The 55825-nt window shown below is 71.3% G+C and carries 56 protein-coding genes and 1 tRNA gene (2 of these 57 cut by a window edge); 31 read left to right on the forward strand and 26 right to left on the reverse strand.

Going from position 1 to position 55825, the window contains the following annotated elements; genetic code table 11:
* A protein-coding gene (locus tag AC07AB_RS08775) for a GNAT family N-acetyltransferase (protein WP_478562305.1) crosses the window boundary here: on the reverse strand, nt 1-248 show its 5' end (the start). Its footprint begins 418 nt before the window's first position; only the first 248 of its 666 coding nucleotides appear in the window; it begins with the start codon at nt 246-248; its stop codon lies beyond the left edge, outside the window.
* 312 nt (nt 249-560) lie between these two features.
* Between AC07AB_RS08775 and AC07AB_RS08780 the strand changes: the two genes are divergently transcribed.
* Nucleotides 561-995, forward strand: coding sequence for an aggregation-promoting factor C-terminal-like domain-containing protein (locus AC07AB_RS08780; protein ID WP_478562308.1), 435 nt, complete (start codon nt 561-563; stop codon nt 993-995).
* A 125-nt stretch (nt 996-1120) separates the two neighbouring features.
* On the opposite strand, the gene AC07AB_RS08785 is transcribed toward AC07AB_RS08780, so the two are convergent.
* A complete protein-coding gene (locus AC07AB_RS08785) occupies nt 1121-2290 on the reverse strand; it encodes a steroid 3-ketoacyl-CoA thiolase (protein WP_478562310.1) in 1170 nt (389 codons plus the stop codon).
* Between the two features lie 230 nt (nt 2291-2520).
* Here AC07AB_RS08785 and AC07AB_RS08790 point away from each other — a divergent pair, with 230 nt between their 5' ends.
* The 6 genes from AC07AB_RS08790 (at nt 2521) to AC07AB_RS08815 (ending at nt 9119) form a co-directional block, all read left to right on the forward strand.
* Nucleotides 2521-3753: a cytochrome P450 gene (locus AC07AB_RS08790; protein WP_478562313.1), complete on the forward strand. Its 1233-nt coding sequence runs from the start codon at nt 2521-2523 to the stop codon at nt 3751-3753.
* A 221-nt stretch (nt 3754-3974) separates the two neighbouring features.
* On the forward strand, nt 3975-4595 hold the full coding sequence (locus AC07AB_RS08795) for a DUF6230 family protein (protein ID WP_478562316.1): 621 nt from the start codon (nt 3975-3977) through the stop codon (nt 4593-4595).
* The gene (locus AC07AB_RS08800) at nt 4586-5155 is read left to right on the forward strand and encodes a DUF6114 domain-containing protein (RefSeq protein WP_478562319.1); all 570 of its coding nucleotides are present in this window, start codon (nt 4586-4588) and stop codon (nt 5153-5155) included. Before AC07AB_RS08795 ends, AC07AB_RS08800 begins: the two co-directional genes overlap by 10 nt.
* Nucleotides 5155-5856 carry a hypothetical protein gene (locus AC07AB_RS08805; protein WP_478562322.1) on the forward strand — a complete coding sequence of 234 codons (702 nt, stop codon included), beginning with the start codon at nt 5155-5157 and terminating at the stop codon, nt 5854-5856. The genes AC07AB_RS08800 and AC07AB_RS08805 overlap by 1 nt, the downstream gene beginning before the upstream one ends.
* A gap of 276 nt (nt 5857-6132) precedes the next feature.
* Nucleotides 6133-8277 carry an MMPL family transporter gene (locus AC07AB_RS08810; RefSeq protein WP_478562325.1) on the forward strand — a complete coding sequence of 715 codons (2145 nt, stop codon included), beginning with the start codon at nt 6133-6135 and terminating at the stop codon, nt 8275-8277.
* Nucleotides 8278-8381: 104 nt separating this feature from the next.
* Nucleotides 8382-9119 (forward strand): dienelactone hydrolase family protein, encoded by a 738-nt coding sequence (locus tag AC07AB_RS08815; protein ID WP_478562327.1) that lies wholly within the window; start codon nt 8382-8384, stop codon nt 9117-9119.
* A gap of 233 nt (nt 9120-9352) precedes the next feature.
* On the opposite strand, the gene AC07AB_RS08820 is transcribed toward AC07AB_RS08815, so the two are convergent.
* Nucleotides 9353-11530 (reverse strand): bifunctional glycosyltransferase 87/phosphatase PAP2 family protein, encoded by a 2178-nt coding sequence (locus AC07AB_RS08820; RefSeq protein ID WP_478562330.1) that lies wholly within the window; start codon nt 11528-11530, stop codon nt 9353-9355.
* A 181-nt stretch (nt 11531-11711) separates the two neighbouring features.
* Here AC07AB_RS08820 and AC07AB_RS08825 point away from each other — a divergent pair, with 181 nt between their 5' ends.
* Nucleotides 11712-12485 (forward strand): O-methyltransferase, encoded by a 774-nt coding sequence (locus tag AC07AB_RS08825; RefSeq protein WP_478562333.1) that lies wholly within the window; start codon nt 11712-11714, stop codon nt 12483-12485.
* 402 nt (nt 12486-12887) lie between these two features.
* Nucleotides 12888-13568 (forward strand): TetR/AcrR family transcriptional regulator, encoded by a 681-nt coding sequence (locus AC07AB_RS08830; protein WP_478562336.1) that lies wholly within the window; start codon nt 12888-12890, stop codon nt 13566-13568.
* A gap of 191 nt (nt 13569-13759) precedes the next feature.
* Here the strand turns inward: AC07AB_RS08830 and AC07AB_RS08835 are convergent, their stop codons facing one another.
* Entirely contained in the window at nt 13760-14458 is a 699-nt protein-coding gene (locus AC07AB_RS08835) for a hypothetical protein (RefSeq protein WP_478562339.1), read from the reverse strand.
* The gene (locus AC07AB_RS08840) at nt 14455-15099 is read right to left on the reverse strand and encodes a hypothetical protein (RefSeq protein WP_478562342.1); all 645 of its coding nucleotides are present in this window, start codon (nt 15097-15099) and stop codon (nt 14455-14457) included. Before AC07AB_RS08840 ends, AC07AB_RS08835 begins: the two co-directional genes overlap by 4 nt.
* Before the next feature lie 113 nt (nt 15100-15212).
* On the opposite strand from AC07AB_RS08840, the gene AC07AB_RS08845 reads away from it, so the two are divergent.
* Nucleotides 15213-15728, forward strand: a complete 516-nt coding sequence (locus AC07AB_RS08845; protein ID WP_478562345.1) for a GNAT family N-acetyltransferase — start codon at nt 15213-15215, stop codon at nt 15726-15728.
* Between the two features lie 70 nt (nt 15729-15798).
* On the opposite strand, the gene AC07AB_RS08850 is transcribed toward AC07AB_RS08845, so the two are convergent.
* Nucleotides 15799-17880 carry an MDR family MFS transporter gene (locus AC07AB_RS08850; protein WP_478562348.1) on the reverse strand — a complete coding sequence of 694 codons (2082 nt, stop codon included), beginning with the start codon at nt 17878-17880 and terminating at the stop codon, nt 15799-15801.
* A gap of 1239 nt (nt 17881-19119) precedes the next feature.
* On the opposite strand from AC07AB_RS08850, the gene AC07AB_RS08855 reads away from it, so the two are divergent.
* The 3 genes from AC07AB_RS08855 (at nt 19120) to AC07AB_RS08865 (ending at nt 20702) form a co-directional block, all read left to right on the forward strand.
* Complete coding sequence (locus AC07AB_RS08855) at nt 19120-19326, forward strand: peptidoglycan-binding domain-containing protein (protein ID WP_478562351.1); 207 nt, start codon at nt 19120-19122, stop codon at nt 19324-19326.
* Nucleotides 19327-19485: 159 nt separating this feature from the next.
* A complete protein-coding gene (locus AC07AB_RS08860) occupies nt 19486-19695 on the forward strand; it encodes a hypothetical protein (protein WP_478562354.1) in 210 nt (69 codons plus the stop codon).
* Between the two features lie 341 nt (nt 19696-20036).
* Nucleotides 20037-20702: an HAD-IA family hydrolase gene (locus tag AC07AB_RS08865; protein WP_478562357.1), complete on the forward strand. Its 666-nt coding sequence runs from the start codon at nt 20037-20039 to the stop codon at nt 20700-20702.
* A gap of 188 nt (nt 20703-20890) precedes the next feature.
* Here the strand turns inward: AC07AB_RS08865 and AC07AB_RS08870 are convergent, their stop codons facing one another.
* Both AC07AB_RS08870 and AC07AB_RS08875 read right to left on the reverse strand, forming a co-directional pair.
* A complete protein-coding gene (locus AC07AB_RS08870; protein ID WP_478562360.1) occupies nt 20891-21472 on the reverse strand; it encodes a TMEM165/GDT1 family protein in 582 nt (193 codons plus the stop codon).
* Nucleotides 21473-21781: 309 nt separating this feature from the next.
* Nucleotides 21782-22594 (reverse strand): ABC transporter permease, encoded by an 813-nt coding sequence (locus AC07AB_RS08875; protein WP_478562647.1) that lies wholly within the window; start codon nt 22592-22594, stop codon nt 21782-21784.
* Nucleotides 22595-22899: 305 nt separating this feature from the next.
* Here AC07AB_RS08875 and AC07AB_RS08880 point away from each other — a divergent pair, with 305 nt between their 5' ends.
* The 5 genes from AC07AB_RS08880 to AC07AB_RS08900 all read left to right on the forward strand — a co-directional run bounded on the left by AC07AB_RS08880 (nt 22900) and on the right by AC07AB_RS08900 (nt 27721).
* Nucleotides 22900-23568: a GmrSD restriction endonuclease domain-containing protein gene (locus AC07AB_RS08880; protein WP_478562362.1), complete on the forward strand. Its 669-nt coding sequence runs from the start codon at nt 22900-22902 to the stop codon at nt 23566-23568.
* A gap of 215 nt (nt 23569-23783) precedes the next feature.
* Entirely contained in the window at nt 23784-25565 is a 1782-nt protein-coding gene (locus AC07AB_RS08885; RefSeq protein WP_478562364.1) for a DUF7800 domain-containing protein, read from the forward strand.
* A 202-nt stretch (nt 25566-25767) separates the two neighbouring features.
* Nucleotides 25768-26244, forward strand: a complete 477-nt coding sequence (locus AC07AB_RS08890; RefSeq protein WP_478562367.1) for a DoxX family protein — start codon at nt 25768-25770, stop codon at nt 26242-26244.
* Nucleotides 26245-26511: 267 nt separating this feature from the next.
* Entirely contained in the window at nt 26512-27162 is a 651-nt protein-coding gene (locus tag AC07AB_RS08895; protein WP_478562370.1) for a DedA family protein, read from the forward strand.
* A gap of 46 nt (nt 27163-27208) precedes the next feature.
* Nucleotides 27209-27721: a GNAT family N-acetyltransferase gene (locus AC07AB_RS08900; RefSeq protein ID WP_478562373.1), complete on the forward strand. Its 513-nt coding sequence runs from the start codon at nt 27209-27211 to the stop codon at nt 27719-27721.
* A gap of 213 nt (nt 27722-27934) precedes the next feature.
* Here AC07AB_RS08900 and snpA read toward each other — a convergent pair whose 3' ends face one another.
* Nucleotides 27935-28597, reverse strand: a complete 663-nt coding sequence (gene snpA / locus AC07AB_RS08905) for a snapalysin (protein ID WP_478562376.1) — start codon at nt 28595-28597, stop codon at nt 27935-27937.
* 246 nt (nt 28598-28843) lie between these two features.
* Here snpA and AC07AB_RS08910 point away from each other — a divergent pair, with 246 nt between their 5' ends.
* Nucleotides 28844-29896 carry a LysR family transcriptional regulator gene (locus tag AC07AB_RS08910; RefSeq protein WP_478562379.1) on the forward strand — a complete coding sequence of 351 codons (1053 nt, stop codon included), beginning with the start codon at nt 28844-28846 and terminating at the stop codon, nt 29894-29896.
* Nucleotides 29897-29962: 66 nt separating this feature from the next.
* Here the strand turns inward: AC07AB_RS08910 and AC07AB_RS08915 are convergent, their stop codons facing one another.
* Nucleotides 29963-30760, reverse strand: a complete 798-nt coding sequence (locus AC07AB_RS08915) for an NAD(P)H-dependent oxidoreductase (protein WP_478562381.1) — start codon at nt 30758-30760, stop codon at nt 29963-29965.
* Nucleotides 30761-30923: 163 nt separating this feature from the next.
* Between AC07AB_RS08915 and AC07AB_RS08920 the strand changes: the two genes are divergently transcribed.
* The gene (locus AC07AB_RS08920; RefSeq protein WP_478562384.1) at nt 30924-31973 is read left to right on the forward strand and encodes a GlxA family transcriptional regulator; all 1050 of its coding nucleotides are present in this window, start codon (nt 30924-30926) and stop codon (nt 31971-31973) included.
* Between the two features lie 68 nt (nt 31974-32041).
* Here AC07AB_RS08920 and AC07AB_RS08925 read toward each other — a convergent pair whose 3' ends face one another.
* The 3 genes from AC07AB_RS08925 to AC07AB_RS08935 all read right to left on the reverse strand — a co-directional run bounded on the left by AC07AB_RS08925 (nt 32042) and on the right by AC07AB_RS08935 (nt 33504).
* Entirely contained in the window at nt 32042-32467 is a 426-nt protein-coding gene (locus tag AC07AB_RS08925; protein WP_478562650.1) for a spore-associated protein A, read from the reverse strand.
* A gap of 27 nt (nt 32468-32494) precedes the next feature.
* Nucleotides 32495-32977 carry a spore-associated protein A gene (locus AC07AB_RS08930; RefSeq protein WP_478562653.1) on the reverse strand — a complete coding sequence of 161 codons (483 nt, stop codon included), beginning with the start codon at nt 32975-32977 and terminating at the stop codon, nt 32495-32497.
* A 389-nt stretch (nt 32978-33366) separates the two neighbouring features.
* Nucleotides 33367-33504 (reverse strand): hypothetical protein, encoded by a 138-nt coding sequence (locus tag AC07AB_RS08935; RefSeq protein WP_478562387.1) that lies wholly within the window; start codon nt 33502-33504, stop codon nt 33367-33369.
* Between the two features lie 1127 nt (nt 33505-34631).
* Between AC07AB_RS08935 and AC07AB_RS08940 the strand changes: the two genes are divergently transcribed.
* On the forward strand, nt 34632-35051 hold the full coding sequence (locus AC07AB_RS08940) for a hypothetical protein (RefSeq protein WP_478562390.1): 420 nt from the start codon (nt 34632-34634) through the stop codon (nt 35049-35051).
* Between the two features lie 570 nt (nt 35052-35621).
* Here the strand turns inward: AC07AB_RS08940 and AC07AB_RS08945 are convergent.
* The 3 genes from AC07AB_RS08945 to AC07AB_RS08955 are packed head-to-tail and all read right to left on the reverse strand — an operon-like array spanning nt 35622 to nt 38135.
* On the reverse strand, nt 35622-36329 hold the full coding sequence (locus tag AC07AB_RS08945; protein ID WP_478562393.1) for a WbqC family protein: 708 nt from the start codon (nt 36327-36329) through the stop codon (nt 35622-35624).
* 19 nt (nt 36330-36348) lie between these two features.
* Nucleotides 36349-37020 carry a YdcF family protein gene (locus AC07AB_RS08950; RefSeq protein ID WP_478562396.1) on the reverse strand — a complete coding sequence of 224 codons (672 nt, stop codon included), beginning with the start codon at nt 37018-37020 and terminating at the stop codon, nt 36349-36351.
* Nucleotides 36963-38135 (reverse strand): helix-turn-helix domain-containing protein, encoded by a 1173-nt coding sequence (locus AC07AB_RS08955; protein WP_478562399.1) that lies wholly within the window; start codon nt 38133-38135, stop codon nt 36963-36965. Before AC07AB_RS08955 ends, AC07AB_RS08950 begins: the two co-directional genes overlap by 58 nt.
* A 118-nt stretch (nt 38136-38253) precedes the next feature.
* Between AC07AB_RS08955 and AC07AB_RS08960 the strand changes: the two genes are divergently transcribed.
* Genes AC07AB_RS08960 through AC07AB_RS08980 form a run of 5 tightly spaced genes read left to right on the forward strand, consistent with a single transcriptional unit; the run spans nt 38254 to nt 40490 of the window.
* Nucleotides 38254-38697 (forward strand): hypothetical protein, encoded by a 444-nt coding sequence (locus AC07AB_RS08960; protein ID WP_478562402.1) that lies wholly within the window; start codon nt 38254-38256, stop codon nt 38695-38697.
* A gap of 38 nt (nt 38698-38735) precedes the next feature.
* On the forward strand, nt 38736-39170 hold the full coding sequence (locus AC07AB_RS08965; protein WP_478562404.1) for a hypothetical protein: 435 nt from the start codon (nt 38736-38738) through the stop codon (nt 39168-39170).
* Nucleotides 39167-39424, forward strand: a complete 258-nt coding sequence (locus AC07AB_RS08970) for a hypothetical protein (RefSeq protein WP_478562407.1) — start codon at nt 39167-39169, stop codon at nt 39422-39424. Before AC07AB_RS08965 ends, AC07AB_RS08970 begins: the two co-directional genes overlap by 4 nt.
* Entirely contained in the window at nt 39421-39933 is a 513-nt protein-coding gene (locus tag AC07AB_RS08975) for a hypothetical protein (protein ID WP_478562410.1), read from the forward strand. The genes AC07AB_RS08970 and AC07AB_RS08975 overlap by 4 nt, the downstream gene beginning before the upstream one ends.
* Nucleotides 39930-40490, forward strand: coding sequence for a hypothetical protein (locus tag AC07AB_RS08980; protein ID WP_478562413.1), 561 nt, complete (start codon nt 39930-39932; stop codon nt 40488-40490). Before AC07AB_RS08975 ends, AC07AB_RS08980 begins: the two co-directional genes overlap by 4 nt.
* A 548-nt stretch (nt 40491-41038) precedes the next feature.
* Here the strand turns inward: AC07AB_RS08980 and AC07AB_RS08985 are convergent.
* Nucleotides 41039-41110 (reverse strand) — tRNA-Val (locus AC07AB_RS08985).
* 199 nt (nt 41111-41309) lie between these two features.
* Between AC07AB_RS08985 and AC07AB_RS08990 the strand changes: the two genes are divergently transcribed.
* The 4 genes from AC07AB_RS08990 to AC07AB_RS09005 all read left to right on the forward strand — a co-directional run bounded on the left by AC07AB_RS08990 (nt 41310) and on the right by AC07AB_RS09005 (nt 44662).
* Complete coding sequence (locus AC07AB_RS08990) at nt 41310-42104, forward strand: DUF4097 family beta strand repeat-containing protein (RefSeq protein WP_478562416.1); 795 nt, start codon at nt 41310-41312, stop codon at nt 42102-42104.
* Between the two features lie 74 nt (nt 42105-42178).
* Nucleotides 42179-43561, forward strand: a complete 1383-nt coding sequence (locus AC07AB_RS08995; protein ID WP_478562419.1) for a hypothetical protein — start codon at nt 42179-42181, stop codon at nt 43559-43561.
* A gap of 110 nt (nt 43562-43671) precedes the next feature.
* Complete coding sequence (locus tag AC07AB_RS09000; protein ID WP_363132489.1) at nt 43672-43887, forward strand: FmdB family zinc ribbon protein; 216 nt, start codon at nt 43672-43674, stop codon at nt 43885-43887.
* Between the two features lie 130 nt (nt 43888-44017).
* Nucleotides 44018-44662, forward strand: coding sequence for a DUF4383 domain-containing protein (locus tag AC07AB_RS09005; protein WP_478562422.1), 645 nt, complete (start codon nt 44018-44020; stop codon nt 44660-44662).
* Between the two features lie 15 nt (nt 44663-44677).
* Here the strand turns inward: AC07AB_RS09005 and AC07AB_RS09010 are convergent, their stop codons facing one another.
* From AC07AB_RS09010 to AC07AB_RS09025, 4 genes are all read right to left on the reverse strand, one after another.
* Nucleotides 44678-45121 (reverse strand): PAS domain-containing protein, encoded by a 444-nt coding sequence (locus AC07AB_RS09010; RefSeq protein ID WP_478562425.1) that lies wholly within the window; start codon nt 45119-45121, stop codon nt 44678-44680.
* A gap of 94 nt (nt 45122-45215) precedes the next feature.
* Nucleotides 45216-46016: an HAD family hydrolase gene (locus tag AC07AB_RS09015; protein WP_478562656.1), complete on the reverse strand. Its 801-nt coding sequence runs from the start codon at nt 46014-46016 to the stop codon at nt 45216-45218.
* A gap of 80 nt (nt 46017-46096) precedes the next feature.
* Nucleotides 46097-48568, reverse strand: a complete 2472-nt coding sequence (locus AC07AB_RS09020; RefSeq protein ID WP_478562427.1) for a phosphoribosyltransferase — start codon at nt 48566-48568, stop codon at nt 46097-46099.
* Between the two features lie 35 nt (nt 48569-48603).
* The gene (locus AC07AB_RS09025) at nt 48604-49773 is read right to left on the reverse strand and encodes an HpcH/HpaI aldolase/citrate lyase family protein (RefSeq protein ID WP_478562430.1); all 1170 of its coding nucleotides are present in this window, start codon (nt 49771-49773) and stop codon (nt 48604-48606) included.
* Between the two features lie 355 nt (nt 49774-50128).
* Between AC07AB_RS09025 and AC07AB_RS09030 the strand changes: the two genes are divergently transcribed.
* A complete protein-coding gene (locus AC07AB_RS09030) occupies nt 50129-51034 on the forward strand; it encodes a TerD family protein (RefSeq protein WP_478562433.1) in 906 nt (301 codons plus the stop codon).
* 28 nt (nt 51035-51062) lie between these two features.
* Here AC07AB_RS09030 and AC07AB_RS09035 read toward each other — a convergent pair whose 3' ends face one another.
* From AC07AB_RS09035 to AC07AB_RS09055, 5 genes are all read right to left on the reverse strand, one after another.
* On the reverse strand, nt 51063-51809 hold the full coding sequence (locus AC07AB_RS09035; protein ID WP_478562659.1) for a TerD family protein: 747 nt from the start codon (nt 51807-51809) through the stop codon (nt 51063-51065).
* 107 nt (nt 51810-51916) lie between these two features.
* Nucleotides 51917-53083 carry a DUF475 domain-containing protein gene (locus AC07AB_RS09040; protein WP_478562436.1) on the reverse strand — a complete coding sequence of 389 codons (1167 nt, stop codon included), beginning with the start codon at nt 53081-53083 and terminating at the stop codon, nt 51917-51919.
* 50 nt (nt 53084-53133) lie between these two features.
* On the reverse strand, nt 53134-53709 hold the full coding sequence (locus AC07AB_RS09045; protein ID WP_478562439.1) for a TerD family protein: 576 nt from the start codon (nt 53707-53709) through the stop codon (nt 53134-53136).
* A gap of 621 nt (nt 53710-54330) precedes the next feature.
* The gene (locus AC07AB_RS09050; protein WP_478562442.1) at nt 54331-54765 is read right to left on the reverse strand and encodes a hypothetical protein; all 435 of its coding nucleotides are present in this window, start codon (nt 54763-54765) and stop codon (nt 54331-54333) included.
* Nucleotides 54762-55825, reverse strand: the 3' portion of a protein-coding gene (locus tag AC07AB_RS09055; protein ID WP_478562445.1) for an ABC-2 family transporter permease. It continues 316 nt past the right edge of the window; the window shows 1064 of its 1380 coding nt (coding positions 317-1380); the start codon falls outside the window, past its right edge; the stop codon is at nt 54762-54764. Before AC07AB_RS09055 ends, AC07AB_RS09050 begins: the two co-directional genes overlap by 4 nt.

A 55825-nucleotide genomic window follows, 5' to 3' on the forward strand; every position in this document is an offset into this window, starting at 1 on the left:
GCGCCGTCCGCGCCCCCGCCATTCGCGCCCCTGCCGTCCGTGCCCGCGCCGTCGGCGGCGAGGAAGACCCGGTGGGACTCGATGTAGTCGGGGCCCACGGTGTACCCGGCGACCATGTCCGCGTACTGGCCCTGGTAGGCGCTGGAGTTCCGCACGAGCCCGGTGAGCCGCTTCGCGTCCTTGGCGGTGGCCCGGCGCACCGTGACCCCGGCCGCCCGTCTCGCGCCAGATGTAATAACTGAAGCCATAAGAGGAGTATTACGCATCCACGCCGTACGACCGCCGAAATGTGAGCCCCCACACAAGGACCTCCGTCACCTACGACCGCGCCTCGTACCGGCTCACCCCGGCGCACCGTCTCCCGAAAATGGGCTCCCACCTGCGGTGATGCGGGTCCTTGGCCTCTCGGGACCTTCCTCCCTGCGTGCGAGTTCCACTAGTAAGAGGGGGCATTGCGGACATTTCCCTTCGGATGCACTGTCGGTGGAGTCGCCGGAACGCACAACGGTCCGGCCGCGCACATCGCACTTCCACCTGCCCCCGACGGAAGGCCCTCCCCCGTGACACCCCGCACCATCAGCCGCATCGCCCCCCGCACGAAGACCGCCGCTGCCGCCGCCACCGTGGCGCTGGGCGCGGCCGGCGCCGTCTTCGCCTCCGTCCCGGCTCAGGCCGCGGCCCCCGCCGCCCCCGCGAGCGCCGCCACCGGCAGCCCCCAGGCCGCCGCGCACAAGCTGATCCCGGACGCCGCGCAGTACCAGTGCTTCAGCAACATCGTCGAGCACGAGAGCGGCTGGAACCCGACCGCGACCAACGCGGGCAGCGGCGCCTACGGCCTCGTGCAGGCCCTGCCCGCCTCGAAGATGGCCTCGGCCGGCGCGGACTACAAGACCAACCCGGAGACCCAGATCAAGTGGGGTCTGGAGTACATGAACTCCACGTACGGCAGCCCGTGCGCCGCCTGGTCCTTCTGGCAGTCCCACAACTGGTACTGAGCCGGAGGGCTCCGCACCGCGCCGCTCCCCCCGGGAGCCGCACAGCACCGCCCCTGAGGGGCCGGCGTCACCGACGCCGGCCCCTCAGGCCGTTTGGCAGCCCCTCAGGCCGTTTGGCGCCCGCCTCACAGCCGCTGAATGATCGTCCCCGTCGCCAGCGCACCGCCCGCGCACATCGTGATCAGCGCGAACTCCTTGTCCCTGCGCTCCAGTTCATGCAGCGCGGTGGTGATCAGCCGGGCCCCGGTGGCGCCGACCGGGTGGCCCAGCGCTATCGCGCCGCCGTTCACGTTCACCTTCTCCAGGCCCTGCTCGAAGACCCGCCCCCAGGACAACACCACGGACGCGAAAGCCTCGTTGATCTCCACGAGGTCGATGTCGTTCAGCGCCATCCCGGCCTTGCCGAGCACCGCGCGCGTCGCGTCGATGGGCCCGTCGAGATGGAAGTGCGGGTCGGAGCCGACCAGCGCCTGGGCGACGATACGGGCCCGGGGCCGCAGCCGCAGCGCCCGCGCCATCCGCTTGGACGCCCACATCACGGCGCACGCGCCGTCCGAGATCTGCGAGGAGTTCCCGGCCGTGTGCACGGCGGTCGGCATGACGGGCTTGAGGCCGCCGAGCGCCTCCATGCTCGTGTCGCGCAGCCCCTCGTCACGGTCGACGAGCCGCCACATGCCCTGCCCGGCCGCCTGCTCCTCCTCGGTGGTGGGCACCTGGACCGCGAAGGTCTCGCGCTTGAACCGCTCCTCGGCCCAGGCCGCGGCGGCGCGCCGCTGCGAGGTCAGCCCGAGCCCGTCGACGTCCTCGCGGGTCAGCCCGCGGTGCCGCGCGATCCGCTCGGCGGCCTGGAACTGGTTGGGGAGGTCCACATTCCACTCGTCCGGCCAGGGCTTGCCCGGCCCGTGCTTGGACCCGCTGCCCAGCGGCACCCGCGACATGGCCTCCACGCCGCAGCCGATGCCGATGTCGATGACACCGCCCGCGATCATGTTGGCGACCATGTGGTTGGCCTGCTGGGAGGAGCCGCACTGGCAGTCCACGGTGGTGGCGGCGGTCTCGTACGGCAGCCCCATCGCGAGCCAGGCGTTGCGCGCCGGGTTCATGGACTGCTCGCCCGCGTGCGTGACCGTGCCGCCGACGATCTGCTCGACGCAGTCCGGCTGGATGCCCGTACGGGCCAGGAGTTCGCGGTACGTCTCGCCCAGCAGGTAGGCGGGGTGGAGATTGGCGAGCGCTCCCCCGCGCTTGCCGATGGGGGTGCGTACGGCTTCGACGATGACGGGTTCCGCGGCCATGACTCGTCCTCTCCTCGCATCCGCAGGGCGTCCCGGCACCCACGGAAGAACTAGTACCCGTTCTAGTTCTGCACGCAGTCTCACGACCGCCGGCCCCGGTACGCAAGGGTCGTGCACGCACCGCTTCCGCGCCGGGTCCGCAACAGAGTGCGCCGCGACCCTTGCGACCTATAGAACTCGTTACTACCTTCGGGCCCACTTCTGATGGGCCGTCAGACCTGGAGTGGCCGATGTCCTGCCCCGCACTACCCGAAGGCTTCGACTTCACCGACCCCGACCTCTACCACCAGCGGGTGCCGCTACCGGAGTTCGCGCGGCTGCGGGAGACCTCCCCGGTCTGGTGGAACGCCCAGCCGCGCGGCATCGCGGGCTTCGACGACGAGGGGTACTGGGTCGTCACCCGCCACGCCGACGTCAGGGAGGTCTCCACCAAGCCGGAGACCTACTCGGCCGGCCTCAACACCTCGATCATCCGCTTCAACGAGCGCATCCAGCGCGAGCAGATCGACGTACAGAAACTGATCATGCTCAACATGGACCCGCCCGAGCACACCCGGGTCCGCCAGATCGTCCAGCGCGGTTTCACCCCGCGCGCGATACGGGCGCTCGAAGACACCCTCCGCGACCGGGCCCGCGCGATCGTGGCCGAGGCGAAGGAGAGCGGGCGCGGCGACTTCGTCACCGACATCGCCTGCGAACTGCCGCTCCAGGCCATCGCCGAGCTGATCGGCGTACCGCAGGACGAACGGGCCAAGATCTTCGACTGGTCGAACAAGATGATCGCGTACGACGACCCCGAGCTGGCCATCACCGAGGAGGTCGGCGCCAACGCGGCCATGGAGCTCATCTCGTACGCGATGAACCTCTCCGCCGCCCGCAAGGAGTGCCCGGCCAAGGACATCGTCAGCCAGCTCGTCGCCGCCGAGGACGAGGGCAACCTCGCCTCGGACGAGTTCGGCTTCTTCGTCCTGCTGCTGGCCGTCGCGGGCAACGAGACGACGCGCAACGCCATTTCGCACGGCATGCACGCGTTCCTCACCCACCCCGAGCAGTGGGAGCTGTACAAGAGGGAGCGCCCGGCGACGGCGGCCGAGGAGATCGTACGGTGGGCGACCCCGATCATCTCCTTCCAGCGCACCGCCACCCACGACACGGAACTGGGCGGCGCCCGGATCAAGAAGGGCCAGCGCGTGGGCATCTTCTACGCCTCCGCCAACAACGACCCCGAGGTCTTCGACCGCCCGGAGGACTTCGACATCACCCGGGACCCCAACCCCCACTTGGGCTTCGGCGGCGGCGGCCCGCACTTCTGCCTGGGCAAGTCCCTGGCCGTGCTGGAGATCAACCTCATCTTCAACGCCATCGCCGACACCCTGCCCGACATCCGCCTGACGGGGGCGCCGAGGCGGCTGAGGTCGGCGTGGCTGAACGGCATCAAGGAGCTCGGGGTGGCTTACGTGTAGGGGTGCGTGCACCGGGCCCAACCCGCGCCGCCCCCGGGCGAATTCGGTCCGTACCCGTACCTTGCCAGTGCTCATTGGCGGACTTACTCTCGGGTATACCGCACGGTTGGCATGGCCTCTACATATTGTTCAGCAGCTCAACCCCATGGTCATGCCTCCCCCCACGCTCCCCCACGTGATTCGACAGCGCTACGCAACGCTCATCGAAGGGGCAACACGACATGAAGGACGCACACGGCAGACAGGTCACGGGGCGGGTCAGGTGGCGGAGGTTCGCCGTGCTGTCCGTGCCCGGACTCGCGGTGACGGCGGCGCTCGCCATCGCTCTCGCCAATGGGGCACTGGCGGCGTCGTTCGCCGTGTCCGGACAGCAGTTCAAGGTATCGGCGACCAGTCTCAAAGGGGACGGCTTCGCCCAGTACGGCAGCATCGACACCAACGCCCGCGGAGACCTGCTGCCGGTGGCCGTGACCGCCATCAAGAAGGCCGAGCTGCACAATCTGTGCCAGTCGGTCGTCACGCACCTGCCCGTCATCGGGGACATCTCCCTGAAGCTCTCCGCGGGCGGCGGCGGCAAGCCCGTCGAGGCCAAGGACCTGTTCGTCGACGCGACCCAGCTCTCGGGCAACGCCTCGTTCAACAACATCGAGATCGGCCGCGACGCCTCGACGCTCGACAAGGGACCGGACAGCGCGCAGGGCCTTCAGGACCTGTTCGCCCAGCAGGCCGACGATGTCAGCATCACCGACCTCAAGCAGACCGCGTGGGCCACCAACGCCGCGACGTTCAAGCTCACCGGCCTGAGCCTGAACGTGTCCAAGGGCAAGAAGGAATGCTTCTGATCCGGCACCGGTGGCGGCAGTGGCGCCGGGGCCGCCCCTTCTGGGGCGGGCTGGCCGCCATCATCGCGGGCGCCGAGATCTGCGCCATTCCGCTCGCGCCGCTGAAGGTCATGCTCCAGCAGGGCATCGCCGGAATTCCGTCCGTGCTGATGGGCGCGGTCATGATCCTGATGGGGCTCGCCGCCTGGTTCGCCCCGCAGTACCGGTCGTTGGCCGGAATCCTCACGGTCATGGTCGCCGCCGCCGCGCTGGTCATGTCCAACCTCGGCGGCTTCCTCTTCGGCACGCTGATCGGAATCATCGGCGGCGGCCTGATCTTCGCCTGGCAGCCGCTCCCGAGCGCGGACGCGCCGCCGGACGCACCGCACGGAGCCGCGCCCGGTGGAGCCGCACCGGCCGGGGACACCCAGCCCATGGACACCCAGCCCATGGACACCCGGCCCACAGACACCCGGCCCACGGACGCGCCTCCCGCGGACGGCCCGCCCACCGGCACCCCGGCCACCGCCTCGGCCGAACCCACCAATCTCCGCAAACCCTCACCTTTCAAGGAGATCTGATGAGACGTCAGACCTTAAGCGCCCGCGCCCTGCTGGCCCCGGCGGCCGGGCTGGCCTTCGCCGCCGCGTTCACCCTCGGCGGCGCCACCGCGGGCGCCGCGGCGCCCGCGCCCGCCACCGGCATCACCCCGGCGTCGACCACCGTCACCCCGGCCGGCCACTACTTCGCCGCCAAGCTGACCGGCAAGGCCACCTTCAAGGCCGGCTCCGTGACGGTGACCTGTTCCGTCTCCAGTTCCACGCCCGGCACCGGCGGCAACAACAAGGTCCCGGCGGCGCCCGGCAACACCAACCCCTCGGGCCCGGTCTCGAACGCCATCAACGCGCCCGGCTTCAGCTCCTGCACCTCCAGCCTCCCCGGCGTGACCGCCTCCATCGCCACCAGCGGCGACTGGGCCGTCTCCATGCAGAACGGGTCCCCGGCCTCCGCGAGCCTGACGATCCCCACCGGCGGCTTCGTCCTCAGCACCAGCGGCCTGGCCTCCTGCACCGTGACCGCCGCGCCGACCGCCCCGGCGAACATCGCCGGCACCTGGACCAACGGCGCACCGTCGAAGCTCGGCTTCTCCGGGGCGTCCGTACCGGTGCATGTCGTCGGCGGCTTCGGCTGCCCGACGAGCTCCACGACCTCGACGTTCAACGCCACGTACAACGTCACGGACACGACCGACCCCGCGTCGCAGATCACCGTCACCAGCTGATCGGCACCACCCGTCACCACGCCGCTCACACCAGGTGACACACCCGCCGCTCAGCCGGACGGGCCATACCACCGGCCCCGGCCGAGCGGCGGCGCCACCCAGCCAGGCCACACCCAGGCCACACCGAGGCGGCACCCGCAGCACACCGAGGCGCCACCCACGCGTCACCCCGCCCGCCGCCCCCGCCCCGGCTTCAGGATTCGAGTCGCGGACCCACCCGCCCCACCCCATCATGGTGGGACGCGACGATCCGAGTCGGGCCGAGCGGAGGCTTCCATGTTCGCAAGTCTGGGCCGCTTCGTGGTCCGTCGGCCGTGGTGGGTGATCCTCGCCTGGGTCATCGCCGCCGCGGCCGTCATCTCGCTCGCCCCCAAGCTCACCTCCAGCAGCGACGAGGCGAGCTTCCTGCCCGGCGACTACGAGTCGATCAGAGCCTCGGACGTCCAGGAGAAGGACTTCCCCCGGCAGCAGAACATCGGCGCGATCATCGTCTTCCAGCGCTCCGACGGCGGCCGGCTGACCGCGCGGGACAGCGCGTCCGTCGCGAAGATCGCCACCGCGATGGACAAGGAGAAGATCAAGGGCATCGACTCGATCGCGCCCGGCCCGCTCTCCCCCAACAAGCGGGTGCAGACCGCCGCGGTCGCGATGCCCAAGGTGACCGACCCCGCCGACAAATCCCCGCAGGACGCCGTCAAGGAGCTCCGCGAGGACCTCAAGCCGGACCTCGGCGGTACGGACCTCAAGGCGGGCGTCACCGGCTCCGCCGCGCAGGCGCTGGACGAGAGCGACTCCTCCGCGCGCGCCGGGATGCTGGTGGCCGCCGGCACGGTGCTGATCATCGTCGTGCTGCTGCTGGTCATCTTCCGCAGCCCGATCATCGCGCTGCTGCCCGTCGTGCTGATCGGCCTCATCTCGCCCATGGCGACCGGCCTGATCGCCTCCGCCAACAAGGCGTTCGACATGAAGGCGGACAGCTCCGTCCAGGAGCTGCTGACCGTCGTCCTCTTCGGCGTCGGCACCGACTACATCCTCTTCCTGCTGTTCCGCTACCGGGAGGCGCTGCGGGCCGGCGAGGACTCCAAGGGCGGCATGGTGCACGCCGTGGAGCGGGTCGGCGAGGCCATCGCCTCGGCGGCCGGAGCGGTGATCGTCGCCTTCGCCGCGCTCGCGCTGTCCACCCTCGGCATGCTCAAGTCAATGGGCCCCGCGCTGGCCATCGCGGTGTTCGTGACGCTGCTGGCCGGGCTCACGCTCGTACCGGCCGTGGTCTCCCTGCTGGGCACCCGGGTGTTCTGGCCGTCGAAGGCGTGGCGCCAGGAGCCGAAGGGCGCCGCCTTCACCCGGCTCGGCACGTCCATCGCCCGCCGCCCCGCCGTCTGGGCGCTGATATCGGCCCTGGTCATGGGCGGGCTGGCGGTCGGCGCGCTCGGCTACCGGGCCAACTTCGACCTCGCCGGCTCCTCGCTGCCGAAGACCAAGGAGTCGATGGTGGCGATGCGGGACATGCAGAAGGGCTTCCCGGCCGGCACGGTCGACCCCACCTCCGTCTATCTCTCCTCGGACGGCGACCGCCCGCTGAGCGCCGCGGAGACCGCGGCCTTCCGTACGGACCTGCGCGAGGTCAAGGGCGTCGGCTCGGTGTCCGGGCCGAAGCTCAGCCCGGACCGCTCCACCGCCTCCTACTCCGTCGTGCTGTCCAACCCGCCCGCCTCCGACAACGCCCTGTCGACCGTGAAGGACCGGCTGCGGCCGGCCGCGCACGACGGCGCCCCACGGGGCACGAAGGCGCTCGTCGGCGGCATCACCGCCGTCTACGTCGACATCAACAAGGCCGTGGACCGCGACTATTCGGTGGTCTTCCCCGTCGCCGCGCTGTGCATCATGGTGATTCTGGGGCTGCTGCTGCGCAGCCTCGTCGCGCCCTGGTATCTGATGCTGTCCGTCGCCCTCGGCTTCGGCGCGACGCTCGGCGCGACCTCGCTCATCTTCCAGCAGATCGGCAGCCAGCCGGGGCTGATGTTCATGCTTCCGGTGATCATGTACCTCTTCGTCGTCGCGCTCGGCACCGACTACAACATCCTGATGGTCTCCCGGCTGCGCGAGGAGTCCCGCGAGGGCCGCGACCCGCACGACGCGGCGGGCACCGCCATCCGCCACTCCGGGCCGACGATCGCCGCGGCGGGCGTGATCCTCGCGGGCACCTTCGCGACGCTGATGCTCGCGGGCAACTCCACCCTGTCCCAGATGGGGTTCGCGCTCTCCTTCGGCATCGCGGTGTCCGCGTTCGTCATGGCGCTGGTGTTCACGCCGAGCCTGACGGCGCTGATAGGGCACGCGGCGTGGTGGCCGGGCCACGGCGACGAGAAGCGGGAGACCGCCGCGCCGCCGACGCCGCCCGGGGCGCCCCCGGCGGAGTGAGTACGAGCGGCACGGCTCGTACGGGCCGTACGCCCGCAAGCCCCGCGTACGGCGCCCTGCCCCCGCTCTGCCGATCACAGCACGCCTCGCGTACGGTCACGCTCATGAATGAAAAGGTGGACCTGTCCGAGCTCAGCGCCCAACACTCCGGCACCCAGGGCCTGTTGGGGCACCTCGCGCGCCCCGAAGGGACCGGCCCCCGGCCCGGGGTCGTGGTGGTCTTCGAGGCGATGGGCGCGGACGCGGTGAATCTGCGGCTCAACGAGCGGATGGCCGCCGCGGGTTACCTGGCACTGATGCCCGACCTCTACTCGGGCCGCAAGGCGATCCGCTGCATGGTGCCGACGATGCGTCAGCTGGCGCGCGGGCACGGCCCGGCGTTCGCGGACATCGAGGCGGCGCGGCAGTGGCTGCTCGCCGAACCCTCGTGCACGGGCAAGGTCGGGGTCATCGGGTTCTGCATGGGCGGCGGGTTCGCGCTGGCACTGGCCGGGCAGGGGCGGTTCCACGCGGCGGCGGCCAACTACGGGCAGCTGCCGGACGAGTTGGACCAGGCGATGGAGGGCGCGTGCCCGGTCGTCGCGAGCTACGGCGGGCGCGACCGGCCGTTCCGGGCCAACGCGGCCAAGCTGGAGTCGGCGCTCCAGCGCGCGGGCGTCGCGCACGATGTGAAGCTCTATCCCAAGGCGGGGCACAGTTTCCTGAGCGACGCCGAGAACGTACCGCGCGTGCTGGCACCGGTCATGCGCCGCATCACGGGCTTCGGACCGGAACCGGAGTCGGCGGCGGACGCCTGGCAGCGGATCGAGGCGTTCTTCGGGGAGCATCTCGCGGCGGAGTGAGTCGTCGCCGCCGAGCGGTCTCAGTGCTACCAGGGGCCGAGCGGGCCCCGACGCCCATCGCGCACGGCGACGGCGACGGCGACTGCGACTGCGACTGCGACTGCGATCAGATCGTGCCGACCGCTGCCTCGCCTCATGAGTCGGCGGAGCTGGTCAAGGGAGCGGTCCTGAAGAGGGCGGGGCGGAGGCCGGGGGCTGGACACCGCCCCCGGCCTCCGCCTTGAGCCCGCGCGTCAGGCAGTGGCCTTGCGGTCCTCTTCGCCCGCGCCCGCCGGCTCCGGATCGCTCCCGGCCCCTGGCTCGTGCGCCGGACCGGAGCCCTTCGCCGCCGTCGCGGCCACCGGCTCCGCAACCGCCGGCCCGGACGCCCGGGCGCCGCCGCCCTGCGCCGCCGGCGCCCCCGCGCCCGCCACGGCCGCGGCCTCCACGGCTTCTCCGCCCTTCCCCATCCTGCCGAGCGCCTGCCGCCCCGGCCCCGTCATCGCGTACTGCAGGCCGAAGCCCAGCGCGACGACCGTCGCGCCGCCGGCCGCGTCCAGCACGTAGTGGTTGGCGGTGCCGACGATCACGGAGAAGGTCAGCAGCGGGTAGACCATGCCCAGCAGCTTCATCCACAGCTTCGGCGCGACGATCGCTATCACCACGCCGCACCACAGCGACCAGCCGATGTGCAGCGAGGGCATCGCCGCGTACTGGTTGGACAGCTTGGTGAGCGCGCCGTAGTCCGGGTTGGCGAGGTCCTGCGGGCCGTTGGCGGTGTCGATGAAGCCGAGGCCGGGCATCAGCCGCGGCGGCGCCAGCGGGTAGAGCCAGAAGCCGACCAGGGCGAGCAGGGTGGTGATGGACAGCGCGGTGCGGGCCCAGCGGTAGGTGGCGGGGCGGCGTACGTAGAGATAGCCGAGCACGGAGAGCGGGAGCAGGAAGTGGAAGGTCCCGTAGTAGTAGTTCATGCTGTGTTCGAGCCAGTGGGTCTTCGCCACCAGGTGGTTGAACCAGTGCTCGAAGTCGACGTGCAGGAACCGTTCGGCCGAGACTATCTGCCATCCGTGGTGCTCGGCGGTGGCCCGCTCGTCGGGCGCGCTGCCGCGGATGTAGGAGTAGACGAAGTAGCCGATGCGGATCAGCATCAGCTCCAGCATCAGGTTCGGCCGGGTCAGCGGCCGCCGCCAGAAGCGGAGCAGGGGGATCCAGGCGAACCGGCCGGGGAGCTGCTCGGCGACCGGGGTCGGCATCGGGCGCTCCCACAGCGGCGAGGAGCGCGTCAGGAACGGCACGGCGCAGGCCGCGGCGAGCGCCGCGAGGAGCGGCGCGTTCTCGCCGACGGGGCCGAGGAACGGGTTGTCCGGCACCAGCACGGTGCTGCTGAGCGTCATGACGAGCACGACGAGTACGGGCCATACGAGCCGGTCCGCGCGGCGCTTGCCGACGCGTCCGACGAGGGCGAGCAGGATCCACAGCTGCTGGTGCTGCCAGGCGGTGGGCGAGACGGCGACCGCGACACAGCCGGTGATCGCCGTGGCCAGCAGGGTCTGCCCGTCCTTGGCGTAGTGCGCGGCGCGGCGCAGGCCGAGCACGGCGACCGCGACGGCGAGCACCCCGTACAGGGCCAGCTCGGCGGGGCCGTGCAGCCCGACGCGCAGCAGCAGCCCGTGCAGCGACTGGTTGGCGAGGCCGTCGGCGGCGTTGCCGAGCCCGGCGCCCGCGATGTGGTGCACCCAGTACGACCAGGAGTCGTCCGGCATCGCCGCCCAGGCCAGGGCCGTGCAGACGGCGAAGGCGGCGCCGGACGCCACGGCCGCGCGGCGGCGCCCCACCAGCCACAGCAGGGGCGCGAAGAGCAGGACGGCGGGCTGGAGCGCCGCCGCGACGCCGACGAGCACCCCGGTCGTACGGTCCGAAAGGCGCGGCAGACAGCAGCCGAGGAGCACGAGCAGCACCGGGATGATGCTGGTCTGCCCGAGGGTGAAGGTGTTCCGTACCGGCAGGGACAGCACCATCAGGCTGATCGCGACGGGCGCGGCCAGGTGTGCCGTCCGCCGGGAGACCGGTCCGGGCAGGGAACGGGCGGCGACGAGGGCGAGCGCGACGACGAGGAGCAGGGTGGCGAAGGTCCAGACGAGGCCGAGGCCCTGCTCGGCGGCCCGGGTCAGCGGTTTGAGCACGAGCCCGGCGAAGGGCGAACCGGTGAACTTGTCCGTGTCGTACAGCGAGCCGTTCACGTGCAGCACGCCGTGGTCGCCGATCCAGGTCTCCAGGTCCGTGAAGCGCCGCTCGGGCGGCAGCCGCAGCACGGCCGCGGCCTGCCGCGCGGCCAGCAGTCCCGCGACGAGCCACAGGGCTCCCAGCGCCACGAAGATCCTGGGCCCTCGCCCCGACGGACCGCTCAGTCCGCCCCGTTCCGCATTTGCCACGCCCCGCCGCTCCTCCGTCGCCCAGTCACCCTCTTAGGGGAGGTTGAAACCTTACTGAGTCCCCGGAAACAGACGCAGGACACCCCTCGGCCACCTGACAACCTCCCACAGTTGCCTGAAAGGGATTGCCGCGCCCCCATCGATTAAGTACTTTGTTCGCGGAACTAATGGAAAGGACCTCATGTCTCAGAGCGCAGGGCAGGACCCGAACGGCACGGCCGATACAGGCAGCGCGACCGGTACGAGCGGCGCCGGCCGCCCGCCGCAGGAGCTGTGGACCGAGGTCGACCGCTACTTCAGCGAGCTGCTCGCCCCCGCCGACGACGCGCTCACCGCGGCGCTGCGCGACAGCGACGCGGCCGGTCTGCCGCAGATCGCGGTCTCCCCCAACCAGGGCAAGCTGCTTCAGCTCCTGGCCCAGCTCCGGGGCGCCCGCCGCATCCTGGAGTTCGGCACGCTCGGCGGCTACAGCAGCATCTGGCTGGGCCGCGCCCTGCCCGCCGACGGCCACCTCGACACCTTGGAGTTCAGCCCCGCGCACGCCGAGGTCGCCCGCGCCAACATCGCGCGCGCCGGTCTCGCCGACCGGGTCGAGGTCCATGTCGGCCCCGCCCTGGAGACGCTGCCCCGGCTGGCGGCTCGGAGCCCCGAAAATCCCGAGGACCCTGGGAGCACGGCCCCGTACGACCTCGTCTTCATAGACGCCGACAAGCCGAACAACCCGCGCTACCTTGAGTGGGCGCTAAAACTCTCCCGGCCGGGCACGCTGATCATCGGCGACAACGTCGTACGGTCGGGCGCGGTGGTCGACCCGGCCCATACGGATGCCGGGGTGCGGGGTGTGCGCGACTTCCTCGACATTCTCGCGGAAAACCCGCGGGTGAGCGCCACCGCGCTCCAGACGGTCGGCAGCAAGGGCTACGACGGTTTCGCGATGGCGCTGGTCACGGAGTGACGCGTAGCGGTCGTGGCGGTCGTGGTGGTCGGCGGGGCGCATTCCTCGATTTCCCCGATTGATGGGCGCGCGCCCGTTATCGAATGCCAACGGATTCGCCGTCGGACAGTGAGGCCCGGCGACCCGGTGCGGTACGGGCCGCCGAGGGGCGGAAACCGCAGCTCGGCCCCGTAGCCGGCCCGGCGGTGCGGCTGCCCGCCGGACGCGGAGAAACGCGTCGACGGACCGAGCGTTCAAGGCCCCGGAGAATGCGACCGGGGAAAAGCATCCGACGCCCGGAAGAAGGCGAATGGTTCCGGTGGATTTCCGCTTTTCCCTGCCGGCGCAGGCGGCCCCGGTTGAATCCCGACTGAATCCGGGCTGAACCGGGGACCTTTCCTCGGTTGTTGCTAGGGTGCGGCCATGAGTGCGAGCGCGGAGAAAGCGGCCGGGGAGCCCCCGGCGCTGCGGCGGGATGCCCGGCGCAACCGGGAACTGCTGATCGCGGCCGCCCGTGAGATCTACGCCGAACAGGGCGTGGAGGCCCCGCTGGACGAGATCGCGCGCCGGGCCGGCGTCGGCAACGCCACGCTCTACCGCCGCTTCCCGACCCGCGAGGCGCTCATCGAGGCGGTCTTCCACGACACGCTCACCGCGACGCGCGAGGCCGGCGAGCGGGCCCGGCTGGTCGAGGACGCCTGGGAGGCGCTGCGCGGGTACTGGGAGCGGATCTTCTCCCTCGTCGCGGCCGACCGAGGGGCCAACGACCTGATCACCACGGGCGTCGAGGGCGTACCGTCGCTCGACGCCCTGCGGGAGCACAACCACGAGACCGTGCTGACGCTCGTCGCCCGCGCCCAGGAACAGGGCGCGATGCGGCCCGACGTCACCGCCGAGGACATCCTCTTCCAGCTGGCCGCCCTGGGCCGCTCCGTCCCCGCCTTCGCCGCCGTCGCCCCGGGCTCCTGGCGCCGGCACCTCGCCCTGCTCCTGGACGCCCTCCGTCCGGAGGGCGCGCACCCCCTCCCCGCCCCGCCGCTCTCCCTCGGCCAGCTCGCGGGCGTCATGGCGGACATGAACCCGGGCCGGACGCCGACGGCCTAGCGTCTGCCGGGCGAGTGCTGGTCCCGGCCACTCCTTGAGGGCTGCGTCCGGCAGGCACTGACAGGTCCCGGCGGGCACTGGCAGACACTGACGGCCGCCGGGCCCAAGCCCGGCGGCCGTCAGACCAAGAGCAGTTGTCAGACCAAAAGCACTTGTCGGACCGAGAGCGGCTGCCGGATCAGGAGCGGCTGTCAGACCGCCAGCAGCCGTTCGATCGCGTCGCGGTAGTCGCGCAGCACCAGGCGCAGCTCTTCCGTCTGCGGTTCGGCCGCCTCATCGTGCCAGGTGGCGCGCAGCGCGCGGCGGCGTTCGCCGAGGATGTCGGTGAGGCGTGCGGTCAGTTCCTCGTAGAGCGCGTCGATCTCCCGGACCGACGACCGCGGTTCGTCGACGAAGCCGTTGACCGCATGGCGCAGCTGGGGCAGGAGCCGGTCGCGGTCGCCCTGCGGCAGCAGCGAGGCGGCCGACGGCTCGCCCTGGAGCGGGACCCGGCCGTCCGGCCCGCCCTGCCGCGGTACGCGCGGAGTGTGCTCTTCCGCGGCGGGGGCCACGTCCCTGTCCGGGGTCAGCCCCCGGCCCGGCGGAGTCTCCTCCCCCAGGGTCCTTCCCTCGCCCGGCGGGGGCGCCGCGCCGCGTCCCGCGCGTGCCTCCTGCCCGGGCCCGTACTCCCCGGACTCGCGGTTCCCCGGCTCGTGGTGCCCGGGAGACCTCGTGCCGCCCGTACCGCCCGTACCGCCCGTACGGTCGGCGGCACCCGCGTCGGACTCGCCGAGCCGTCGCCCCTCGGGGCCGCCCCGCCCGCCCTGGACGTCCCGTCCGTCGAGGCCGTCACGTCCTTCGCGTCCATCACGTGCCGGGAAGCCGCCCGGTCCATTGGGTCCGCTCGTCACGATGTCCCGCCCTTCGTCGATTCGTGCCGCCTGTTGGCTCCCGCCCACGGAATGCCCGTACGGTGCCGATCCGACGCGTGCGCGCGCCCTCGCGGCCGTTCCTCCATCAGCTCGTCGAAGAGGCCCCGGGCCCCGACGACGGCCTCCCTCAGCTCCTCCGTCGCCGCGCGCCCCTCGCGGGCCCGGTCGGCGGCGGCGTGCACCTGGCGGTAGCCGCGCACGCTGTACGCGTGGTGCACGGACAGCGCCGCCACCTGCTCGTCATAGGGGTCCGCCGGGTAGCCGCGGTCGCGTACGAGCCGGGCGAGCAGCCGTTCGGCGTCTGCCACGGCCTGTTCCGGCGCGTCGACGAACCCCTCCTGGACCCCGGTCCAAGAAGCCGCGTATCGCTCGCGCGACTCCTCCGTCAGGGGCTGGATCTTGACATCCCCGTGCCGCCGCAGCCGTTCGCCCAGCTCCTTCTCCGCCGCCTTGGCATCGCCCTCGTGCCGGGCGAGGGCCAGGTCGTACTCGGGGCCGAAGCGTCGCCGCAGGCCACGCCCCCGGCCGCGTCCCCGGCCACCGCGCAGCAGCCCGGCGGCGAGCGCCGCGAGGAGGATGACGGCGGCGACGATCACCATGATGATCACGCCAGTTGACATGTCGTCCCTTCCGCAGGAGCCCCTGCTTCCGGGGCCCGTTCGCGCTCGGGTAGCCCGGCCGCCCCCGCCCAAACTCGGCTGCGCCGCCCGTCCCTGCCTGCCAGGATGCGGCCATGACGCACACCGCCACCGGCCTCGCGCGCTGGACCGTCGCCCCACAGCCCGTCGGAGCCCCCGAGTCGGCCGCCCTGCTGCGCGAATACCTGATCGACGTCGCGGACAGCTGGTACGTGCTCCACCACGGCCGCCGCTCGACCGCCGAGGAGATCGAGCGGCACCTGAGCGAGATGCCCAGCGACGACCTCGCCCCGCCGGACGGCCTCTACCTGGTGGCCCGCCACGGAGGCGAACCGGTGGGCTGCGTGGGGCTGCGCCGCCTGGACGCCCGTACCGCCGAGCTGCGGCGGATGTTCCTGCGCGTCGGCAAGCGCGGCCTCGGTGGCGCGTCCATGCTGCTCACGGCGGCGGAGGCGGCGGCGCGCGACTGGGGCGTGCGGCGCGTCGTGCTCGACACCAGGCTCGACCTGGTGGAGGCCCGCGCCCTCTACGTACGCCATGGCTACACCGAGATCCCGGTCTACTCCGACAGCCCGCACGCCGAGATCTGCTACGGGAAGGAGCTGGCCTGACCCGGCGCGGCGCAGGCCCGTCGCGAGGCTCCTCGGGGCCCGGCCAGAAGGCGGGCGGGCCCCATGGCCCTCAGACCGGTTCCGGCGGCGACGGCCGCCGCGCGTCGCCGTTGTGCGGCCGTTCCCCGTCCGATCCGCACAGCTCCCCGTTCAACTCCTCGACCAGCTCGATGAGGTCCGTGGGCCGGTCCGGCGTCCACCAGTCGCCCAGCAGCTCGACCAGCGACTCCGCCCGCGCCCGGTACAGCAGGCCCGCGAGCCGCCGGCCCTCGTCGGTCAGCACGAGCGGCAGCCCCTCCCGTACGGCCAGCCGCCGCTCCTCCAACTGACGCGCCGCCTCGGTGATGACGCGCAGCGGTACGGGCACGCGCTCGGCGAGCAGCCCCGGCTCGACGGAGCCGTAGCGGTTCATACGCAGCAGCATCCAGCTCGCGGCGGGCTTCAGGTCCAGCCCGGCCCGTTCGGTGATCTTCTCGTAGACGCGGCGGCGGCCCTCGCGGGTGCCGAGTACGGAGAGCGCGCGGGCGGCCTCGTCGCGGGAGGAGCGTTCGACGGGGTTGGAGGAGAGGACCTCGCTGGTGTCGGGGACGCTGACGCTGCCGCGCAGCGGCTCCTCGCGGAGCAGCCAGGCGAGGAGGAAGGCGACGGCGGCGACCGGTACCGCGTACAGGAAGACGTCCGTGATCGAGACGGAGTACGCCTGGAGCACCCCCGACCGCTCCCCCGGCGGGAGCCCCGCGACGGCGCGCGGGTCGGAGGAGAGCGTCTTGGGGTCGACGCCGGGCGGCAGCCGTTTTCCGGCCAGAGCGTCGGCGATGCGCGGGGAGAGCTTGTTGGCGAAGATCGTGCCGAAGATGGAGACGCCGAACGACGCGCCGATGGAGCGGAAGAAGGTCGCGCCGGAGGTGGCGACGCCGAGGTCCGCGTAGCCGACGGCGTTCTGCACGATGAGCACGAGGACCTGCATGACCAGGCCGAGTCCGAAGCCGAAGACGAAGAAGTAGCCGCTCATCTCGACGACGCCGCTGGCCGGGTCGAGCCGGTGCAGGAGCAGCAGCCCGACGACGATGACGGCGGTGCCCGCGATGGGGAAGACCTTGTAGCGGCCCGTGCGGCTGACGATCTGCCCGGAGGCCGTCGAGGAGAGCAGCATGCCGATCACCATCGGCAGCATGTGCACGCCGGACATGGTGGGCGAGACGCCCTGGACGACCTGGAGGAAGGTCGGCAGGTACGTCATCGAGCCGAACATGGCGAAGCCGACGACGAACCCGATCACCGAACAGAGCGCGAACGTACGGATCTTGAAGAGCCTCAGCGGCAGCACCGGTTCGGCGGCGCGCCGCTCCACGAACACGAACGGGACCAGCAGCGCCACGCCCAGCGCCCCGAGCCCGATGATCTGCCACGACGCCCACGGGTAGCTGACGCCGCCGAGCGAGGTCGTCAGGACCAGGCAGGTGGCGACGGCGGCGATCAGGAAGGTGCCGAGGTAGTCGATGCGGTGCGGGGTGCGGCGGGTCGGGATGTGCAGCACGGCGGCGATCACGAGGAGGGCGATCACGCCGATGGGCAGGTTGATGTAGAACACCCAGCGCCAGCTGAGGTGGTCCACGAAGAGCCCGCCGAGCAGCGGCCCGAGCACGCTCGTACCGCCGAAGACCGCGCCGAACAGCCCTTGGTAGCGCCCTCGGTCGCGCGGCGGCACGATGTCGCCGACGATGGCCATCGACAGCACCATCAGACCGCCGCCGCCCAGCCCCTGGAGAGCGCGGAAACCGATGAGTTCCGGCATGTTCCGAGCCACACCGCAGAGCGCGGAGCCGATCAGGAAGATGACGATGGCCGCCTGGAAGAGCTTCTTGCGGCCGTACTGGTCGCCGAGCTTGCCCCACAGCGGCGTCGCCGCCGTCGCGGCCAGCAGATAGGCGGTGACCACCCACGAGATGTGGTCCAGGCCGCCGAGGTCGCTGACGATCGTCGGCAGGGCGGTGGAGACGATCGTCTGGTCCAGTGCGGCGAGCAGCATGCCGAGCAGCAGCGCGCTGATCGCGATGAGAACGGTCCGCCTGGGCTGCCCCGCGCCGGGCACACCGACCGGCGGCCCCTCGGAGGGCGCGGGTGTGCCCGCTGGGTTCCCGTCCTGCGCCATGGACGCCTCCTGGGGTCCCGGCCACGCTGAGCCGTGGCAGTCGTCCGTACGGACCGTACGAACCGTGCGGGGCCATACGGGCCCGCTCGGCACTGCCCTCCATCTTGGTCCGAATGCCCCGGTATGGCCCGCTGATATACGCCATCAGCAGCTGAGGGCCGCCTGTGCAGAACCCATTCCGCTCTGGATAATCGCTGCGATGTCAGGGAGGGGACATTTGTGACAGGAGAGCTCTGCCCACGCTGCTCCGCACCGACCCGCACGGACGGCGCCCCGAGCTGCCGCTGTGACGCCCTGGCGGCGGAACGGGTAGCGGAGATCGCGGCTTCCGAGGACTTCGACCCGCTGCGATTACGCCCGTATGTGGCGCTCGGGGACGGCGTCGCGGGCCGGGACGGCGGACCGCAGCCACCGCCCGTACGTTTCGCTGGGGAACCCTTGTCCGGCGGGGACCTCTTACCCAGCGGGAGCCCCATATTGAGCGGGGGCCCGTTGTTCGGCGGGGAGCCCCTGACCGGCGGGGGGTCTTTCTCCGGCGGAGGGCCTTTGCCCGGCGGGGAGTCTTTTCCCGGCGGAGGGCCTTTGACCGACGGGGAATCTTTTCCCGGCAGAGGGCGCTCCGGGGGCCCGGGCGGGGGCCGCGCGGGCTACGGAGTCCCGCCCGTCGCCCCCGGAGAGGACCTCTTACCCGGCGGGCCGCCGCCCGCCAGGAGCCAGCCGCCGCCCGAACCGGGCCGGCCCGTTCCGGCCCCCGGGCCGGGCCGAATCGGACCGGCCGCCGAGCCGGGCGGAAACCCCGCAGCCCACACCGGGAACCGCTCGCCCCACCGGCCGCCCCCGCGCCATCGGCGGCGCCGGCGCCCGACCGCCACGATCGTCACGCTGGCCACCGGGGCCGCTGCGGCCGTCGCCTGCGCCGTCGCGATCAGCACCGGATCGCTGGGCGGGAACCGCGACGACGGCCAAACGCTCTCCCGGGAACGTACGAGCGCGCCGCCTCCCGAGGGGATGCCCGACGAGAACCCGGCGCAGGCGCCGGTATCGGCGCCCGCCGCCCCGCCGCCGCCCCTCCCGGCCGCCCCGCCCCGGGCCCCGGCCGGGCGGGCGTCGCGGGCCGCACCCCCGGCACGCACCCCGGTCCCGAACCTCCCCCGGCCGCCCGCCGCGAGCCCGGCCGCCCCGTCCCCGTTCCACTCCACGCCCCCGCGGCCACCGGCGGTACGTGTGCTGCGGGAGGGGATGCGCGGGTCCGATGTGGCCGACATGCAGCGGCGCCTGACGCGGACCGGCATCTGGTACGAGGGCGGGATCAACGGCTACTTCGGCGCGGACGAACGGCGCGCCGTCGCCGACTTCCAACGGTCCAAGACCATCACCACCGACCCCGCCGGGGTCTACGGCCCCCGGACCCGCTACGCCCTGGAGGCCGAGACGGGCGGCCGGTAGAGCGCCCCGCGGACGATCCACGGCGGCGTGCCGGACCACCGGACCATCCGTCGGGGCTCTGGCCGCCTGCCCGTCGGGGCTCTGGCCGTCCGCCCGTCGGGGCTCCGACCGCCCGTCGGGGCTATGAATTTCGCACCGTTCGCGGCGGAGCGTGGAGACATGAAGAATCCGTGGTTGCTCCTGGCCCTGCCCCTTCTCCCCTTCCTCTTCCTCCTCCGGCTGCTGCTGCGCCGCCGGGCGGCCCTGCCCGGCGGGCGCGGCCCGGGCGGCGCGCCCGGAGCCGGGGTGCGGGAACCGCGCCGACCGCTGCCGACGCCGCCGGCCGCCGCGGTCGGCTTGTCGCACCCCCACGAGCCGGGCACCGCATAGACCGCCAGGCCGCGGACCGGCGGACCGACGGCGATGCCGATGCCGATGCCGATGCCGATGCCGACCGCGGAATACCGGCCTCCGCCCCGCTCGGCGACCCCGCCGACGGAGCCGTGAACTCGTTTTGTATCGTTGAAGAACAAAGTGATCCCGCCTGTTTTCCCTGACCGGCGGGCGGGGTCACTTGTTTCTCCCCTTCTCCCTCCTCCCCCTTCCCCACCCCCTCGCCCCGCGCCCCCGGGGCCGTTTGGCGTGCACGGTCCCACTTTGTATCGTTGAGAAACAAAGCGGCTCGCGCCGAGTGCCCGCCGCATCGCGTCAACCGAGCCCAGGAGTGCAGTATGCGCAGGTCAGAGGAGTTCAACGGGGTCAAGGCCCTACTCCTGGACATGGACGGCACCATCGTCAACTCCGACCCCGTCGTCGAGCGCTGCTGGCACCAGTGGGCCGAGGAGCAGGGGCTCGACCCGGTCGAGGTGATGAAGGTCGTGCACGGCCGGCAGGGCTACGCGACCATGGCCGCGCTCCTCCCCGACCGCCCCATGGAGCTGAACTACGCCGACAACCGCCGGATGCTCGCGCAGGAGACCGCCGATCTGGACGGCGTCGCGCCGGTGCCCGGCGCGCCCGCCTTCATGGCCTCGCTCGCCGAACTGCCGCACGCCCTGGTGACCTCGGCCGACGCCGCGCTCGCCACGGCGCGGATGGGGGCCACGGGGCTGCCGATGCCGCAGGTGCGGATCACGGCGGAGTGCGTCGGCGCGAGCAAGCCGGACCCGGAAGGGTTCCTCAAGGGCGCCGCCGAGCTGGGGTTCACGCCCGCCGAGTGCGTCGTGTTCGAGGACTCCGAGGCCGGCATCGAGGCCGGCCGGGCCGCCGGGATGCGGGTCGTCGGCGTCGGGCCCCGCGCGGCGGCCTTCGCCCCGGACGCGCACGTGACGCACTTGGACCAGGTGCGCGCCGAAGCGCTCCCCGGCGGGGGCATCCGCCTGCGCATCACCGGCTGACGCCGCTTCTCACGTCACGGAATCGAGGCCGGGGGCGGCCCGCCTCCGGAAGGGGCGGCGGGGCGGAGCCGACCTCCGCCACCGCCGCCCCTGTTACGCGCGTCAGCCGCCACCACCGCCGTTGCGCGCGTCAGCCCGCCACCACCCCCATTGCGCGCGTCAGCCCGCCACCGCCCCCATTGCGCGCGTCAGCCCGCCACGGCCTCGTACAGGCTGAAGCCCGCGAGCGCGAGCATCACCAGCGCCGCCACCTTCGTGATCAGCTTCAGCGGTACGTGCTTCATGAGCGTGCGGCCGCCGAGGATCCCCAGCCCCGCCACCGCCCAGAGCGCCAGCACCGCGCCCACGCCGACCGAGACCGGGTCGTCGTAGCGGGCGGCCAGGTTGGCCGTCATGATCTGGGTCAGGTCACCGAACTCCGCGACCAGGATCAGCATGAAGCCCGCCCCGGCCACCTTCCAGAAGCTCTGGTCCACGGGCTTCTTGATCTCTTCCTCGCCGTCGTCCTTCTTCAGCAGCAGCACCGCCGCCCCCGCCAGGAACAGGGCGCCGACGACGCCCTGTACGAGCCGGTGCGGGAGCAGCGTGAGCACGCTGCCCGCCGCGATGGCGAGGGCCACGTGCACGGCGAAGGCGGCGGCGACGCCGACGAAGACGTACGACGCGCGGTAGCGGGTGCCGAGCATGAGCCCGGCGAGTGCGGTTTTGTCCGGCAACTCGGCCAGGAAGACGACGCCGAAGACGAGCGCGGTGATGCTGATGCTGAGCACGGGATGGTTTCCTCGATCGGTCGGGTGTGCCGCACCGAGAGACCTGCGTGATCAGGGGTCGCTTCGGCACGACAGCGTCATGGACACTGCGGCCGAAGGTCTCGCTGGCGGCTGCTCGCGCAGTCGCCTCCGGGCGCCGGCTCAGCCCCTCCGCATTCCGAAGAATGTCAAAGGGCCTGGGCAGTATGTCGACGGTCCGGCGAAGAGCTACTCCCCTTCTGCTCCGAACAGCCTACGCGACCGCCCCACCGCCGGGCACGCCCCGCAGCGGCCCACGAGGCACCGCGTCCGCCACCGGCCCCCGCCCCGTCACCGCCTCGGCCACCGCACCCGCCGACCGCCCCGGCCCCTCTCCCGACCCGCCCCGCCGGCCCCGTCCCGGTGGATCCGGCCCCGCGCGATCAGCTCCAGTACGACCGCCACGGCCACCGCCTGCACCGCCATCAGCGCGACCAGCACGAACAGCTGCACCGCGCCCGCCAGCACCGGTGACGCACCGCCCAGCAGCATCCCGACGAACGCCCCGGGCAGGGTGACCAGCCCCACCGTCCGGGTCTGGTCCAGGCCCGGCAGCAGCGCGTCGGAGGCGGCCGGGCGGGCGATCTCCAGCCGCGCCTCGCGGTCGAGGAGGCCGAGCGCCATGCCCGCCTCCACCTCCCCGCGCCGGGCGTGCAGCTCGTCCAGCGCGCGCCGCCCGCCGAGCACGGTCGCGGTGAGGCCGCCGCCGATGAGGATGCCGGTGATCGGGATGAGCGCGATGCCCTTGACCGGTACGAGCCCGGTCAGCAGCAGCGCGGCGACCACCGGCAGCACCCCCGCCCCGATCGGTACGGCCGTCCACCACCAGGTGCCGTTGTCCGTGACGCGGCGGCCCGAGGTGCGTACCGCGACGAGGAACATCAAAGCGATGAACGCCAGCAGCAGCGGGACGGAGTGGATCACGAAGCCGATGACGTAGGAGACGGCGGCGAGTTGGACGGCGGCGCGCACGCCGGAGGCGGCGATGGCGCGGGCGTAGCCCCGGCCCCGGCCGTCCGAGAGGCGGGCGAGCGCGGTGATGCCCACGGCCGCGACGAGCAGAACGGCCAGCACCGCCCCGAGGGTGGCGTTGACCGGGAGCAGCGCGGCGGACGCGAGGGGCGGGCCGGATGAGTGCGGTGAGGCCAGTGGGTCGAAAGCGGTCAGAGGATCCGAGGAGACCAGCTGAGCCAGTGGGGCAGCGAACACCAGATCAGCGTACGGCCGGACGAGAGCGGCCAACGCGACGGCAGGTGCGGGTGAGTGGTACTGCGTCAGATGGCCCAACCCTCTTGCCTTGACATGATCGCGTCGTCACCCTGTTACTTGGCGCCCACCCCACGGCAACCCGGCGCCGGGATTCTGGCCGTGCCTCAACGGCCAATGCCCCCCACACAGAGGGAGTTCGCATGTCCGGTCCGCGCAATGCCTCCGCCCCCCGCAGCGTCTACGCGCGTCGCATAGCCGTCGCGGGCGGTCTCACCGCCCTGCTCGGCGCGATCGTCCTCAACGGCCCGGCCGCCCAGGCGGACCCGCCCGCCCCGCCGGACGCCGCCACCGCCCGTACGTACCTGGGCGAGCTGACGGTGAAGGCCGAGGGGTCGATGGACGGCTACAGCCGGTCGAAGTTTCCGCACTGGATCACCCAGAGCGGCGCCTGCAACACCCGCGAAGTCGTGCTCAAGCGGGACGGCCAGGATGTCCAGCAGGACTCCAAGTGCGCGGCGGTCAAGGGCACCTGGAAGTCGGCTTACGACGGGGCCAGCTGGACCGCCGCGTCCGATCTGGACATCGACCACATCGTGCCGCTCGCCCAGGCATGGCGCTCCGGCGCGAACTCCTGGACCCAGGCGCAACGCCAGGCGTTCGCCAATGACCTGACCCGGCCGCAGCTGATAGCGGTCACCGACAACGTCAACCAGCAGAAGAGCGACAAGGACCCGGCGCAGTGGATGCCGCCGCTCAACTCCTACGCCTGCACGTACGCCCGTATGTGGGTCACGGTGAAGCACTACTACAAACTCACCGTCGACTCCGCCGAGAAGACCAAGCTCACCTCGATCCTGAACGGCTGCTGATCCGGCTGCCGCCCCGGCTGCTGATCCGGCTGCCGAGTCGGCTTCCGGCCCGGTTGCCGACCGACCACTGACCGACCGCCGGGCCGACTGCCGACGGACCACCGGCCGACTGCCGACAGACTGTCGACGGGCTGCCGACCGGGCCCGGCCCGGCGGGAAACTCACGGCCTCCCTCCGTCGTTCCGTACCGTACGGAACGACGGAGGGAGGCCCGCATGACCGCCGGCCTGCGATTGGGACCGCTGCTTCGGTACATCGACCGGGAAGCGGGCGAGAACGCCACGATCTGGATCGAGGCCGACCGGCCCTGTACGGCGGAGGTGCGCTGCGCGGACGGCGCGGGCGGTTCGGCCCGCAGCTGGCAGTTGGCGGGACACCACTACGCGCTGATCCCGGTCACCGGGCTGCGGCCGGGCACCGAGACGGCCTACCGCGTCCTGCTCAACGGCGAACAGGTGTGGCCGCCGGCCGGCTCGCCCTTCCCGGAGAGCACCATCCGGATGCCGGAGAGCCGGGACGCCACGCTGCGCGTCACGTTCGGCTCCTGCCGGTGGGCGGCGGCGCCGTCCGACAGCGGGCACGACCCGGTCGGCCCCGACGCCCTGGACACGCTGGCCGGCTCCCTCGCCCGCAGCCCCGGAGCCGAACGCCCGGACGTACTGCTGCTCCTGGGCGACCAGGTCTACGCCGACGAGACCTCCGCCGACACCCGCCGCTGGCTGGCGGCGCGCCGCGATCTGGCCGAGCCGCCATGGCACCAGGTGGCGGACTACGAGGAGTACACGCGGCTGTATTACGAGTCCTGGCTGGAACCCGAGATCCGCTGGCTGCTCTCGACCGTCCCCTCCCTGATGATCTTCGATGACCACGACATCATTGATGATTGGAACACCAGCGAGGCGTGGCTGGAGGGGATGCGCGCGACGCCGTGGTGGCAGGAGCGGGTGGTCAGCGGGCTGATGTCGTACTGGGTCCACCAGCACCTGGGCAACCTCTCGCCCGACGAGCTGGCCGCCGACAAGTTGTACGGGGCGGTGTGCGAGGCGCGTGACGGCACGGAGCTGGTACGGGAGTTCGCGTCCCGCGCCGACGCCGACCCCACCGGCGTCCGCTGGAGCTACCGACGCGACTTCGGGCGGGTACGGCTGCTGATGGTCGACACCCGGGGCGCTCGGGTGCTGGACGAGGGCCGCCGGGCCATGCTCGCCCCGACGGAGGCCGAGTGGCTGCGCTCGGCGGCGCTCGACGGCGGCCCCGGCGCGTACGACCATCTCCTGATCGGCTCCTCGCTGCCGTGGCTGCTGCCGCACTTCGTGCACGACGTGGAGGCGTGGAACGCGGCCGTCTGCCGTGGCGAGCGCGGTCCGCGCTGGGCGCGGATCGGCGAGAAGCTGCGCCGGCGGGCGGACTTGGAGCACTGGGCGGCGTTCCCCGCCTCCTTCGACGCGCTCGCCGACCTCATCTCGACGGTGGGCAGCGGGCCCGGCGCGCCCGCCACGATCAGCGTGCTGTCCGGCGACGTGCACCACGCGTACGTGGCCGAGCCGGAGTTCGGCCGCTTTCCGGGCGGGCTGGAGAGCCGGGTGCACCAGCTGACCTGTTCGCCCGTGCACAACAGCATCCCCGCCTCGATACAGCACGGCTTCCGGTTCGGGTGGAGCCGTGCCGGGCGGTGGCTGGGGCGCGGCTTCGCGCGGCATGGGCGGGTGGCGCGGCCGGCGGTGGAGTGGAGCAAGACGGGCGGCCCCTGGTTCGGCAATCAGCTGATGACGCTGACGCTGCGCGGGCGCGGGGCTCGGCTGCGGCTCGATCAGGCGGTCGCGGGCCGAGGCCGAGACCGTGACGGGGGCGATCGGGGCGATCGGGGCGATCGGGGCGGCCAGGGGGGTAAGGGCGGTCGGAGCGGCCGCGTGAGCAAGGGGCTGAAGGGACCGAAGAGGCTGAAGGGGGCCTTGGAGGCGGAGCTGTCGCCGCGCGGGGACCCTTCGCCTCCGTGATCCGGGCGTCGCCCCGGCCCACCGGCCGGAGGGATGGATTCCGTCATACCGGCGGATGTCCACGCGGTGAGGCGGGTGAGGCTGCGGGTGGCCAGTACATCGAATTTGTCTGTACCAAAACAAGAACTTGAACTTGCAAGTAACGATTAGGTCAACCTAACCTGGGTCCCTCGTTTCCGTCCCCGACACGAGGAGATCAGCCATGCCCCCCACCAATGTCGCCCTCAGCGAACGGCTCACCACGGCCAAGCCCTACGTCCTCTCCCTCTTCCGCATCGTCGTCGGGCTCCTCTTCGCCTGCCACGGCGCGGCGGCCCTCTTCGGCATAATCGGCGGCGCGTCCGGCACCGGCGATACCATCACGGCCGGTACCTGGCCAGGCTGGTACGCGTCCGTGATCCAGCTCGTCGGCGGCATCGTGGTGCTCCTCGGCCTCGGCACCAGGACCGCCGCCCTGATCTGCTCCGGCTCCATGGCGTACGCGTACTTCAGCACCCACGCCCCCGACGGCCTGTGGCCGCTGCTCAACGGCGGCGAGGCGTCCGCCATGTTCTGCTGGGCCTTCCTGCTGCTGGTCTTCACCGGCCCCGGCTCCCTCGCCCTGGACCGGGTGCTCGCCCGCACCCGCCAGAGCGCGCCCGCCGCGGCGCAGCAGCGCGAGCCGAGCGCCATCGGCTGACGCGGCTGGCATCCGGACGGCCCGGCTGATCAGCTCACCCCGCTGATCCGGACGGCCCAGTTCCCTCCGCTCATTCCGCTCACCCCGCTCAACGCGCCACCGGGGCCCCGTCCATCGGCCGGGGCCCCGCCCAGCGCCGCGGACCGGCGTCACGCACCCCCGCACCCGTGGCCCGGGCGTCGCAGGCGTACGCTGTACGGCTGTGAAGGCCGCTCCTGCCGCTCCCCTGCGACACCGCGGCGGGGGACCGTACCGGGAGATCAGGACGTGTTGGAGCAGTTGGGGTCATTGGCCGACCCCCCATGGATCTATGTGATCGTCGGCCTGTCCGTACTGCTCGATGTCTTCCTGCCCGTACTGCCCAGCGGCGTCCTGGTGATCACCGCCGCCACGGCGGCCGCCGGATCGACCGCCGCCGACGCGGTCGGCGGCGCCACCCCGGCCCACCCCGCGCACGACGTCTCCACCATGTTCTCCCTGATGCTGTGCGCCGCCACCGCCTCCGTACTCGGCGACCTCGTCGCCTACCGGCTCGCCTGGCGCGGCGGCGCCCGCTTCGACCGCGCCATGGCCCGTTCCCGGCGGCTCGCCGCCGCCCAGGACAAGATCGGCACGGCGCTGTCGCGCGGCGGCGGCCCGCTCGTCGTGCTGGCCCGGTTCGCGCCCGCCGGCCGCTCCGTGGTGAGCATCGGCGCGGGCGTCATGCATCGCGACGTCGCCGAGTTCCTGCCCTGGTCGGCGCTGGCCGGGGTGGTCTGGGCCGCGTACAGCGTGAGCCTCGGCTACTTCGGCGGCCAGTGGCTGGGGGCGACCTGGTTCGGCACGGCGGTCTCGGTGTTCGCCCTCTTCGCGGCGGGCGCGGGCGCCGGCTTCCTGATGCGCCGCCCCCGCGGGCCCCGCGAGAGCCCGGCGCCGTAGCTCGACCCGCGCACGCGGCTGATCGGCCCGGTGGGAGCATGGGCCGATGAGTTCCCCGTGGACCGTCCGCCCCGAAGCCCCCGCGGACATCGAGACCGTACGCCGGATCAACCTCGACGCCTTCGGCAATCCCGGCGAGGCCGACCTGGTCGACGCGCTGCGCACCGACCCCGGCTGGCTGCCGGGGCTCAGCCACGTCGCCGAGACGCCGGAGGGCGAGGTCGTCGCCCACGCCCTGCTGACCCGCTGCCGGGTCGGCGACGCTCCGGCCGTGGCGCTGGCCCCGTGCTCGGTCCTCCCCGCGCGGCAGCGGCAGGGCGCCGGGGACGCCGTCATCCGCTCGCTCCTCGACGCGGCCCGTGCGGCCGGTGAGCGGACCGCGATCGTGCTCGGCCACCCGTCGTACTACCCCAGGTTCGGGTTCGAGCCGGCTTCCCGCTTCGGCATCCTGGCACCGCAGGAGTGGCCGGACGAGGCGTTCATGGCGCTCGGCCTGGACCCGGCGGCGGGACTGCCGGGCGGGATGGTGCGCTACGCGGCGGCGTTCGGCATCGACTGACGGGCGTACGGGCGGGGGGCGTACGGGCGAGGGCGTACGGGCGAGGGCCGGGGCAGGGGCCGACGAGGCAGCGGTCCGACCACAGAGGGCCGGAGCCAACGAGGCAGCGGCCCGGCCGCAGAGGACCGGACCGCTGCCGCGCGTACTACCGGCCGTTCGCCGCTTTCACCACTCTCACGACTCTCACCGCTTTCACCGCTTTCACCGCCACGCTCAGCGGACCGTGCGGAAGGCGTCCTTGGCGTACGGGCTGACGCCGTTGGCCCACAGCTGGTTGACGCGGTTACGCTCCTGGGTGTTGGGCTGCGTGTTCTGGCAGGACGTGCCGGGGCCGCCGCCCGACATCAGCTCGCTGCACGGGCCGGAGTAGTGGTCCGGGAGGCCGAGCACGTGCCCGGTCTCGTGGGCGACCACCCGCACCGAGTTGTACTGCTGGTTCTGTCGGTAGTCGAGGAAGATGAAGCCCCGGCCGTGGCCGTCCGTGCTGGCGTACGAGCCGCGCGCGTCGTTGCCCTCGCGGTACGAGAAGTCGCCGCGACCGCTGCCCGGCCGCAGCTGAACGTTGCGGACCGCGCTGTTCCAGATCTGGGCGCTGCTGGATATCTGCGAGGCGAAGGACGGCGCGCGGCTGGCATCGTAGGTGACTGTCACGACCGCCAGGTTCGGGTTCGCCGCCTTCTTGGCTCTGGCGACCTTCATCACGGCGTCGAAGAACGCCTTGCTGTTGGCCTGGTCCGCAGCCGACCCGGCGTAGGAGGAGGTGGTGCGCTGCTGAGCGGGGTGGTCGGCCGCCGACGCGGCGGTGGGCAGGGCCGTCATCGAGGCGGCCAGGCCCAGTCCGAGCAGCACCGAGAACACGGTCTTGGAACGGGTCATGTGGGGGACTCCATTCGAGCCGGGACTCCCTCGGCCGCTGGTGGGCAACGGCCGGGGGGTACACCGGGGAATTTTTTGGTCCCGCAGAGTGTCTGCCGAGTTCTCGGTGGCGCGGATGATGCCAATGAGCCATAGGCCGATCCAATCCCCCGGCCCGTTCCCTGAGCTGATCTCCTCGCACAAACGTCCTGTTCGCGCGGTTTAAGAGTCTGGTGTGCCCCGCGGGAGCGCCGTTATGCTCCGGCCGTGGAGCTCGATGTGAGGCACCTCCGTGCTCTGTGCGCGATCGCCGACACCGGCAGCGTGCGCAAAGCCGCGCTGCAACTGGGCATGACCCAGCCCTCGCTGACCACGCAGCTCCGACGCATCGAGAAGGCCATCGGCGGCCTGCTGTTCACCCGTGAACAGACGGGCAGCAGACCCACCCCGCTGGGACACTCGGTGCTGTCCCGGGCCCGGCCCATCGTGGCCGAGATGACCGCCCTGGTCACCGCCGCGCGGGACGCGGTCGTGGACGCCGGTGCGGTGCGGCTGCGGATCGGCAGCGTCGGCAGCCGGGCGGTGGCGGGCTGGCTGCGCCGCGTGCACACCCGGTTCCCGGAGATGGACACCACGATCCATATCGACGTCTCCGCGCACACCCTGCTCCAGATGGTCGCGACGAACCAGCTCGACATCGCCTTCGTGCACGAGCCCGAGGGGTTCCCGCTGCGCCTGCCGCCCGGCGTGCAGCAGCGCGTACTGGTCCCCCGCGAGCCCCAGTTCGTCACGCTCTCCGCCACGCACGAGGCGGCGGCGCGGCCGGTGGTGCCGCTGTCGGTGCTGGCCGACGACGCGTGGATGGTCGACCCGACGGCCGACCACGAAGGAGCCGCGATGCGCCGCGTCTTCACGATCGCCGGGCTCGACCCGCGCGTGGTGCACGTCCGCGACAACACCACCGCCGCCGAACTGGCCGCCGCCGGCGAGGCCGTACGCCCCTGCCAGCCCACCTCGCCGCCGTACCGCGGCACCGTGATCCGTCCGCTGTGCGGCGATCCGATGGTGGTCCGGCTGCTGCTGGTGTCGCGAGCGAGATCGTTCGCCGCCACCGAATTCGAGGCCCTGTACGCGGACCTCAAGGCGTCGTACATGGAACTGGCCCGCGCGAACCCCGTCTACCACGAGTGGCTGCTACAGCACGGCAGCCCGCTGCTGGACGCCCCCGAGGACCCGCTGCCCGGCTATCCGGCCCGTATGCGCCGCGCTCTGAGGGGCGACGACGACGCGCGGGGGAGCTTTCAGCCCGCGGATTGCTGAGGGGTGGGGCATTGCCGTCGACTCGCCAACCGCGCGGAGCGGCGTTCGGCTGGCACGCGACGCTCCCTATCCCGCGCCCGAAACCCTGGTGTGCACTTGGACGCCGCTCTGCCCCGGGGCGATTCGGTCGTGCAGCACGAAGTCCTCGTCGTAGTCGCCGTCGTTCTGCTTCCGGAAGGGAATCGGCTCGGTAGTCGGGAGGGCGAGGAGCCGCTCCCGCAGCCCTGCGGCGAGTTCCTTGTACCCGACGTCCGACACCCGGTCCGCGCTGGTGACGAGGAACGGCGGCACGACGGACATGCCGGTGTACCAGAACGTGCCGTGCTGCACGGGGAACAGCAGCTCGTTGATGTCGCCGCTCACCCCGCGCGGCCCGAGATCGGGCGCGGCAGCCCCGGTCGTCACCACGATCATGGCGCGTCGCCCGGCCAGCGCACCGTCCCCGTAGCGCAGGGACCGGCCGGGGGTCTGCGGGTCGGGAATCCCGTACGCGAACCCCTTGACCAAGACGCGGTCGAACCAGCCCTTGAGGATGGCGGGCATGCCGTGCCACCAGAGGGGGAACTGCATGACGACGGTGTCGGCCCAGAGGATCTTCTCCTGCTCGGCGCGGATGTCGTCGCTGAGCTCGCCGGCGAGGTAGGAGCGCTTGCTGTGCCGGGCGACGAGGAGCCGCTCGTCGGCGTCGGTGCGGGAATCCGGTCGGTAGTCGGAGCGGTCGACGACCGGGTTCCAGCCCATGGAGTAGAGATCGGAGAGCCGGCATTCGTGGCCGAGTTCTTCGAGGGCGCGGATGCCGTCGTCGCGCAGGGAGGCGTTGAGCGAGCGCTGTTCGGGGTGGGCGAAGAGCCACAGGACTCTCATGGGTGCCGTCCTCTCAAGATGCGACGCGATCCGGCAGGACCGCGCCTTCGGTGATCCGGTTTCCGACGGTGCGGATTCCGTTGGTGCGGATTCCGTTGGTGCGGTTTCCGTTGGTGCGGTTTCCGATGGTGCGGGGGCGGGCCGGGGCGGATCGAGTGGCCTGATGGCCATGTTGTGTGAGGATCGGGCCATGGCATTCTTTCCGCATCCCGGTCGGCACCGGGTCGCCGTGTTCGTACGCCATGGACTGCTGCCGATGGAGATGGGCATCGTGCACCGGCTGTTCGGCCAGGCCGTGTCGGCCGAGGGGAAACCGCTGTATACGGTCACGACCTGCACGCTCACACCGGGCGCGGTCCGTACGGACACGGACATCACCGTCAACGTCGAACACGGCCCGCGGGCTCTGGCAGAGGCGGACACGGTGGTCCTCCCGGGCTCGGACGAGGACTACGAGGGCCTACGCGCCGGTAGCCTGGGCTCGTCACTGGCGGCAGCCCTGAACCTGATCCGCCCAGGCACCCGGCTGGCATCGATCTGCACGGGCTCGTTCGTGCTGGCGGCGGCCGGGTTCCTGGAGGGGCGCCGCGCGACGACGCACTGGAAGTCGAGCGACCTCTTCCGGCAACTGCATCCGGCCATCGAGTTGGACCCGGACGTTCTGTACACGGATGACGACAACGTCCTCACCTCGGCGGGCGTCGCCTCCGGCATCGACCTGTGCCTGCACATGATCCGCGGCGACCACGGTGCGGCCGTCGCCAACGACGTCGCCCGCAGCACCGTCGTCTCCCCGCACCGCGACGGCGGCCAGGCCCAGTTCATCAGCCGCCCCGTCCCAGAGCCGCAGATCTCCTCCACCGGCGCGGCCCGCGCCTGGGCGCTCCGCCATCTGGACCGGCCGCTGTCCCTGCGCGAACTGGCCGCGAGGGAGTCGATGAGCGTACGGACGTTCACCCGCCGGTTCCGCGAGGAGGCCGGGCTGTCGCCGGGCCAGTGGCTGACCCAGCAGCGCGTGGAGCACGCCCGGCGACTGCTGGAGGAGTCCGAACTACCCGTCGACCGCGTCGCGATGGACGCGGGCTTCGGCACGGCGGCCTCGTTGCGCCAGCACTTCCAGTCTGCGCTGGGTGTCTCGCCGAGCGCGTACCGGTCCACGTTCCGCTGCCCGCCGGAGCGGCCACGGACGAGGGGTCGCAGTGGCGGGCGCTAACGGAGGGGGCGGCCCGAGCGCGGACACGCGGGCAGCCCCCTCCCTATTCACTCAACCTCGGGGCTCACTCAACCTCGGGCAAAACTCCCACAGTTGGAGGCGGTGGTGGTGACGGAGACCCCGTCGATCTCACCGCCCCAGTCCACGCAGGAGCCGCGCGCCGCGAGGTACACCGGCCCGGCGTACGAGCCGTACTGCCCGCCGTCCGCCTCAAGAGACCCGTGCCCGCCGCTCTGGCCGACCCAGGTCCGTACGAAAACGGGCGCACCGGTGGTGTTGCGGATGGTCACCGCACAGTTCTTGCCGGTCGCGGAACTGTAGGTCAGATAGACCATGCCCCGGCTGCCGATGGGCGTGGAATTCACGACGTTGTAGCCCTTGCCGCACACGCCGTTGTAGGCGGCTGATGGAACGGGTGCCGCCGAGGCAGTGGTGGCCGCCATCACCGTGGATACGCTCGCTGCCGCAAATACCACGGCCCCAGCCTTGAGAATCGAAAGCTTCAAGGAACTCTCCCTCTATCAGTGAGCTGTCTTCGCGAACGCGCCGCAGTTGGACTTGTCGACCTCGACGTCCTGGTTCTGGATGGCCCCACCCCAGTTGACGCACCGCCCCTTGGCGGACAGGTACACCGGCCCCGCGTACGTACCGTAGTCGCCGGAGTCCACGACCGGCGTCGACTCTCGGTCCTCCACCAACTGCCCCCAGGCCACCATGCGAACGGGCGCTCCGGCGGTGGTGCGGACGGTGACCACACAGTTCTTGCCGGTGGCGGAGCTGTAGGTCAGAAACACCTTCCCCTTGCTTCCGATCGGCGCGGAATTCACCACGGCGTAGCCGTCGCCGCAGGCCCCGTTATAGGCGGCTTCCGCCTTGACCGGAGCCGCCGAGGCGACAGTGCTCGTCGCCAAGACCCCGAGACTTGCCACCGCAAAGACAGCAGCCCCGGACGCGATACGAATGTGCTTCACGAAACCCTCCCCACTTCGAATGGCGTTGCGCATCACAAGACATGCGGGGAGAGCGGATGGTTGTACCACGCGTCCGAACTGCTTTGATTCGCGGTCGAGTTGCTTACGCACCGCACATCCCGCACAGAACCGCGAGAGGCCCGCCACGACGTCGACCGTCGCTGAGGGACCCGCCACTGATGGGCCGTCACTGAGGCAGGGGGGCGGAACGGCGCGGGGCCCGGCCGGGGGTGGCGCCCGCCATCGCGTAGCGCTCGCCATCGCGTAGCGCCCGCGCGACGCCGAAGACTTCCGGCCTGAGATGTCACCGAAGACTCTGCCGGCCGCGGGGCCGAGTGAAGCCGACGGCCGGGCCGTTCGCCGTTCGCGGGCCTCACGCTCCACCGCACGATCGGCCAGGGGCTCGCTGCGCCCCTGGAGCTCTATTTCCGCAATCTGCCGACGGCCAGGAGCGTCAGCCCGACAAGCGTGACGACCGCCCCCTCCACCATGAGCACCCGCCCTACGTCCACGCCGCCCAGCCAGGCCACAACGAGACCCGCCGCGATCAACACGGCCATCACGATGATGACGACCGCCTGCCTTTTCCTTCCCGGCGACATCAGAAGACCCCCACCAGAAAACCCCTTGAAGAATGCGCATGAAGCGCTCGCCGCAACGAATGGCCGCCGCACCGCAGGGGCGGGAGACAAAGGCATTGGCCTTCGCCGACGGACCGGGCCGAGTCGCCGACATGGATCGAATGCTCAGCCGTCGCCGCGCCTAGCCGCCCGTGAAGGCCCCTCGAATTCGCCTGATCCTTCGCACAGTCCGTCCCTGCGGTCCTCGACGCGAACACCACCGGCGTGCCGGACGCACCGTCGACCGCCGCACTGCCGGGCCGGCGCCCTCGCCGCACTCCTCACGGTACTGACTGCCTTCGCCACCAGCCACGGCACGACGGGGCCAGTGGGACAGCGACAACCGCGCAGCCGACACCACGCGAACAGGCCGCCGCGGCCGTCGAACCAAAGCGACTGCGCGGCGCGGGTCCGACACCAGGTTCACCACACTCAACGGCCGCCTGGAGGTCGCACCGCAACGCAACGCACAACAACCGCGGAGGCCACATATCGCGGACCTGAAGCACCGAGTACCGGCGCTGGCACGCGGCCGGTGGCCGCTGCCGACGACGGGTGACCCAACGGGAGTCGCCGGGTCGGTGACCGCCGTCGTGGCGCTGTCCCAGCGGTAGACCTGCCGGGTGCCTGTGGCCGGGAGAGCAGACATACTGACCCCCTGCGTTCACTCACAAGGAGGTCGCGGCTATCCATGCCTTTACCCCGTATGCCGGACTTCACGGAAGTGGATAGAAACCGCTGTCGGCCCGCATAACGCCGCAGATCGCGGAGGGGTGCTCCCCGCGTATGCGGGGATGGTCCCTCGGTCGAGCGCGCGGCGGGCCCGGAGCGTCAGTGCTCCCCGCGTATACGGGGGTGGTCCCCGGTGATGGTTTGTCAGTGGGCCCCCTTAGGCGTGCTCCCCGCGTATGCGGGGGTTCAACCCCAGAGGCTGGCGGCGCACCCAAGAGGGACAGTGGTCGCGTCAACTCGGCTCCGTTAGACGGGTGTTAGGAGCCCTTCCCGTAGCCGCCCGCGTCGCGGCCCGGCGCGGCCCGCTAGCCGGACTCCTCAGCACCGGCGAACTCGTGACCGACCCCGGAGCCGAGGAAGAACCCGAACCGGATGCCGTGGCTGTAGTGGCCGCCACCGCCCCCGGGGACGCAGCCACCCGAATCGCACGGGTGGGCGACGCCCGCGCCTGGGGCTGGAACGGCACACGGCTCCGCCCGTACTCCACCGACCAGACCATGGGCCAGTTCCTGCGCGTCCACGGCAACATCCCCGCAGACATCGCCGAGCACCACGACGCATGGGTCCGCGCCTCCCTCACCACCGCCGTCGTCGCCACCGTCCGCGAAGCAGGGACTACACCCCTCGGAGGTCGTCGTGACAATCGATGCGTCAATCGTTCTGGCCGCGTTCCTGCGGGCACGGCTCCACGAAGACGAGGCGGGGGCACGGGCGGCCAGCCCTGGTCCGTGGTGCACGAACGAGGAATTGGATGAGGCGACCGCGGTCGACGGCTTCGCACTCTCCGGGCTCAACTCGACGCCACAACTTCGCACATCGCCCGCCATGAACCGATCCGCGTCTCCTCGCCATGGTCGAAGTCAAGCGGCGGATCATCGACGAGTACACGCCGTCCAGGCCCGAGTCCTTGCCGCAGAGGGGCCCGGGCTGCATGACGCGCCTCACTGCTCAGGCATGGGACGGGGAGGCGGGCAAGGCGACCTGCCGGACACTGCGCCTGCTGGCCCTGCCGTATGCCGCTCCTCCGACTACCGCGAGGAGTGGCGGCCGTGATCTATCGCCTGATGCGTGACCTCATCACCGACCGCTACTGAACCGGGACCGACTACCGGTAGAACGCCAGGTGGATCCCCTAGACCCTGGCTAGGCCGCCGCGAGCAAAACGGCGGCGTCGGACCGCGCGGGGTACATGTGTGGTTCCCCCCAAGGCTGCGTGTATATGCGAGCGCACCGCATCCGTATGGCGCTACGGGTGAGGTACAGGTGACCATGCCGTGACAGAGATGCCGTCCTCGGCCACGGAAAGCCTGCGCGGCTCAGGCATGTCATTCCCCGCCGTCGAGGTCGGCGGGGAGTGCCTGGAGTCGGGCAGCCAGTGCCTCCGGCCCGAGCGCCGCGAAGGCCCACAGGGCACTCAGTCGGCGACCGGAGGACCAGATGCTGCTGCTCGGCGGCCGGAACAAGATTACGTCGACTCCCTGATCTGCGAACGGGGCCTCATCGAGGTACTTTGCGCCGCCGGTCCCGCAGATGTACGCGCGGGCACCAGTCACTGCGGCAAGGTCGGCAAGGCGCTGGGATCTGCCCGGCCGTGCGGGCAGCTGACTGCTGGTGAAGATCTGCCCCTTCCAGCCGACCAGGCCCAGCAAGGCGCGGGTGGAGGTCTCGGCCACCGCAGCAGTCCGGCCGGTGGCGAAGGCGTCCAGCACTGGGGCGAGAGCTTCAGCGAGGACGGGCCAGTGCGGGCTGACGCCATAGTGCTGCCTCAGCATCCCCACGGCCCTGCGGCGGGCCCGGTCCGGGTCGACGATCACCGCGTCCCGGATGAGCGTGGGCCGTCCCTGGGGCAGGTGGGTGGGGATGGTCAGCCACTGGTGGCGAGCCGGATCGTCGAGGCCGGCGAGACGGGCGCGCTGCTGGTAATCGCAGCGGGCGAACTGTACGTCGTCCAGGACGATCCAGTAGTCCGCTGCGAACAGCTTGGCCAGCGTGGTCAGCCGAGGCAGGAAGTTCGGCTGATGGATGGCACACAACCCGCCCGGCTCGGGCAGGTCAGGAGGCGATGAGGTAGTCGGTGAAGCCGTCGCGGACGAGGGATTCGTAGGCTGCATGCACACCCTCCGGGACAAACTGTGGGATGGCGAAGCCGAGTTCCGGGTACTCGGTCACCCGTTGCAAGTCGCCGACCATCATGCTGATCACGGTCTCTTCATCGCCCATGGACTTGACGTAGGCGTCGAACGACACTGGGGCGGAGGCGCAAACCACTTCGACCTCGGGCCACTGCATGCGGCACGTGGCGAAGGCCCGTCGCTCCATGTACGGCATGGTGACCAGCAGCACGGAGCCCGGCCGGACACCAGCGGCCGTGAGGACATCCCGTGAGTAGGCGATGTTCTGCCCGGTGTTGGCGGCTTTCGGCTCCAGCAGCACCACGTGCGCGGGGACGCCCAGCACACGCGCATGTTCGTTGAAGTGCACCGCCTCACCCCGAGGAAAGACGCCGCTGGTGGCTGGGCTGTTGCCGCCGGTGAACACGAGGGTGGGGAAGAGTCCGGTCTCGTACAGCTCGGCCGCGTAGGCAGCCACGCCGATGTCGTTGCAGCCCAGCGCGATAGCCGCGTCGCATGGGCGGGGTTCGTGACGCATCTGGTGGTAGTCCCAAATCAACTGGGCGGCCTGCCGCTGCTCCTCGGTGATTTCCTGCGGTCGTCCGTCCGCCACTCGTTGCTCCCTGGTCTGTGATGTAGAGGTTTGAAAGCTCCCTCGCACGTCCGCCTGATGGCCTCGATGCTGCGTAGCTGATGGCCGAGGCCGGACTCCGCAGCGATCTGAGCGGCTTCATCGAGAAGACGGAGCCCATCGCCACGCGTGACGGGGTCGGTGCGCAGGATGTGGGCTTGAGCGGTGATCAGCTGTACCCGTTGCATTGGGGACTGCGCGCCGCCCGTGGTGCAGGCGACGTCCAGGAACCGCAACGCAGCCGTGAGGTCGCCGGCACCGCGGCGGGCGAGAGCCAGTTTCTGGTGCGCCACCGCCCAGTCATCGGGTTCGGCGAGGTCCTCGAAGTCACGGGTCGCGGCGATCATGACACGGGTCGCGAAGTCGTGGTTGCCGTCCTTGCTCAGCGCGGTCCCCACCCACAACCGGGCTTTCGCACGATCGCGAGGGGAAAGCCGGTCGTCGACTGCGAGGGTTTCGTAGCGGCGGGCGGCGATCTCCAGTATCCCGGACATCTCCATGACGACCGCGAGGGACAGGTCGATCTGGGCAACCCGGCGAGGGATTGCAAGCTGTATGAAGACCTCGCGTGCGCCGGCATAGGAGTGCTGGGCCGACAGCAGTCCGACGAGGGTCCCCTGGTACCGCTTGAGGTCGGCGAGCAAGGCGGTCGAACGGGCGAACAGATACAGGCCCTTCTCGTCCAGCTCAGGGGCCTTGAAACGGCCCAACCACCGGCTGAGCAGGCTGTCGGCGAAGGCAAAGTTCTGCTGAGACAGGGCGACCACGACCCGGTCCAGGTCATCGGCCCATGACTCGTACTCCCAAGCCCGGGGACCGGAGGCGCTGGCCCGCCGCTGGGCGGGGGCCAACGTGCTGGTCATCTCGGACAGGAGTGTCTCGAAGCGCAGGTGGACGGTAGCGTCCGCGCGGCCGAGCGCGGTGTCGAGGATGGCCTGGGTATCGGGTCTGGGCTCGGTGACGGCGAGTTTGGACTCCCACTTGGAAACCGTGGCCACCCCCAGGCCGAGCCGCTCAGCGAAGGCCCGCACGCTCAGCCGAAGAGCAAGGCGCAGCGCCTTGGCCTCCAGGCCGGTCCAGCGGTGCACGGTCGCCACACGCCACTCCTTTCCGCCAGTCATCGAAGCACAGTCGTGCAGTCGGTGGTACGGAAGTGGAACGGAAGTAGAACAGGCGGTGATTGGCTGGACGTTGGACAGCAGCCACGCTCTGAGCATGGGACTTATCACGGAGCACCACCAGGTCAGTGGCCCGGTCGTCTACGGCTTCCTGCGCCTGGTGCGAGTCTCCATGGCCCGGCGGGCGGCGCTGACCGCTTCGCTCACCGAGTACTGCCGCAGCCACGAGTTACTGTTCTCCGGCGTTTTCACCGACCGCGACGTGAGCTCAGGCGCTGACTCCGCGGCGTTCACCGGATTGCTGGACGTTCTGGCCCTGCCGGACGTCTACGGGGTGATCGCCCCGGCTATGTCGCACTTGGGGCCGAAGGCCATAGCCGCGGAACGTGGGCGCTGGATTGAGGCGGCTGGCTCCCGGCTGTTGCTGGTCCGCCGCCCATACACCGCACACCCGAGGGGCTCCCGCCCCAGCCTGGGAATCACCCGCGCCCTGGACACCGAGTCACACGCCGCGGCGGACACACGGCGGGAAGGTATCTGATGTTTCCCCTGAAGCAGGACCATGCAGCGGCCAGGCTTTTGACAACCAGTCAGGAGTTGGCGCAGGCGGCTGAGGATGAGTGGTGGCGCCGCCGTGTCGCCCTGTTCCTGGTCGGGCCGGCCTGGGACGCGGTGAAGTTGCCGGCAGCGCTGGTGCACCGTGCCGCCCAGGGCGGCGACCGGGGGCGTGTACGGGCCGTGCTCCACCGCCTCGGCGCCATCGGGCCCGTCCTCCTCGAACGCGAGGTCTACATCGTCCTCGTCCCGCCCGGCACCGCCACCACCTGGGACGCGGCGGCCGAGTGCATGACGACCACCGACCGTGAAGCCCGCTACATCGGCCTGCCCGTACCCCACGCCTGCGAAGGACCACGGGCCCACTGGATCATCCCGCCCGGCTCCGCCCTCAGTCCCTCGTCCGCCGTGCGCGCCCTCATCGCAGCAGGCACGGAAGCCGAGGAGGCCGAGTCGTGAACCGCTACGGCAACGGCGGACTCACCGTTCAACAGGCCCTCGACGTCGGCCCTGTTCTCGGGCATGCCATGGAGATGTTGCAGCTCGCCATGTGCACCCGGGCTCTCAACGAGGCCCGGACGGCGGTCTTCGCGCACCGGCATCTGCTGCCGGACGACGTCCTGATGCCGATCACGGCTGCCTTCCGGGCCCTGGACGACGCCGTGCGCATCGCCAAGAGCCGCCCCTACCAGCACCTCACGGACCACCCATGAACACCACCCGCCGCACAACAGGGACGTGCTACCCGTCGATGGCCACCTGGCTGGCCGCATCCTCCCCAGAGCCGCGCGCCGTCCTCGCACTGTGGGCCCAGGGCCAGACCGCCACGCTGACCACCGGCTCCTGCTGGGACACCGTCGAGATGCCGCTGGGCCTCGCCAGTCTGGCCTCGACTTACCTCACCTACCGCGGCCAGCACGTCGGCCCGTACCTGCTCTGCGGATCGGAGCGCACAGCCTGGTGGCTCGTAACAACCGGCGGCAACCACACGCTGGCCGCCGCCGAGCAGGTGAAGGTACTCCCCACCGGCTGCCCGATCACCGCACCAGCACCCGGAAGAACGTACAGCGGGGACCGACTGTGGGTCCTCCCCGAAGCCACCCCCGAAGACCCGCGACCATGGCAGCGGCTCACCTCACCCGAAGCCCTGCACACAGCCGTCAACGAGGCCGTACGATCCCGCCCCGCCACCTACCGAGACCAGCCCGGGGGCGCGTCGTGAGCGTCTGGTCCCCGCCCCGCGGCGACGGACTGTCCGAACTGCGCGCCGGCCGCTGGTGGGACGCGGTACAAGTGCCGGATGCTGTGGGCCCTTGGATGCGGTCGGCCGGGCTGGTCGACACCGCGCACATCGCCGACCCCACCAGCGGCAACCTGCTGTGGCTCGTACCGCCCGGGAGCACCGAACGGTACCGCTGGGACTGGGACCGCATCTCCCGCTACACCACCCTGCGCACCGGCTACGGCGACGCCATAGCCGTGCCCCACACGGGCCGGATCACAGGGCCGGGGCCCCACTGGTCCCACCCCGACAACTGGCGCGGCGGCCCACGCGGCTACCTCACCGACCCCCTCACCCTCAACACCGCCCTCGACGCCGCCACCCTGATCCTCGGGCCACCGGCTCACCGCTGTGCGGTGTGCGAGCGGGCCGCCTGGCCGGAGGACTGCCAGCAGGTCCTCGTCCCCAACGGGCCGACCGTGCACCGCGACTACGCCCACTCGATGTGCGCGCTCGCCGCCCGGCTCCAAGCGCCCACCGCCGAGCACGACCCGTAGGAACCCCTGAACTGGGCCGCCGGTGAACCGCATCCCTGACCCCTCACCGGCGGCCCGCTTGATGGCCCTCACGGGCGCCTCGTTCCCCAGACGGTGGCCGTGAACGGCCGCCCAGCGGCGCAACGGCCCACCCATATCCACCAGTTCACGCCACCAGACGCCGCACCTCAGTCAAAGCGCCCCGCACCGTGCCCAACAGGCCACGGATCGGCCCCACTTGAAAAACGAAGGCCCCCGCTGACACATGCGGCGGGGACCTCTTCCTACGCGGGCTCGGCCTCCCCGCCACGGCACACGGCACACCGCACCCCAGGTGATGAGAGATGCGCATCAGGCGCGCGAGAAGGAAGGAGGAAGGAAGGAGGAGCCGCGACCACCCCTCTCCTACACGGCGCTCACGTACGGCGCTTCACGCCGCCCCCGCGAGGTGCCCCATCCCCGTTTCGTGAGGATGGGGACTTTCAGCGGACTTCCTAGATGGAAAAGGCCCCTGACCGATCACGATCAGGGGCCTTCATTCAGCCGCTCACCTGCGGCTACGCACTATGTGGGCACAGCTGGTTTCGAACCAGCGACATCTGCCTTGTAAGGGCAGCGCTCTACCGCTGAGCTATGCGCCCGTGAACGAGGTGACAGCTTACATGGCCTGGACAGGCGGGCCGCACCCGGTGGGGCGGGGGTTATCCCTACCCTCTTTCCGGTAGTGAGCTGGATCGTTCGGGCGGTGATCGATTCGTAGGGTTGCGGCGATGGTGCGGGCCGGTCGGCCGGTGCCGGATGATCTTGCTGCTCTTTACCGAATCCCACCTGGAGACCACCGTGGCATCCCGCACCAGCCCGCACACCCGTCGCCCCCGGGCCGCCGCCCGTACGTCCCTCATCGCGGTGGGGGTACTGGTGGCCGGGGTCGCCGTGGCCGGGTGTGGGGGCGATGCCTCGGATGCGGAGCCGGAGTACAAGTCCTTCTCGCTCAGTGGGCGGACGCTGACCGTGGACAGTGACAACTCGGAGCTTGAGGTGGTGACCGCCGGCGGGAAGGACGCCAAGGAGGTGAAGGTCACCCGGTGGTTCGAGGGGAAGAGCATCGGCGGGTCGGCGAAGGCCGACTGGGCGGTGGACGGGGACATCCTCAAGCTGCGAATCCACTGCAGCGGGATCAGCTCCACGTGTTCCGCCAAGCACAAGGTGGAGGTGCCGGCCGGGGTCGCCGTGACCGTCAAGAGCGACAACGGGCCGGTGCGGGCCGAGAGCATCAAGACCGCGCTCCACGTCACCGCGCACAGCGGGCCGGTCACGGTGCGGGACGCCGACGGGCCGCTCGACATCAGCACGTCGAACGGCGCCGTGAAGGCGACCGGCATCACCTCGCGCCAGGTCAGGCTGGAGACCTCGAACGGGCCCGTACACCTGGCGCTGACCCGGGTTCCCGACAGCGTGGACACCACCACCAGCAACGGGCCCGTCGACATCGAGCTGCCCCGCTCCCCCTACAAGCTGGATGTCAAGACCAAGAACGGCTCGCAGTCGGTGGACGTCCCCCGGGACGACGCCAGCAAGCACTCCGTCACCGTCCACACCAGCGACGGCCCGGTGAAGGTGCGCACCGCGAACTAATCGGCCGGTGTGTTCGTCCTTAACGGGTGGGAGAATGGCATCCGGGCCAGGGGCGATCCATCGGGAGAGGGCAAGTGACGGCGACACTCGCGCAGTCTGTACGACCGGTACGCCGCCGATTCGCCGGAGCCGCGGCGGTCCTCGGCGATAGCGTCGCGCTGGCGCTGCTGCCACTGCCGCTGCTGCTCGCCGCCGTGCCCGCCGCCTTCGCCGGAGGCGGTACGCGGCGCTGGGGCTGGGGCCGCGGTGAGGGCCAGCGGGCCGACGCGCAGGCCGCGAAGGACGCCGCCGCCGCGGCCTTCTACGAGTTGGACACCGCCCAGCGCGACCTCCAGATCTCGATCGAGACGATCACCGCGGTCGACGACTCCCCGGCCGCGCGCAAGGCCGCCGCCGACTTCGCCGCGTTCGGAGAGCGCATCGACCAGGTCTCCACCGCGTACATCACGGCCGTCGACGCCCACGACCTCGACCGCGACGACCTCGACGCCGGGGCCGCCGCCCGCGCCCGCGGTGACCTGTCGAAGGCCAAGGACGAGCTGGAGCGGGTCAAGGGCGATCTGGAGCGGTTCGGTCAGGGGCTCGGGCCCCTGCTGGGCACGGCCGAGACGCAGCTGGCCCGGCTCGCGCCCGCCGTGGAGCGGGCCCGGCAAGGGCTGCTCGCCGCGAGCAACGCCCTTGACGCGGTACGGGCCGCCGGGCTCGGCGCCGACGATCTGGCCGCCCGGCTCGCCACCCTCGCCCCCGAACTGACCAAGCTCAACCAGGGCGCCGGGCAGCACGGCGTGCCGGAGACCATCGCCCGCGCCGACCAGGTGCTGCGGGAGGCCGAGGCGATCCGCGGCGAGGCCGAGCACCTGCCGCAGAAGGCCGCCGAGATAGACAAGCGGCTCGTCTCGCTGCGCACCCGCGCCCAGGCCATCACCACGCGCGCCGCCGGCGTCGCCCCGGTCCTCAGCGAACTGCGCCGCCGCTACAGCGCCGCCTGCTGGCAGGATCTGCAACAGGTTCCGGAACAGGCCGAGCAGGCCGTGCGGCAGGCCGAGGAGAAGCTACGGGACGCCCGTACGGCGCGGGACGCGCAGCGCTGGCCGGACGCCACGGCCCTGCTCTCGACCGCACGAGCCCTGCTGAACACCACCGACGAGGCGGTCTCCGCCGCCTCCGACCGGCTGCGCAGGCTCGACGAGGTCTCCTTCGACCACCAGAAAGAGGTCGAACGGACCCGCTTCGCCATCCGGGACGCGCAGCGCCTCGCCATGGCGGGGCGGGCCACCCCCGACCCGCGGACCGCCCGACCGCTGGACGACGCCGTGGCGCGCCTCGACCGCGCCGTCGACGCGCTGACCGGCCGGCACCCCGACTGGTGGCACTTCCTGACGGAGACGGAAGCCGTGCGCCAGACGGCCGCGAGCGTGGTCCAGAAGATCCGCGAGGCGCGCGGCGCCGGGAATTAGCGCCGCCCGCCCCCGCCGTCTGCCCCCGCCGTCTGCTCCCACCGCCCGCGCCCGCCATCCGCCACCCGCCCCGCCGACGGGCCGGGGCATCGCTGGATATGCTGCCTGGCATGCCCCGTTACGAGTACCGCTGCAAGACGTGTGGTGTCACCTTCGAGCTCAAGCGGCCCATGGCCCGGTCCGCCGATCCCGCCAGCTGCCCCCACGGGCACGGCGACGCCGTGAAGCTGCTGTCGACCGTCGCCGTGGGCGGCGCAGCCCAGGCCCCGCAGGCGCAGGCCGGGGGCGGTGGCGGTGGCTGCTGCGGCGGTGGCTGCTGCGGTTGAGTTGAGCTGACCGGCCCTGGGCGGACCCTGGGAGTACGTACGTGTGGCGCGTACGCGCGACGCGCGCCGACCGCGTACGTACGGCCCAGAACGCACCTCCCTCAGCGCACCGCAAAGGAGGGCCGGAACCATGGCCACAGGCCACGCCACGCACGGGCCCGAGCACATGAGGCCCCGGCGGCAGCGTCACGGACCCGCTCCGCAGCGCCACGGTCCCGCTCATCAGCGGCACACCCGGCTCGACGAGCACCTGCCGATGGACCACCGCCTCAGCAAGGTCTACCGCGCCGGAGCCGGGTTCACCGGTCTGGTGCTGCTCGCCTTCGGAATCCTTGGGCTGATCGACCGGGTGGGGTTCTTCTCGACCCGCGGTGACACCGTCGCCGAGCTCAACACCAACGGCACGCTGAGCGTGCTGTCCATCGTCGTCGGCGTCCTGCTCTTCGCCGGCATGGTCATCGGCGGCAACTTCGCCTCGACGCTCAACATCGGACTCGGCGCGCTCTTCATCCTCAGCGGCTTCGTCAATCTGGCCCTGCTGGACGGCCGCTACAACTTCCTGGCCTTCCGCATCCAGAACGTGCTCTTCAGCTTTGTCGTCGGCGTGCTGCTGCTGATCTTCGGGATGTACGGGCGGGTCAGCGGCGGGCTCCCGCACGACAACCCGTACTGGCGCGCCCGCCACCCGGAACAGGCCGCCCGCGAGGACCGGGCCCGAAGCCGCCGCGCGCTCGGCCACTCGGCGGGCCCGCCGCACACCGGCCCGCCGAGGTGACCCCGGGGAGAGACCTCAGGCCCCCGCACGCTCCGGCGCGGCCTCCAGCAGACGCCGGCGGATCTCCTTCTCCTGCGCACGCCGCGCGGTGACGTCCCGGATGACCGCCCCGACATGGTCCCCGCCGCCGTCGGCGGCGGCCAGCATCACCACGCTGAACTCGATCGACAGCTTCCTGCCGTCCGCTGCCAGCGCGGGGACGGCCAGGAGGTCGTCCGCGCCGTACCTGCTCGTCCCCTTCTCCATGGCCGTCCGGTAGCCGTCCCAGTGCCGCTGCCGGTGCTTCTCGGGGATGATCACGTCCAGGCTGCGGCCTTCGACCTCGGCGGCGGAGTATCCGAAGATCCGCTCCGCACCCTGGTTCCAATAGCGGATCAGACCTTCGCGGTCGGTGATCACTATGCCGTCGGGGGCCTGGGCCGCCATGCCCAGCACCACTTCGGGGTCCAAGTTGTCCATGACGCCTCCAAGCCTGGGCGATCCATCGCCGTGACTGCGCAGATCTCACCGAGATTGTATACAGTCGACCGGGCGGGAGGCCACCCCGGCCGGCTCAGCTCCCCGCGACGGCCCCGGCGAAGGCCCGTACGATCTCCTCCCCCGCCGCGACGCCGCTCGCCTCCACCGCCGTGACATGCGGCGCGGACCAGCCCTCGGCCGCCAGCTCACCGTGGCCGGGCCGCCAGCCGCGGTCCGCGGCGAGCAGCAGATCGGCGTCGAGGAGCGAGTCCCCGGCGGCGAGCACCGTCTCGGCGCCGGTACGGCGGGCGACCTCGGCGACGGCCGCGCTCTTGGTGAGCGGCTTCGGCACCGCGTAGACCTTGCGGCCCTGCACGGAAACCGTCCAACCGCGGCCGTCCGCCCAGGCGGCCAGCTCCTTGACCCAGGCGTCGGGCAGCAGGGCGCGCTCGACGACGAGGTAGGCGAAGAGATCGGCGGCGGTGCGCTCCTTGAGGAGCCAGGCCGGGTCGGCGGAGCGCAGGAGGTGGCCGCGGACCTCTTCGAGCCCGGCGCACTCGGCGGCCAGCGTCCGCCGCACCCGCGCCTGCCAGTCGAGGTCCGGCTCACCGTGTACGAGCAGTTGCCCGCCGTTGGCGCAGATCGCGAACTCCGGCGCGGGGCCGGGTAGTTGGATGCGCTCGTACTGTTCGCGGGTGCGCGTGGTGGCCGGTACGAAGTGCGCGGCCGAGCGCAGGCCCGCGAGCAGGGCGGCGGCGGTCTCCGTCAGATAGGAGAGCGGCCGGTGCTCGTACACCTCGACGCAGAGCAGCCGGGGCGCGGCGGCGTCCGGCATCCGCAGGTCGAGGGCGGCGGCGGAGTAGATGAGCGTGCGATCGAGATCGCTCGCGATCATGGTGGTGGCGGAGGAGGCCGCCTTGGCGGTCGTGGTCGCGGAGGCCGTCACGGTCGTCGCGGCCGGGGCATCGGTCCTCGTCACGGGGCCGTCACCGCCGTGCCGTCCGCGCCCGTCGCGCCGCGCGTGTACCGGGGGTGGATCAGGCCGACGCAGCTGTACGGCAGGTCGTCGGTCTCCTCCACCGGCACCCCGCGCTGTTCGGCCAGCATCCGTACGTGCGCGAGGTCCGCGCCCGCGCCCCGGCGGGCGAGGATCTTCCACGGGACGCGGCGCAGCAGCACGCGGGTCGTCTCGCCGACGCCCGGCTTGACGAGGTTCACGTCGTGGATGCCGTACTCCTCGCTGATCCGCTCGACGGCCGCCCAGCCCGCCCAGGTGGGGGTGCGGTCCGCTGCCGCCAACTCCTTGGCATCGGCGGCCACTTGCTCCTCCACCTCACCGAAACGGGCCTCGATCGCGTCCAGGAAGTGCCGGGACACGTCGGACGCGGCCAGCTCCCGGTAGAACTTGGCGCCGTGGAAGTCGCCCGGCCCGACGAGGTCGGCGCGCAGCACGGTGCGTGAAATGAGCCCGGATACGGTGGAGTTGAGGCAGGCGGAGGGTATGAGGAAGTCGTCGCGGGTGCCGTAGGTGTCCACGCAGCCGCCGGGGTCGGCGAGTACCGCGATACGGGGGTCGAACCCCGCGCAGCCCTCGATGTCCCGCAGCGCCTCGGCGAGTTCGCGGGTGATCGCGCCCTTGCCCGTCCAACCGTCGACGAAGACGACATCGGACGGGTCGTGGTGGGCCGCCAGCCAGCGCAGCGCGGTCGCGTCGATGCCCCGGCCGCGCACGATCGAGACGGCGTAGTGCGGCAGGTCCAGGCCGTGTGCGTAGCGCGCCCAGCGCCGCAGCAGCACGCCTACGGGCGTGCCGGCCCGTGCGAGCGAGACGAGTACGGGCCGGGGCGACCGTTCGGCGAGCAGGGTCTCGGTGACGGCGCCGACGGCGCGCGCGATACGGGCGGCGGACGCGTCGAGCGCGGACCGGAACAGCTCCTGGTACGCGTCGCTCGGCTGGTACTCCACCGGCAGCGACTCCGCGTAGTGCGCGCCGCCGTTCTGGACCGCCTCCTCGCGCTCCTCCGTGGGCGCTTCGAGCGGCACCGCCGAGAGGTCCTGGAGCAGCCAGCCGACCTCGTCGGGCGCGTACGAGGAGAACTGGGGGCCGCGCAGCGGCTCTGGCATGGGCGGCGCCTGTCTTTCGGCTTCGGCGGGGGGCTCGGCGGCGGGTCGATAGGAGGGGATGACGGCCAGCAGCACCTGCCCCGCATGGACGGAGAGCTGCGCCAACAAGCCGCCCGGAGCGTGGAGTTCGGGGGTATCGGCGGTGGAGTCGACCACGGCCACCACGGCGTCGAAGCCGCCGCCCGCGACGTTGTAGGCGTACCGCTCGCCGGGGCCGTCGGCGGGCGTGTCGTGTGCGGGGAAGGCGAGGCGCGTGCGGATCGCGTAGCCGGGGTCGTCGACGGCGAGGACCGGTGAGCGGGTGGTGGTCGAGGAGTAGACCTCGGCGCGCTCCCCCAGCGTGGCGTCGAGCGCGTCGGCCAGCCGCAGCGGCGCGTACATCAGCTCCTCGAAGCCGAGGACGAGCACGCGCCGGGGGGTTGCACCCACGGCCTCCAGCGCCCCGGACCCGTCCCGGAGCGCCCCGGCGATACGGTCCGCCATCCCCGGCAGCGCGGCCTCCAATGTCGCCCGGTGCCCCGGGGTGAAGCCGTGCCGGCCGCCGTCGGGCAGCCCGCCGGGCCAGCCGAGGTCCACCCGGCGCACGGCGCGCCCCTCCCGCGAAGCGCCCCCGGACACCGCCGGCCCCTCGTGCTCCGCGACCAGCTCGCGCCCGCGCTCCAGCACCCCCTCGGGCAGCCGCACCGTACCCGTCACCAAGGCCACCAGGTCGATGCGCGCGCCCAGTTTCGCCGCGAAGTCGGCCAGTCGCGCGCGGTCCGCCCGGGAGCGCATGTCGACCAGGGCCACGATGACGTACCGGTCGCGCGGATAGCGGGCGTGCAGGGCGGCGATGGTGTTGAGGACCGTACGGCCGGTGGAGAACTCGTCGTCGACGAGGACCAACGGGCCGTCGCCGCGCAGGAGTTCGGGGTTCTCGGGGAGGAGGAGGTGGGAGGTGGCGTGGCTGTGCTCCTCCTCGAAGCCGCCCACGGGGTCCGTGCCCGCGACCGGGCGGCGGGTCGAGTGCAGGTAGGGGGCGAGGGCCAGCCCGTCCGCCGCGCTGTGGCCGAGGCCGGTGGCGGTCTCCGCGTAGCCGAGGACCACGGCGCGCGCGGCGTCCGCGTCGCCGAGCAGCTCGCGGACCCGGCGGCCGAGGCCGTACCCGGCCCCGTACACGGCGGCAGGCCGCTGCGGTACGTGCTTGCCGAGCACGTTGGAGACGAGCAGGTGGGCCCGTTTGGGGTTGCGCCGCAGCGCCAGGCCCAGCAGCTCCGGCAGCCGTGGGTCGCCTTCGAGCCCCACGCCCAGCCGGTCCGCGACCCACTGTCCTGACCACACCACGCCGTGCTCCGCTCTCTCGTCGCTGCCGCGCTCGTTCACGCGGTCCGCAGCCCTGCCGCCAGCAGCTCCACGAAGCTGACGTCCTCCCGTGCGACGCCGAAGACCTCGGCGCGCAGCATGGTCCGCTCGGCCCAGGCCCGGTGCGGCTTCACCTCGTTCATCTTGTTGGTGTAGGCGGACCGCAGCACTCCGCCGCCGTCGCGGCCGGGCCGCAGGATGTCCTCGGCGTCGCTGAACTCCTCGTGGCTGACGACGGACAGCGCGTGCACGGGCGCGACGTGCGAGGGGTGTATGCAAGTCTTGCCCTGGAGGCCGTTGGCCCGGTCGAGCTCGATCTCCCGCAGCAGTCCGTCGATGTCGTGCTCGATGAGGGCGGTGCGCAGCGCCTCGGCCGAACCGGCGAACGGGCTGCGGCGCAGCTGCGGTTTGAACATCCGCTCGTGCTGGCGGAAGTACTCCCATACGGGCCCGGTGACCGTGAAGCCCGTGCCGTCGGCGCGGCCGAGGACGTTGACGACGTCCGCGATGACGGAGGCCACGAGCTGGACGTCGTACGCGGTCATGTCGGGCGAACGGCGCAGCCCGTACGCGGAGCAGAAGTCCGTGACGCCGAGCCGCAGGGCGAGCACCCGGTCGCGGTATTTGTCGATGGTGCGGGCGATGCCGGCGAGCGTCTCGGTGCGGGTCTCCAGGTGGAGCAGTTCGGGCGATTCGAGTACGGGCATGGTGAAGAGCCGCCGCCCGCAGCCGCTCTCGGCGGCCAGCGTCGCCTCCAGGAAGGGGACGCCGCGCTCCTCGGTGAACTTGGGCAGCACGAAGCCGGTGAGCAGCCGCCCGGCGCGGCCGAGCCGGCGCGTCAGGTCGGGTATCTGGCGGGGCGTGCGGACCCGGATGAACAGGAGCGGCAGGCTCGCGTCCGCGCCGCGCCCGGCGAGGTCGGCGAACTGCCGCACCAGGTTCTCCTCGGCGCCCGGCACGTCCGCGTCGTCGATGGAGTCCTCCAGGCAGAGCACCATGGAGACCACGCCCCGGCCTGCCTGTCTGAGGATGTCGTCGGCGAGGCGGGGCCGGGTGGCGGGGCTGTAGAGCGTGGCTCCGAGGGCGGTGGCGAGCGTACGGGCCGGGGAGGCGGCGGTGAATTCGCCGGGCTCCCGGTGGAACAGGGCCTCACGTTCCTCGGGTGCCAGATATCCGAAATGCCTCATCGTTCTCTCCGTCGCGCGGCGGCCCTCCCTCGACCCGTCCGGTCCGGAAGCATGGCCGATTATCGTACGTCCGGCGGTGGGGCGAGAGTTCCCGGCGCCCGGTGCGTCCCCCCGGCGCCTGCGGGGCCGCGCCACGCCCTCCCGGATGCGCGCGGGTCGTATTGGGCACCGGGTCCGTACTGGGCACGCGGGTCCGCCCAGGGCACACGGGTCCATACCTCGCGATCCCAGCCGAACCCCCGGCCCCACGCGTCTGCGCGAAGGTCCGCGCGGGCGAGTCCGCACGGGCAGGTCCAGCCGACCGGCGGTGCCCCTGCGTTGTCCCCGCGCGGACCCAGCAGGCAGGATGACGGGCATGACGCACGCGATGCTGAAGGGGTCGAACATCCCGCTGGAGGCCCAGGCCGTACGGACCGTACTGCGCTGGACCCCCGGCCCGGGCGTCCCGGACGTGGACGCCTCCGCCCTGTTGATCGGCGATGAGGGGCGCGTGCGCTCGGACGAGGACTTCGTCTTCTACAACCAGCCCCGGCACCCGTCCGGCCTGGTGCGGCACCTGCCGAAGAAGCGGCTGCCGGAGGGGCTGACGGACACGGTCGAGACGGACTTGGCGGCGCTGGACGCCTCGGTGGACCGGGTGGTGCTGGCCGCGTCCTCGGACGGCGGCGCCTTCGGGCTCGTACGGGACCTGTGCGTCCTGCTGTACGACTCGGCGGCCGAGGAGGGCGGCGAGCCGGTCGCCCGCTTCGAGGTGCAGCCCGAGACGGGCGACGAGACCGCGATGATCTGCGGTGAGCTGTACCGGCGCGGGGACGGCTGGAAGTTCCGGGCGCTGGGGCAGGGGTACGAATCGGGGCTGATCCAGCTGGCCACGGAGTTCGGCATCTCGGTGGACGAGACCGACGCCCCCGCCGAGGACGGCCCGGCCGCGCCGTCCGCCGCCGAGGCCCCGGCCCGGCCCGGGCACGAGCCGGCCTCGGAACCGCCGCCGGTCCCCGCCCGGCCGCCGGCCGCCGGGGCCGGCCCGATGCCGGCTCCGGCCCCGGCGGCGGACGGCGCGCCGCAGGACCCGCCGCGGCCGGGCGCGGGCTACGGCTATCCGCCGCCGCCCACGGTCCCGCCGCAGCCTGTCGCCCCGCCCGCGGCCGCCTACGGCTATCCGCCGCCACCGCAGCCGGCGTACGGGTACCCGCAGTACCAACCGCTGCCCGACCCGGCCTTCCGGCTGCCGCCGCAGGGACCGCAGTTCCAGAACCGCTAGCGGTGCGGGCTCGGGAGGGGGCCTGCGCTCACACCCTGGACTTGAACCCCCGGCCCCACTGGAGCCCCCAGCCGTAGAGCCGGTCCAGCTCCGCCTGGAAGCCGTACACGTACTTCACCTCGCGGCGCAGGGTGATCTCGCCCTTGTTGTTCTCCAGCATCGCCACGGCGCAGGAGCGGGCCTGCGGCGCTCGCTCGGCGAGCGAGATCTCCACCCGGGGGCCATTGCCCGGGTAGAGGGTGACCATGGCGTGCGTACGGTCGAAGGCGGGTGTGCCGTCGTAGATGTAGACGAAGATCAGCAGCCGCTTGATGTCCTCGTGGTGGTCCATGTTGACGTAGATCGTCTCGCCCGACGGCGAGCCGAACCGGTCGTCGCCGCTGAGCTGCACGTACGGCGCGGTGTTCAGGCTGCCGAGGAAGTTGCCGAGCGGCTGTACGACGCCCTTGGTGCCGTCCGTGAGCTCGTACATGCAGGCGAGGTCGAGGTCGACGTTGACGACGGCGGGGCCCTGCGACTGGACGACCTCCGGCCTGAACTTGCCGAAGGGGTGGCGTATCCCGCCGCCACCGCCCCTGCTGACCTTCTCGTCGAAGTCGGAGGTCCGCATCCGCCAGGACAGGTTGACCCGCAGGTTGCCGGTGAGGGCTCCTTGCTTGGTCAGTGAGACCGAGGGATGACGCTTGGTCAGTTCGACGGCACCGGACGCGCTGCCGCTGTCGAACTGCTGCGCCGCCCCGCTCCAGTTGCTGAAGAAACCGCTCCAGAATGCCACAGAATGCACACCCACCTCTCACCCCGCTCGGGCCAACTGCCGCGGGGCGGCCGGGAGGTTGGACCTCGCGACCGCCCCGCTCAGAGCGTTCCTCAAACTTACCTTCGTCACACTCCGGAGGTGACCTCGGCCTTGTTCTCGGAGTTTTCTCCCATGGCCTCCACCCGCCGGTTTCTGACCAGCGAGGACCAGAAGGAGGCGGCGATCAGTACCACGCCGACGAGGCCGGTGATGACCTCGTTGATCTCGTACTTGATCGTGATGAGCAGGATGACGGCGAGCGCGCCGATCGCGTAGTGCGCGCCGTGCTCCAGGTACACGTAGTCGTCCAGGGTGCCCTTGCGGACGAGGTAGACGGTGAGCGACCGGATGTACATCGCGCCGATGCCGAGGCCCAGCGCCAGCTCGAAGATGTCGTTGGTGACGGCGAACGCGCCGATGACGCCGTCGAAGGAGAAGGAGGCGTCGATGACCTCAAGGTAGAGGAACATGAAGAAGGCGGCCTTGCCGACGAGCCCGACGACGGAGGGCTCGCCGTTCTTCTTGGCGGCGGGCGCTGCCTCCGCCCCTTCCTCCGCGTCCTCCGCGTCCTCCGCGTCCTCCTCCATGTCTTCGAGCCGGTTCTCGAAGAAGCCGGAGATGCCGCCGACGATCAGATAGGTGACCAGGCCGCCGATGCCGGCGAGCAGTACGGTCGCGCCCTTGTCGAGCGTGCCGTGGCCGTTGTGCACGGGCACCGCGGTGGCGAAGGTGGTGGCCGAGATCATCAGCACGACCATGGCCACGACGACGGAGAGGGTGTCGAGCTTGCCCAGCTTGGCGAGCGGCTTCTCCAGCCAGCGCAGCCACTGGATGTCCCGGTCCTCCAGAATGAAGTCCAGGAAGATCATCAGCAGGAACATTCCGCCGAACGAGGCGATCGCCGGGTGGGCGCTGGTGACCAGGGCCTCGTAGCGGTCGTGGTCGTTGATCGCGACATTGACCGCTTCGATGGGGCTCAGTTTGGCGGTGATGGCCACGATGACCACCGGGAAGACGAGCCTCATACCGAAGACGGCGATCAGAATGCCGACGGTGAGGAACATCTTCTGCCAGAACGGGCTCATCTTCCGCAGGATGCCGGCGTTGATGACCGCGTTGTCGAACGAGAGCGAGATCTCCAGGACGGAGAGGATCGCGACTACCGCCAGCCCCTGCCACCCCCAGAGCAAGCCGGCCAAGGCGAGGCCGGCGGCTGTGATGCCGAACGACCAGCCGAATGTTCTGAGGAGCACTGGCTACTCAATCCTTCTCTAAGAGGGATTCCCCCGCGTCGAGCGCGGCTTTACGAAACGTTGACCCCGAAGTCTAGAGCGATACCGCGCAGACCTGACGCGTACCCCTGGCCGACCGCGCGGAACTTCCACTCCCCGCTGTGCCGGTAGACCTCGCCGAAGATCATCGCCGTCTCGCTGGACGCGTCCTCGCTCAGGTCGTAACGGGCCAGCTCGCTGCCGTCGGCCTGGTTGATGACGCGGATGAACGCGTTGCTGACCTGGCCGAAGCTCTGACCGCGCAGATCCGCCTCATGAATCGAGACCGGGAAAACGATCTTGTCGCAGCTGGCGGGCACCTTCGAGAGGTCCACCAGAATCGATTCGTCGTCGCCCTCGCCCTCACCGGTGAGATTGTCACCCGTGTGCTCGACGGAGCCCTCGGGGCTGGTGAGGTTGTTGTAAAAGATGAAGTACTCATCACCGAGCACCCGCCCCGACTGGCACAGCAGCGCACTGGCGTCGAGGTCGAAGGGCGCGCCGGTGGTGGAGCGCGCGTCCCAGCCGAGCCCGACGGTCACATTCGTGAGGTTCGGCGCGGCCTTGGACAGGGAGACATTGCCTCCCTTGGCGAGCGTTACGCCCATGGTCTTGGTTCCTCCCCGCAGTGGGTGTCCTAGCGCGTCCGGCGCCGCACTCCCTCCAGGGTGCCTCCTCGAAGGCCCCGGGTCTCCTGCCGAAAGGCAGCAGCGGGTGTGCGGCGCCGGACGCCGGTGTGGCTGGTCAGACGTTGACGCCGAACGTCTGCGAGAGCGTCTCTGAACTGCGTAATTCGCAATCGGAGGCTACCCGGTCCGGTACAGCATCAGCACGATGTTGATCCAAGTTGCTTCAACCAGCACTATCATGCCGCCACCGGCTCCGCCGAGCGCGTCTGTCTTCAGGGTGCACCACCCCGGTGCCCGGAGTGAAACGTAGCCTGCACGACCGGTCGTAGACGCGTGCGATTGTCCACCTGCGCCTTGTCGGTACGAGGCCGCAGCCAGCGGGGCCCTCGCTCCGGGGACGCGGGGGGGGTGACCAACCTCCTATGGACATCTCAAAGCACCTGCACGCGCTCAGTCGTCGGCGGTGGTGTGCTGTTCGCATTGGTGTGGCCGGAAGAGACCTGACCGTGCCGGCGACCGCTCCGATGCCATACGGGGCTCAGTGACACTGGACCGGTGCTGCCGCCCGGCGCCCGAGGACGCCGGGCAGGGGCGGGGTTCTCAGCCGGTGGTCGAAGGCGTGGTGGACTGCACATGCTTGGCCCGTTCGACGCTGCAAACCTGCATGCCGAACGTGCGCAAGCGCCACATGGTCTTCGTTTTCGAGGATGCCTTGAGGGTGTCCGCGCTGGGCAGCCCCTTCTCGTCGTGGGCGACGTTGTTGAGCGCGTACTGCTTGCCTTCGGGCGTGGTGAAGATGATCGCGAAGCCGCTGTATCGCGTCTTCACGCAGGAGACCGTCCCCTTCTGCGGCGTGATCGGCCAGGCATCGCCGAGTTGGTGGGCGCTGATGGACTGAGGGTTGTGAGTGGCCGGCGGCCACTTGGTGATGGCATCTCGCTCCTGCGAGCAGCCGACGAGCAGCAGAGCTGCGGCCAGTGCGGTGACCACCGAGGCCGGCAAGCGCGTCCCAGTCAGAGGGGAAGTGGAAGTCATGAGGTTTCCGCTGCCTTTCGTGCCGCGCGAGTGATGCCTGCGATGAAGAGGGCCGTCGCCGCGACGCTGATGGGGATGGTGAAAGCCATCCGATACAGGTCGAGGTAGTTGGCCCACGAGTAGGGGATGAACGGCCACACGGCTTGCTGCATGGTTGTGCCGCCGACGAGGACACCGAAGAGGATTCCGATGATCCCCACCACCAGTGCCGCTGGAGGGGAGAAGCGGATGCTCAGCCAGAGAGTGAAGGAGGTGAGCAGCGCTCCGACGACCGTGCTGGTAAGAGCGAGTGGCCAGGCATGGCCGACCGGGATCCCCGAGACGAGGTATACGAGGGCGGTGAGGACGGACATGGTGACCGCGACTCCGATGACGAAGGCGGTCAGCGCGAGGGCCGGTCCGGACGTTCCCGTGGTGCGGCAGGCGACAGCCCGCCAGCCCTGGCTTCCAGCGCCCCACGCCACCAGGCTCAGCACGAGGGTCCCGATAGGCAGGACCAGCAGGGTGAACAACTGGATGCTCCCGTCCGGAGTATGCCAGGACAGCCATAACGCGATGAGGGCGAGTGTGGTCGGACACAGCCAGGTCAGCGCGGTCCCGCGGAGGGTGCTGACCATGGCGAGTACGACGCGGGGGCGGCCCGGCCGGGCCGGTGCGTTCGCCGTCGTCGCACCTGTGACCGCGCTCCGGCCCGATGCGGGCGAGGCGGGAGGAGGAGCCGTCCGGTGGCGGGCGGCTGCCCCGCCGGTCGGCAGTCGCAAGTGGGGCAGCAGGAGGAACGGTACTGCTAGGAGCGCGCCCAAGACAGTGGGAGGCCACGGGGAGCCGGCGGCGAGCTCCGAGTGGGCTTGCAGGGCCATACCGTTGGCATGTGTGCCGATCACCGGCAGCGCCCCCCGGCCGAGCCAGGCGAACGGCAGGACCGTCCAGGACCCGGACTCGGCGGTGACGACGGACAGCATCGTCCAGATGAAGCCAACGCCGAGCACGGCGCCCCAGGGGGCCCGCTGAGCGAGCCACAACAGTATGGCCAGCAAGCCCAGTTGGGACAGCCAAGGCA

It is taken from the genome of Streptomyces sp. NPDC044033, from assembly GCF_056434425.1.

Excerpts from the sequence above, each read along its gene's own strand:
- AC07AB_RS08880 (WP_478562362.1), top strand. The coding sequence starts at position 22,900 with ATGTCCGGTCCGCGCAATGCCTCCGCCCCCCGCAGCGTCTACGCGCGT.
- AC07AB_RS09015 (WP_478562656.1), bottom strand. The coding sequence starts at position 46,016 with ATGATCGCGAGCGATCTCGATCGCACGCTCATCTACTCCGCCGCCGCC.
- AC07AB_RS08840 (WP_478562342.1), bottom strand. The coding sequence starts at position 15,099 with ATGTCAACTGGCGTGATCATCATGGTGATCGTCGCCGCCGTCATCCTC.
- AC07AB_RS08935 (WP_478562387.1), bottom strand. The coding sequence starts at position 33,504 with ATGGCCGTGTTGATCGCGGCGGGTCTCGTTGTGGCCTGGCTGGGCGGC.
- AC07AB_RS08960 (WP_478562402.1), top strand. The coding sequence starts at position 38,254 with ATGGGACTTATCACGGAGCACCACCAGGTCAGTGGCCCGGTCGTCTAC.
- AC07AB_RS08920 (WP_478562384.1), top strand. The coding sequence starts at position 30,924 with ATGGCCATGTTGTGTGAGGATCGGGCCATGGCATTCTTTCCGCATCCC.
- AC07AB_RS08930 (WP_478562653.1), bottom strand. The coding sequence starts at position 32,977 with ATGCGCAACGCCATTCGAAGTGGGGAGGGTTTCGTGAAGCACATTCGT.
- AC07AB_RS09030 (WP_478562433.1), top strand. The coding sequence starts at position 50,129 with ATGACGCACGCGATGCTGAAGGGGTCGAACATCCCGCTGGAGGCCCAG.
- AC07AB_RS09025 (WP_478562430.1), bottom strand. The coding sequence starts at position 49,773 with ATGAGGCATTTCGGATATCTGGCACCCGAGGAACGTGAGGCCCTGTTC.
- AC07AB_RS09000 (WP_363132489.1), top strand. The coding sequence starts at position 43,672 with ATGCCCCGTTACGAGTACCGCTGCAAGACGTGTGGTGTCACCTTCGAG.
- AC07AB_RS08810 (WP_478562325.1), top strand. The coding sequence starts at position 6,133 with ATGTTCGCAAGTCTGGGCCGCTTCGTGGTCCGTCGGCCGTGGTGGGTG.
- AC07AB_RS08855 (WP_478562351.1), top strand. The coding sequence starts at position 19,120 with ATGCGCGGGTCCGATGTGGCCGACATGCAGCGGCGCCTGACGCGGACC.
- AC07AB_RS08790 (WP_478562313.1), top strand. The coding sequence starts at position 2,521 with ATGTCCTGCCCCGCACTACCCGAAGGCTTCGACTTCACCGACCCCGAC.
- AC07AB_RS08860 (WP_478562354.1), top strand. The coding sequence starts at position 19,486 with ATGAAGAATCCGTGGTTGCTCCTGGCCCTGCCCCTTCTCCCCTTCCTC.
- AC07AB_RS08915 (WP_478562381.1), bottom strand. The coding sequence starts at position 30,760 with ATGAGAGTCCTGTGGCTCTTCGCCCACCCCGAACAGCGCTCGCTCAAC.
- AC07AB_RS08865 (WP_478562357.1), top strand. The coding sequence starts at position 20,037 with ATGCGCAGGTCAGAGGAGTTCAACGGGGTCAAGGCCCTACTCCTGGAC.
- AC07AB_RS08800 (WP_478562319.1), top strand. The coding sequence starts at position 4,586 with ATGCTTCTGATCCGGCACCGGTGGCGGCAGTGGCGCCGGGGCCGCCCC.
- AC07AB_RS08785 (WP_478562310.1), bottom strand. The coding sequence starts at position 2,290 with ATGGCCGCGGAACCCGTCATCGTCGAAGCCGTACGCACCCCCATCGGC.
- AC07AB_RS08845 (WP_478562345.1), top strand. The coding sequence starts at position 15,213 with ATGACGCACACCGCCACCGGCCTCGCGCGCTGGACCGTCGCCCCACAG.
- AC07AB_RS08825 (WP_478562333.1), top strand. The coding sequence starts at position 11,712 with ATGTCTCAGAGCGCAGGGCAGGACCCGAACGGCACGGCCGATACAGGC.
- AC07AB_RS08975 (WP_478562410.1), top strand. The coding sequence starts at position 39,421 with ATGAACACCACCCGCCGCACAACAGGGACGTGCTACCCGTCGATGGCC.
- AC07AB_RS08900 (WP_478562373.1), top strand. The coding sequence starts at position 27,209 with ATGAGTTCCCCGTGGACCGTCCGCCCCGAAGCCCCCGCGGACATCGAG.
- snpA (WP_478562376.1), bottom strand. The coding sequence starts at position 28,597 with ATGACCCGTTCCAAGACCGTGTTCTCGGTGCTGCTCGGACTGGGCCTG.
- AC07AB_RS08795 (WP_478562316.1), top strand. The coding sequence starts at position 3,975 with ATGAAGGACGCACACGGCAGACAGGTCACGGGGCGGGTCAGGTGGCGG.
- AC07AB_RS08815 (WP_478562327.1), top strand. The coding sequence starts at position 8,382 with ATGAATGAAAAGGTGGACCTGTCCGAGCTCAGCGCCCAACACTCCGGC.
- AC07AB_RS09005 (WP_478562422.1), top strand. The coding sequence starts at position 44,018 with ATGGCCACAGGCCACGCCACGCACGGGCCCGAGCACATGAGGCCCCGG.
- AC07AB_RS08885 (WP_478562364.1), top strand. The coding sequence starts at position 23,784 with ATGACCGCCGGCCTGCGATTGGGACCGCTGCTTCGGTACATCGACCGG.
- AC07AB_RS09050 (WP_478562442.1), bottom strand. The coding sequence starts at position 54,765 with ATGACTTCCACTTCCCCTCTGACTGGGACGCGCTTGCCGGCCTCGGTG.
- AC07AB_RS08890 (WP_478562367.1), top strand. The coding sequence starts at position 25,768 with ATGCCCCCCACCAATGTCGCCCTCAGCGAACGGCTCACCACGGCCAAG.
- AC07AB_RS08850 (WP_478562348.1), bottom strand. The coding sequence starts at position 17,880 with ATGGCGCAGGACGGGAACCCAGCGGGCACACCCGCGCCCTCCGAGGGG.
- AC07AB_RS09010 (WP_478562425.1), bottom strand. The coding sequence starts at position 45,121 with ATGGACAACTTGGACCCCGAAGTGGTGCTGGGCATGGCGGCCCAGGCC.
- AC07AB_RS08830 (WP_478562336.1), top strand. The coding sequence starts at position 12,888 with ATGAGTGCGAGCGCGGAGAAAGCGGCCGGGGAGCCCCCGGCGCTGCGG.
- AC07AB_RS08805 (WP_478562322.1), top strand. The coding sequence starts at position 5,155 with ATGAGACGTCAGACCTTAAGCGCCCGCGCCCTGCTGGCCCCGGCGGCC.
- AC07AB_RS09045 (WP_478562439.1), bottom strand. The coding sequence starts at position 53,709 with ATGGGCGTAACGCTCGCCAAGGGAGGCAATGTCTCCCTGTCCAAGGCC.